The sequence below is a fragment of the Streptomyces sp. NPDC045968 genome (genome assembly GCF_056430475.1).
This window is the reverse complement of record NZ_JBWKLF010000002.1, coordinates 241372-296562: the sequence shown is the minus strand read 5'-3', so window position 1 is coordinate 296562 and position 55191 is coordinate 241372. Positions and strand designations below refer to the sequence as shown.

The window sequence follows — 55191 nt, the reverse complement described above, 5'->3', positions numbered from 1 at the left end:
GGTCCGGACGACGACGAGGTGCGCGCGCACCTCGCGGCCACCCTGCCCGACCACATGATCCCCGCCGCGCACGTACGGCTCGACGCACTGCCCGTCACCCCCAACGGCAAGACCGACCGGCGCGCTCTGCCCGCACCCGGCCTGGTCGTGCCTGCCGGTGGCCGTGCGCCGGGCACCGCGCGCGAGCGCGCCCTGTGCGAGGCGTTCGCGGAGACACTCGGCGTGCCGGAGGTAGGCGTCACGGATGACTTCTTCGCGCTGGGCGGCCACTCGCTTCTCGCCGTCACCCTCGCCCAGCGGATCGCGGAACGGTGCGGCCGACGCCCCTCCCTGCGCGCCCTGTTCGCCGCGCCGACCGTCGAGGGCATGGCCCGTCTGCTGGGGGACACGGTGGACGACGGGAGCCGGGAGGACGCCGCCGCGCCGGACCTCGCCGCCGAGGTCCGGCTGGCAGCGGACATCACCGGCCGGACCGGCGCGAACCCGGCGTCCGACCGCAGGCGCTCCCGCCCTTCCGTCCGGCCCTTGCTGACCGGCGCCTCCGGCTTCCTCGGTGCCTTCCTCCTGCGCGATCTCATCGAGACCACCGACGGCCCGGTCGACTGCCTCGTACGGGCCGAGGACGAGCAGCGCGCCGCGCACCGGCTGCGGGCCAACCTGGAGCGCTACGGCCTGTGGAGCCCCCGGTACGCGGACCTGATCCACGCCGTCCCCGGGGACCTCGCGTCGCCCGGCCTCGGTCTGCCGGCCGAGGACCGCGCCGCCCTGGTGCGTCGCCTGGGCCTCGTCATCCACAACGGCGCGCGCGTGAACTTCGCCGCTGGATACGGTGATCTGCGCGCCTCCAACGTGGCCGGAACCGAGGAACTGCTGCGGCTGCTCGCCGACTCCGCCTCACCCGGGATGCACTACCTCTCGACCACGAGCGTCTACGCTCCGGTACCCGGCCCCGATCCCGTCACCATCACGGAGTCGACCCCGACGGGCCCGGCGTCCGGCCTGCCCGACGGCTACGCGCAGAGCAAGTGGGTCGCCGAGCAACTCGTGGGCCTGGCCCGTGAACGCGGCCTGCCGGTCACCGTCTACCGGCCCGGCCGCATCAGCGGCGACACCGCCACCGGCGCCTGCCAGGACCGCGACCTGCTGTGGCAGCTCATCAAGGGGTGCCTCCAGGCGGGCGCGGTGCCGGACCTGCCGCACGGCACGACCGACTGGGTGCCCGTGGACTACGTCAGCGCGGCGGTCGTGGCGCTCTCCGCGTCCGGCCAGACAGGCGCCGAGACCTATCACCTCACCAACCCGGACGCGCCGGGTCTGGACCGCGTCTTCGAAGCGGCCGAGCGCCTGGGCCACGAACTGCGCACTCTTCCCGCCCCGAGCTGGCAGGCCCGTGTCGCGGCCCAACACGACAACGCGGCGCAGCTGTTCCTCGGCGACGAAGGCCGGGCCCGGCACGAGGCGGTGGAGCACCGCGGCTTCGACTCCAGCCAGACCGCCAAGGCCGCAGGGGCCCTGGGCATCCACCTCCCGCCCCTGACGGACGACGTCCTGACCCGCTACCTGACCTACTTCCACGGAACAGGATTCCTGCCGATCCCGCGGGGGCCACGGGCCACGACGTAACCGGTCCGCGAAGCGACGGGGGCGCCGATGGCTCAACGGCAGCGCGCGCGATGTCTTGACAGTGCCCCCGTCCCATTCCACTCCACTCCTCTCCCTCGTCGCCGCGGTCGGCACCGCCCAGGCCGCCCCGGTGAGCATCGTCAACGCCACACAGTTCACCGACCCGGCCGGCGACCCGGTGCACGCCCACGGCGGAGGGGTCATCAAGGTCGGGCAGTACTACTACTGGTTCGGCGAGAACTGGAACGCCGACAACACGTTCCCGTACGTGTCGGCCTACCGCTCCTCCGACCTCAGGACCTGGGAGTTCCGCAACCATGTGCTGACGGAGGTCAGTGATCCGGAGCTGGACTTCGCCAACATCGAACGGCCGAAGGTCATCTTCAACGAGGCGACCGGCCGGTTCGTCATGTGGATGCACAAGGAGAACGGTTCCGACTACGGCGAGGTCAGGGCCGCCGTCGCGACGTCCGCCACGGTGGACGGTGACTACACCTGGCAAGGAAGCTTCCGGCCGCTCGGCCACATGTCCCGCGACATCACCACCTTTGTCGACACCGACGGCACCGGCTACATGATCTCCGCGGCCAATGAGAACGCGGACCTGCACGTCTACCGCCTGACTGCCGACTACACGGCGGTGGAGTCCCAGGTGCGGAGACTGTGGCCCGGCAACTGGCGTGAGGCGCCAGCGATGTTCAAGTGCAACGGCGTCTACTTCCTGCTCACCATGGACTACTTCTCGAACGTCACGATCGACACCGCCGCCGGAACCGTGACCGGAATGGACGTGACCTGGGAGACACTGACCGCCCGCCACAGCGGCAAGTGCCTCGACGTGGTGAATCAGTCCACCGCTGACGGTGCGGCCCTTGATCAGTGGACCTGCAACGGAGGCCACAACCAGCACTGGAAGCGCACCACCGTCTGACGCCCGTACCCCCTGGCGCACGCCCCCACCACCTCGGGGGCGTGCGCTGCTGCGTGTTCCGGAGCCGGCCGCGCCACGACAGGCGTGGCCATGTCTACCGGGCCACAGGCCGCCGCGGCCCCTCCTGGTCGAGGAGGTAGTCGTGCACCGTCGTCATGGGGGCCAGCGTGAGATCGGTGACGATGTGGCTGGCCGAGACCACCTCCAGCACGGGCAGGTCCGCCAGTGGCGCCATGACGTGCTCGAAGAGTTGCAGTCGGGCCGGGCCGGTCCAGGCGGCCTTGACCGTGAGGTCGGTGATCCGGGTGCGGACCAGCTCGCAGACCCGGCCGGGGACGATCTTCACGGCGTAGGTCGGCGCACCGATCTGCGCGTGGGCCTCGGCCGGGTCGAGCGGCTGCCACTGGTAGGCCATGGTCGCGGTGGCGACCCGCTGGGTGCCGTAGTCGAGGGTGCCGACCAGGGCGCCCTGGTCGGGGAAGAGCGCCGGGCTGCCGATCGTCTTGGGGTAGGCGGAGAGTTCGCGGCCGGCGGCGGTGGCGCCGAAGTGGTTCAGGTGCATCGCGTGCAGGTATTCGCCGTGCTCCTCCCCGTACCGGACCGGGATCACCTGCCCGCACTCCAGGTAGGGGCCGAAGCCCTCGACATCGCCCATCTTCATCACCTCGAACCGCACCAGCGGCTCGTCGCCGAGCTCCAGCGGCTCGGGCACGGCCTCCCGCAGCGCGGCCGGGTCGGTCCGGTAGACGACGTTGAGGTACTCCCGGTCGGTGAACCGGGGGGCGCGAGGGGGATAGACGGGGGTCCGCAGGGGGGTGCTGATGTGGCGGCGGACGTCTTCGGCACGCATGGGGGGCTCTCTCTCCGGCCGGGGGCCTATTTGCATACATCGTGTATCCGATACACCATGTATCCGATGGGTGGTGTCAGGCAAGTCGAACGGCCTCCGGCACCGCGTCCCGCTCCCGAAAGAAGCACAGCCATGACTTTCGTCCTCCCCACCGGCATCACCTCGCGCCCGGTCACGGTGATCGGCGCCGGCACCCTCGGCCGCCGGATCGCCCTGATGTTCGCCACCCGTGGCGGCGAGGTGCGGATCTACGACCCCAACCCGGCCGTCGGTGCCCAGGCCGCCGCCTTCGTCGCCGAGCATGTGGCCGAGGTCGCCGCCAAGGTCGAGGGCGGCCGTCCCGGCACGGCCGTGGCCTGCACCGACGAGACGGCGGCGCTGGCCGGCGCCTGGCTGGTGGTGGAGGCCGTGCCCGAGCGCCTCGACCTGAAGAAGCGGGTCTTCGCCCAGCTCGACAAGGAAGCGGATTCCGACGCGATCCTGGCCAGCAACTCCTCGTCCTACCCGACCAGCCAGTTCATCGACGGCGTGGCCCACCCCGAGCGGGTGGTGAACATGCACTTCTACATGCCGCCGCGGCAGGCCGCCGTCGACCTGATGTCGGACGGTAGGACCGACCGGGAGGTGCTGGACTTCCTGCTCCAGGAGCTTCCCCGGTACGGCGTCCACCCCTTCGAGGCGCGCAAGGAGAGCACGGGCTTCATCTTCAACCGCATCTGGGCCGCCATCAAGCGCGAGTCGCTGGCCGTGGTGGCCGAAGGCGTTGCCACCCCGGGTGACGTGGACCGGATGTGGGAGATCAACATGGGCCTCGACGCCGGGCCGTTCCGGATGATGGACCGGGTCGGCCTGGATGTCGTGCTCGACATCGAGAACCACTACGCCGTCGAGAACCCCCACTTGCCCGAGGGGCCGCGTGAGCTGCTGAAGCGCTACGTGGATGCGGGGCACCTGGGGGCGAAGACGGGGCAGGGGTTCTACGACGACTACCGATCCAGCGGTGCGTAGGCTGATCCGACCCGCCCCCAGGAAAGGCCCCGCGTGCCCAAGACTCCGACCAAGCGTCGCCCCGTGACCCGAGCCGCGCTCATCGACAGCGCGCAGGCCCTGTTCACGGAGCGGGGTTTCCATGCCACATCGATCAGTGACATCGTCGAGCGCGCGGGGCTGACCAGGGGGGCCTTCTACTCCAACTACCGCGACAAGGAGGAACTCTTCCTCGCCCTCTACGACGTGCACACCGACAACCTGCTCGCCGCGTTGCAGGAGGCCGCAGCCGGCCCCACGGCCGGCCCTGACACCCTCGACCGGCTGCTCGCCCGGATCGGCGAGCGGGCTCGTGAGCCGCAGTGGTTCCTCGCCTCCATGGAGTTCACCCTGCACGCGGCCCGCCACCCGGAGCTGGCCGCGGCGCTGGCCGAGCGCGAGGAGCGGCTGGTCGAGGGCCTGGCCGCGCTGCTGACGGCGGCACTGGCCCGACTGGACCGCCGGCCGGTGATCGCTGTGACCGACCTGAGCCGCCTGATGATCTCGCTGTTCGAGGGCCTGGCCGCACTCCGCGCCAGCCACGGCACCCGCGACGACGCCCAGCAACTGCCTGAGCGCGTCGCACCACGCATCCTGCAGGCCCTGACGGAACCGCTGGGGAAGCCCGGCGGTCCGGAGGGCTCTTGAAGATGCTTTCGGTGGAGCCATGGCACCCGGCCCGGTCTGAGACGCACCGCGCCTGAAGGGGCCCGCACACCGGATGGTGCGGGCCCCTTCAGGCGCAACGCGTGTGACGGGCCGGGGAGGCCGGTGGGACTACTTGTTGACGGTGAAACCCTGGTCGGCGCCGTACTTGACACCGGCCTGCTGCCAGGACTTCAGCCCCTCGGCGAGCGAGGTGGACGACACATAGGCCTTGCCCACGGTGTCGTTGAAGACGGAATTCGCGTACACCTGGTAGGGCAGGTAGGACCAGTCGGCGCCGACGTTGCGGGCGGACTCGGAGAAGATCTGGTTGGCCTTCTGGCCGCCGAAGTACGGGAACTCGGTGTCGAGGAACTTCCGCGACTGGAGGTCGGCACGCGTGGCGGGGAAGGCACCCTCGGCGACGCGGGCCGAGGCGCCCTCACCGGTGGTGACGTACTCGGCGAAGGCGTAGGCCAGTTCCTTGTTCTTGGCGGCCTTGGGGACGGCGAGCGAACTGCCGCCGTTCTCGGCGCTCGCCTCGGCGCCCGGCGTCCACTGGGGCAGCGGGGCGACGCGCCAGTCACCGGAGGCGGAGGCGACGCCGGAGGTGAAGTTGGCGGGCATCCACGCGCCTATGGACAGGGTCGCGATGGAGCCGTCCGCGAGGCCCTTGTACCACGCGTCGCTCCATGAGCTGATGGGTGCGACCAGGTCCTCGTCGAGGAGCTTCTGCCAGGTGGAGGTGTACTTCTTGGTGCCCTCGTCGCCGAAGTCGATGGTGACGTCGGTGCCCTGCGTCCTGTAGGGACGGCCGCCCGCCTGCCAGATGAGGCTGGTGGTGGCGCCCGCGTCGCCGGTGTCGTTGGTGATGGAGATCTTGGGGTCCGCCTTGTGCAGGGCGCGGGCGGCCTCCACGTACTCGTCCCACGTCGTGGGCACCTTGATGTGGTGCTTGTCGAAGACCTTCTTGTTGTAGAACAGCGCCATGGGGCCGGAGTCCATGGGCAGGGCGTAGATGGCCTTGTCCTCGGTGACGGCGTTCCACGGGCCGGGGGTGAAGGCCTTGTCGTGGGTGGTCGCGCCGTAGCCGGAGAGATCCTCGACCGTCTTGCCTATGGCGAACTGTCCGAGCGCGTAGTACTCGATCTGTGCCACATCGGGGGCGCCGGATCCTGCGGCGACGGCGTTCTGCAACGCCGTGTACTGCTCGTCCCCGGTGCCGGCGTTGACCAGTTCGACGTCGACCTTCGGGTACTTCTTCTCGAAGTCCGCGGCCGCCTTCTTCAGTGTGGGTTCCCAGGCCCACACCGTGACCTTGCCGCCCTTCTCCAGGGCGGACTTGACGTCCTGGGGGCTGCCCTGCGGGGTGTCCTCGGGCGAAGACCCGCATGCCGTCGCGCCGAGCGTGAGCGCGCAGCCCGCGGCGACCGCGCCGAGGAACCTGCGGGTGGTGTGGGATCTCATGGCGTGTGCTCCTGGTGGTAGTTCGGTGTGAGGAGAAACAAGGGCTGGGGGAAGGCAGGGACGGAGGGGAGGCCGGTGTGGTGGAAGTCAGGTGGGGTGGAAGGCGGTCAGCGCCAGTGAGGTCTACTCCTTGACGCTTCCTGCCGCGAGACCCGACTGCCAGTACCGCTGAAGCAGCAGGAAGACCGCGACGATGGGGATGATCGTCAGCAGGGAGCCGGTGATGACGAGGTCGAAGACGGCGTCTCCGCCGGCGGTCTGCGCCTGGGCGTTCCAGGCGTTGAGGCCGAGGGTGAGGGGGTACCAGTCGGGGTCCTTGATCATGATCAGCGGCAGGAAGTAGTTGTTCCAGGTCGCGACCATGGAGAAGAGCAGCACGGTGACGGTCCCCGGCATCAGCAGTGGCAGCGCGATGCGGAAGAAGGTGCGCAGTTCGCCGGAGCCGTCGATGCGTGCGGCTTCGAGCAGCTCGGTGGGAACAGCCTCGGCCGCGAAGACCCACATCAGATAGAGCCCGAAGGGCGAGACCAGAGACGGGATGATGACGGCCCACGGTGTGTTCGTCAGCCCCATGTTGCTGAACATCAGGAACGTGGGCACCGCGAGGGCGGTTCCCGGGACGGCGACGGCTCCGATGACCACCGCGAACACCGCACGGCGGCCGGGGAAGTCGTACTTCGCCAGTGCGTATCCCCCCAGGACGGCGAGGACGGTGGCGCCACCGGCCCCCGCGGCGACATAGAGGAGCGTGTTCAGCAGCCAGCGGACGAACACCCCGTCTTGATACGACAGGGTCCGGCTGACATTGCTCCAGAGGTCGAAGTCGTCGCTGAACCACAGGCCGAAGGAGTCGAGCAGCCCCTGTTGGTCCTTGGTGGCGTTGATGAAGAGCCAGGCGAGTGGAAGCAGCGTGTATACGAGAACCAGGCCGGCCAGCAGGGTGAGTGACACGCTCGGGCGCGGATTCAAGGGTGTGCGCAGGCGGCTGCCGCGGTGCCCGAAGGAGGCGCGGCCCGTGGCCGTCTTCCGGGAGCCGGCCGGAGGTGTGGGTTCCTGCGGGGGAGGGGCCGCCGAAGCCCTTGTGCCGGTGAATCCGGTGGTGAGGGGGGTGGTCATCGCTCAGCCCTTCCGCATGCCGCGCAGCTGGACCGCGTAGGCGATGATCGCGGTGATGACACCCATCACGATCGCCACGGTGGCCGCGTAGTTGTGCTGCTGGCCCGAGAAGGACAGCGAGTAGGTGTACAGGTTGGGAGTGAAGTCGCTGGTGATCGCGTTCGGCGCGAGCTTCTGCAGGATGCTCGGCTCGTTGAACAGCTGGAAGCTGCCGATGATCGAGAAGATCGTCGCGATCACCACCGCGCTGCGGATGGCGGGCAGCTTCACGGACGTCACGACGCGCCACTCCCCGGCGCCGTCGATCGCGGCCGCCTCGTAGAGCGAGCGGGGGACGACCTTGAGCGCCGAGTAGAAGATCAGCATGTTGTAGCCCACGAACTCCCAGGTCACGATGTTGCCGATGGAGGCCAGCACGAGAGAGGGAGAGAGCGGGTCGGGCAGCGTGATGCCCAGGGCGTCGTTGACATTGCCGACCAGGCCGAACTGAGTGCCGTACATGAAGCCCCAGATGAGGCTCGCCACGACGGCGGGAACCGCATAGGGGAGGAAGATCGCCACACGGAAGAAGGACGCGCCGTACAGCCTGCCGCTGTCGATGGCGAGGGCCGCGAGCAGCGCGATGCCCAGCATGACCGGCACCTGCACCGCCAGGAAGAGGCCTACTCTGACCAGGCCCTCCCAGAAGTGCGGGTCACCGAGGGCGTCGCCGTAGTTGTCGAGGCCGACGAAGGACGTGCCCCCGATGAGCCGGTCCCGGAACAGGCTGAGGTACAGGGCGTAACCGATCGGCGCGAGGAAGACGAGCGCGAAGACCGCGACGAACGGACCGGCGAAGCCCCAGCCCACGAGAGACTGTTTACGTGGACGGAAGCGGAGCCGTTGGCGGGGCGGCGGGGCTGCCGTGGCGCGCGTCGACAGGAGCGTCATGGGTGGGTCCTTGCGTCGGTGACCGATCGGTCCGAAGACGGGGAGCTGGTGACGGGGCCTGGGCCGGAAGAGGCCGGGACCGGGGCTGGTCGATGAGAAATGTTTACGTAATCATCGGTAGCGTGATGGTGACACTCCCGGTGGGGGGCGTCAAGCACGTTACGGTGGTCAATGGGAGGGATTCCGGTGGCGGACAAGAGCACGAGTGGGTCGGTGAATACGGCCGGTGGCGGCGGTCGACGCGGGTTGAGAGGCGGGCCGCGCCGCGTCTCGATGGCGGACGTCGCCCAGCTCGCCGGTGTCTCGTCGCAGACGGTCTCACGTGTTTCGAACGGTGATTCGGCCGTCGTCGACAGCACGCGGGAAAAGGTGCTGGCCGCGATGAAAGAGCTCGGATACCGGCCCAACAGCGCGGCGCGCGCCCTCAAGCGCGGTGACTTCCGCACCATGGGTGTGATCACCATGGGGCTGTCCAGCACCGGCAACGTGCGGACGCTCGAAGCCATCGCCAACTGCGCCTCGCGCGAGGGGTACGCCGTCACGCTGCTCCCGCTGGACGCGCCGACCCAGGACAACGTCAAGGGCGCGTTCACCAGGCTGGACGAGCTCGCCGTGGACGCGGTGGCGCTGATCATGGAGGTGCACCTGCTCGACACGGCCTCCCTGACCCTGCCGCCGCATGTGAAGGTCGTCGTGGTGGACTCGGACTCGTCGGGCCGCTTCCCCGTGGTCGACACGGATCAGCGCCAGGGCGCCCACTCGGCGGTGCGGCATCTGCTGGACCTCGGTCACCGCACCGTGTGGCATGTCGCGGGACCGGAGGAGTCGTTCGCGGCCGGCCACCGTGCCGCGGCCTGGGAGGAGCTCCTGCTCCAGGAGGGCCGCACGGTTCCCCCGCTGCTCAGGGGTGACTGGACCCCGGACGCCGGTTACGAGGCCGGTCTGCGCCTTGCCGACGAGCTGGACTGCACGGCGGTCTTCGTGGCCAACGACCAGATGGCTCTCGGCGTGCTGCGGGCGTTCCACGAGCGTGGCCGACGGGTGCCCGAGGACGTCAGTGTCGTCGGCTTCGACGACATTCCTGACGCGGGCTCGTTCATCCCGCCACTGACGACGGTTCGTCAGGACTTCGCCAAGGTAGGCCAGTTGTGTGTCGACGCCATCCTGCGTGAACTGCGTGGCGAAACCCTGAGGGGTACCACGCTGGTGCCGACCGACCTCGTGGTGCGCAGGAGTACGGCGCGGTACACAGGGGGTTAGCCGCACGGGGGGTGAGGAGCCGGGGCGTGCGCCGCGGTGGGCCCGGCCGGGACGCTTCCCGGGTGGCACGGTGCGGCGCGTTGCCGGCGCGACGGACCGGGCCCTGGTTTCGCGGCCCCGTTTCGCAGGAGTTGGCGGCCGTTCTGGGAGGTCATGATCTGGCCGAAGACGGGTTCGACGATGGCTTTGCGGCGGCTGTAGGGGGCCTTGGCGGGCTTGGTCCGCAGCTCGCGGACCATGCGCTCCTTGGGGGTGCGTCCCCGGGGCACGGGCGGGACCTGTTCGTCGCGGGAGAGTCGGCCGGTGGCCATGAACGTGTCGGTGCCGCATGCGAGTTGGCGCTCTTCGACCAGTTCGGCCACGAATCGGGCCAGATGCCCTTCGGGCAGCCACTCGTCCAGTGACGGCGGCAGCATCAGCATCTGATCGGGGACGAACGCCCGGAAGGTCTTCTTCACCGCAACCGTCGGCGCGGTCTCCGGCTTCACCACCGCCGCCGGATCCACCTCGAACAGGCCATCCCCACCAGACATACCAGGATGCTCCCCGATGGAAGATCACGAACAGGAGGCGGCGTCGAGCTCAATCGCCTGATCGACCGCCAAGATCCGCGGACAGCGCCGCGTAGATGTACTCGCTGCCCCAGCGATCCCCGTCGAGGTCGTTCTCGACCAGGTGTGCCTCCCGGCGCATCCCGAGGCGCTCACAGACCCGCACAGACCCGGTGTTCTCCACATCCAGCCGTGCGTAGAGCCGGTGCACGCCCAGCGTGTCGAAGGCAAACCCGGCCAGCGCCGCGGCCGCCTCGGTCGCGTAGCCGTGCCCCTGGTGGCCTGGGTCGAGCGTCCAGCCGATCTCGGCCTGGGCGGCGCGGGCATCGGCCAGGCGGAGGCTCACCTCGCCAAGGACGCCGGGCTCATCGCGTCGGCAGACAGCGAGCGCCAGCTTGTCCCCGTCGGCGCTCCAGGCCGTCTGCGCCGCGCGCTCGGCGGCAACCTGCTCGCTGCGCTCACGCGTGTGCGCCGGCCGGTACAAGTAGCGCGCCACGCTCGGCAGACTCTGGTAGGCGTACAGGTCGTCGGCGTCGCCGGGAGTGAACAGGCGCAGCGACAACCGGGCCGTGGTCAACGGCAGCAGCGAGGCGACGTCCATGCGGACCTCCGGGACGCGGATGTGGATCAAGTTGCGGACTGATTTTCGCATCACGACTGCCCGGCAGCCACGCCTTTTCAAGAGCAGCGCTCGGCAGCCGCACTTCACCACGAGGCGCGGCATTCCAGGAGTTGTCTACTGACCCACGCTCCCAGTTCGACGTTCTGGTGCTTGTGTGGGCATGTGTGCGACGCCAGGAGCCGTCCGGTCGGCTGCCGCACGAAGGGCCGTCACCTCGGGGCTCCTGGACGGTTCGGCTGTTGTCCTGACCGTACGGGACGCGCGGCGCGCCTACGGGCGCGTGTGGCCAGCGATCTGACGAGTGGTCAGGTCGCGTTCGCCGCAGTGGGCGAATGTTGTGCCCCTCCTTGACAGAGCCCTGAGTCGCTTTCAGACTCTCCTCGGACCGCTCGTGTTTACGTGAACATGAAGGGGTGGCTCGCAAGACGTCACGCGGCGGTCATTTCGGTCAGGGGTGCCGGGAGCTGTCTTCGCTGTGCCGTCCGTACGTGCGCGGCGTATCTCCGCGGGCGCTCATTCACCCGCACGCTCGCCATAGGGTGCGCGCTGCCCGCTGCTCCCGGTGACGAGGAAGGCGATCGTCCGCCGCCGGTCAGCGGTTCGGGCTTGAGTACCTCGCGAACGTCCGGGCTTGTCCCTCGCGTACGACTGCGCGCGGACCGCGCTCTGTCGCGGTGGCAAACGCCCGATGCGAGTGGTGTCCCGGCAGCGGGCGGGCGGCAGTCATCCGCAGGCCCGCTACGGCAGTGCCGACCGGAAGCAGTGTCACGCACACATCCCCCTGACCGGCGCCCCCATGTGCACCAACGCCGTTGTGCCGCAGTTGACTTGCGGGACAGCGGCGCCTCCCCCCGCACACTCACAAGGAGCCGTACGTGTGTCCCTTGCCCCTGTTCTCGGTGCCCCGCCCAAGGCGCCACCCGGGCCTCCGTCGTCGCGGAGCTGCCTTGACCTCCTCAGGTATCGCCGCCGCACTCGTCGTACCCGCACTGACCGCAGCGACCGCGCCGTCCGCCGTCGCGGCGGATACGACCGCCTCCGTGGTGAACGTCCGTCTCGACCCCAGTTATCAGCAGCCGGCGTTCGAGGGCTGGGGCACCGCACTGGCCTGGTTCGCCAATGTCACCGGCGGTTGGCCCGAGGCGCAGCGCGCCCGCCTGGCTGACGCGCTCTACGGGTCCGACGGTCTCGGCTTCACCATCGCCCGCTACAACATCGGCGGCGGTGACAGCCCCGAGACCGTCCCCTACATGCGCGCCGGAGGCGCAGTCCCCGGCCACTGGAACCGACCGGGGCCGGAGAGCCCCGACTGGTGGGACCCAGAGAACCCCACGCACTGGAACCCCCAGGCCGACGCCAATCAGCGCTGGTGGGTGACCGCCGCCAAGGCTCGCGGCGCGGACACCTTCGAGGCGTTCTCCAACTCCGCCCCCTACTTCATGACCAACAGCGGCCTCGTCTCCGGGGCGGTGGACCCGAAGCAGGACAACCTCCGTTCCGACCAGTACGACCGGTTCGCCGCCTACCTCACGGGCGCGCTTCAACGTGTCCAGCAGAACACCGGCGTCGCCTTCGACTCGATCTCCCCGGTCAACGAGCCGAACACCGACTACTGGCGTGCGGGCGGCGGCCAGGAGGGCAGCCACTGGAGTCCCGCATCCCAGGCGCGCATGATCACCACCCTCCGTGCCACCCTCGACGCCAAGGGCATATCCACGCCGATCGCCGCCATGGATGAGACCAACCCGGGCACGTTCCGGGCGAACTGGGAGCAGTACGCCCCCACCGTGCGCGACGCGGTCGGCCGGCTCAACACCCATACCTACGGCACCGGCGGCCGCACCGGAGTGCGGGACATCGCCAAGGGTGAGGACACTGCGCTGTGGATGTCCGAGGTGGACCTCGGCGGCAGCGTCGGACAGAGCTTCACCGACATGAGCCCCGCATTCGACCTGACACGCCGCATCAACGACGACATCAGGGAACTGGAGCCCCGGGCCTGGGTGCTGTGGCAGGCCGTCGAGGACTACCAGAACATGACCCCGGACCACGAGAACTCCAACTGGGGTCTGATCCAGACCGACTTCACCCCCCAGGACGCGGCCACCGAGCCGCTGCGCAAGAACAAGAAGTACTGGGCGATGGCCCAGTACAGCCGCTTCGTGCGCCCCGGCGCCCGCGTCATCAACACCGACGACACCCAGACGCTTGCCGCCCTGCGCCCCGGCGGGCAAGGCGTGGTCGTGGTGCACACCAACCCGAGCGGCGAGGCCAGAGAGGTCGATCTCGATCTCACGGGCTTCCAGACCGTCGGCACCGCGCCTGTGGAGCGCTACACCACCGACGCCGCCCAGAACCTTCGGCGTGGGAGCGACCTGGCCACCTCCGGCAAGAGCCTGAAGGCCACCGTCGGCGCAGGATCCGTCACCACGTTCGTGCTGCCGGGGGTCACCGGCGTGGACACCACGGCCACCACCGCGCCCATCGGGGCTGTGCGGCAGCTCGTGAACGACCACAGCGGGATGGCACTCGCCGTCGGCACGGCCGGTGGCACGAGCGCGCCCGTCCAGCGTGCGTCCGACCCGTCGGACAGCGCGCAGCAGTGGGCCCTCACCAAGGTGGCCCCGACCGACTGGGGCAGCACGGCCGCCTACCGCGTCACCAGCGCCAAGTCGGGCAAGGCACTCTCCGTTTCCGGCGACGCGCTCGTTTTCGCCACGCCCGGTACGTCCACCGCCCAGCAGTGGGTGCGCTCCACCACGGGCGACGGGCACGCCACACTGATCAACAAGGCCACCGGCCTGCTGCTCGACGTCCTGGGTGGGGCCACAGGGGACGGTGCGCCCGTCGGGGTCTACCGGCCGACGACGGGCGCCAACCAGTCCTGGAGCTTCCGTGGTGCGGCCGCCGACGTCTGGCAGCCGTTGACGTTCCGCCACAGCGGAAAGTGCGCCGATGTGACCGGGGGTGCCACGGCCGACGGGGCAGCCGTGGTGCAGTACGCGTGCAACGGCGGAGCCAATCAGCAATGGTCCCTGCGACCCACGGGCAGCGGTCATGTGACCGTGGTCGCCCGGCACAGCGGCAAGTGCCTGGATGTGAGCGGCGGTTCGACCGCGGACGGCGCTGACGTGTTCCAGTACGCCTGCAACGGCGGCCGGAACCAGGAGTGGTCGGTCCGCGAGCTCGCCGACGGCCACGTCTCGTTGGTGGCCCGGCACAGCGCCAAGTGCCTGGGGATCACCGGGGGTGCCCTGGAGAACGGCGCGGTCGTAAGGCAGTACACCTGCGACGGCGGCCCCGGCCAGCAGCTCCGGCGCGGCTGACGAGAGGGCCGGCGCCGAGCTGACGCGAGGGCCGGCACCGACCAGGGTCGGTGCCGGCCCTCCGCATCGGCGGCCACCTACTCGTCGGTGGGCCCCAGATCGGCCGTATCCCGGAGGTCGATGGTCCCGGCACGGGGGGAGGCGTGCAGTTCGAGGACCACGACCTCGTTCACCCCGGCGCGCAGCACCGGAGCGGGGACGTAGAGAGAACGCTGCGGGCCCCGTGACCAGTAGCGTCCGAGAGGGAACCCGTTGATCCACGCATTGCCCTTGATCCATCCGTCCAGGTGGAGGAACGAATCGGCGGTCTCCGTCAGTTCGAACGTACCGCGGTGGAACGTCGGCCCGGTCGCCGTCGACGATGTAGCGGCGGCGAACGGAATCCCGTCGAGCGTCGCCATCGGCAGGGACCGGTTGGTCCAGCCCGCGAGCTCAACGCCGTCCAGGAGAACCGTCCCGGGCAGTCCCTTGCGGTCGTGGATGCCCTGGCCGTAGTTCACGCGTCCCTGGTTCTCCACCAGGATGCTCAGGACGCTGCCGGCGCGGGGCACGGTGAAGGCGAGGGCGGACTCGTGGTTCTCGCGTTCCAGAACGCCGACGGGCTGCCCGCCCACGAACACCTGGGCACGGTCGCGCACCTGCTCCAGTTCGAGCAGAGCGGGGCCCTTCAGGGGGAGCGCGGTTTCGTAGAGGACGAAGCCGAAGTCCTGCTCCATCTCCTCCATGGTGAGAGGGCGCCGTGAAGCGACGGCGGGGGCGAGCGCGCCGGCGTTCGTGAGCAGTGCGGCGCGCTCGGTCAGCGCGATGCCGGGTACGGAGAGCTTGGGGGCGGGTTCCGGTACGGCGTCCGCGGGGACGGGCGCGTACTTGGCGATGACGTCGCGGAACGCGGTGTACTTCTCGGTGGGGTCTCCGGCCTCGTCGAGAGGGGCGTCGTAGTCGTAGGACGTGACCGTGGGACGGTAGGTGTGCTTGTCATTGGCGCCGTTGGTGAAGCCGAAGTTCGTGCCGCCGTGGAACATGTAGAAGTTGACCGATGCCCCGGAGGCGAGCAGTTCGTCGAGTTCGGCCGCGGCCTGATCCGGGTCCCGGACGATGTGGTATCCGCCCCAGCGGTCGAACCACCCGATCCAGAACTCGGTCGTCATCAGCGGCCCCTCCGGCCGCTGCGCGCGCAGGTCGGCGAGGTGCTGCGTGGCGCGGCTGCCGAAATTGGCGGTGGCGAGGACCCCGGGCAGTGAGCCGCGCTCCAGGTCGGCGGGCTGGTCGCAGGTGAACAGCGGGACGTCGACACCGCAGCCGCGCAACGTGCCGGCCAGGTGCTCCAGATAGGCGGTGTCGTCGCCGTAGGCCCCGTACTCGTTCTCCACCTGCACGGCGAGAACCGGTCCGCCGCGCGAGGCGAGGTAGGGACGGAGGGGAGCGAGGAGGCGGGCGAAGTAGTCGTCGACCGCCGCGAGGAATCGGGGGTCCCGCGAACGGAGCCGGATGTCGGGCTCAGCCAGCAGCCAGGACGGCAGACCGCCCCCTTCCCACTCGGCGCAGATGTACGGGCCGGGGCGCAGGAGAACGTACAGCCCCTCGTCGGCGGCGAGTTGGAGGAAGCGTGGCAGGTCCAGCGAGCCGTCCATGTGGAACTGATCCGGCCGCGGCTGATGAAGATTCCAGGGGACATAGGTCTCGACGGTGTTGAGACCCATGAGCCGGGCCTTGCGCAGCCGGTCCGCCCACTGCTCGGGATGGACCCGGAAGTAGTGCAGCCCACCGGAGAGGATCCGGAAGGGTTGGCCGTCGAGCAAGAATCCGGCGTTGTCTATCTGCAGAACGGACATGGGTTGCTGCTCCTGGCTGAAAGGGGAACGCGGCCAGTCGGCGCTCACGAGCATATGTTTACGCAAACATGAGGTAATGGCAAGCCCTTGCCGAGCCGACGGGCGAGGTGCGCGTGCCCGGCCTTGGGCCACCGGTCCTTAGCAGCCAGGGGTGACGCGCGTCGGCGCCCGGCCGGGTCCGCTGGTGGGAACGCGCCTGCCTGTGCTCCAGGGGCCGCGGCGCCGACAGAACCCCGACGAGCACGTCGCCGAGCAGCGGTAGCCACGGCCCGCGCAGCCTCCACCACGCCGCGGACCCGAACGCGGGACCCGCCAGGCCTTCCTGCGCTCCGCTCCGGAGCGGCCTGTGAGGATTTCTCACCCCGTGGGGAGTTCTACGGCAGAAGGGCCATCTCCCGTGCGTTCTTGATCGCGACGGCGATCCGACGCTGCTGTTGTGCACTGATCCGCGTGACCCGGCGACTGCGGATCTTGCCTCGGTCGGAGATGAACCTCCGCAGCAGGTCGGTGTCCTTGTAGTCGATGTACGTGATCTTGGCGGCGTCGAGCGGGTTCGGGCGGGCCTTCAGGGGCTTGTGGGGGACGGGTCGGCGTGGCATCGGTTCTCCTCAGAAGTCATGGGGGCGGTTCGGAATGGCGTGCGGTCAGCGGACCGGGTCGAGGAGAGAGTCGAAGGCGCGGGGCAGGCTCTTCCACGCCTCGCGTCCGGCCTCGTACTCGTCGTCGGTGAGCAGACAGGAGTCCAGCAACGCCGTGAGGCCGTCGCGGTCGAGCCCGGGGGAGACGAAGACCAGGTGCTGGCAACAGTCGCCGTGCGCGGGGTGCCAGTCGAGTGCGGCGGCCGCTTGCCGGAAGGGCGGCACCATGTCCCAGGCGGCGTCCGGCAGCGAGGCGAGCCAGGGGCCGGTGTTCTCGACGCAGAGTGCGCCGCCGGCGGCGTCCCAGGACAGCAGGGTGTCGGGCCGGTCGGCGAGCCAGAAGCGGCCCCTGCTGCGCGCTGCCGCACAGCTCAGGTCCTCCAGCGCCGCGTACAGGCGCTCGGGGTGGAAGGGACGGTGCCTGCGCCACACGAGGGTGCTCACCCCTGCCTCGTCCGCGTCCTGCGGGAGCAGCGCGCAGGCGGGGTGCTGGGCGGCACCGGCTGCCTCCACGTCGAACCCGGCCAGGGCGAGCGCCGTCAGGGCGTCCGATCCCGCTGCCGCCTGCCGGGCCGTGGGATGCAGTTGTCCGATCAACGCACGGTCCTCGTCGTCGGCTTCTCCGCTGTCGACGAGGGCGATGACGGACGCGTACTCCAACTGGCGGGCCCAGGTGTCCCCGACGGTGCGCTGATCGTTTGCCGCCGCGGCCAGCCCGGCCTCCGCGAGATCGTCGCCGTTGGCGAGACAGGGCAGGACGAGCGCGGGGTCGACTGCGGTGACCACACTCGTCACCTCGGCCCACCCTTCCGCGTGGACGGCGATCACCTCGGCCATGGCCTTCGGCTCGACGGAGTCCCAGAGTTCGAGGACGGCGAGCGCGGTGAGTCCGCCGGCCGCGAGCCGTTCCAGTTCCGGGATCACGTCCTCACGCAGCGCGCAGCAGGCGCAGTCGTTGACGAGGGGCACCTCGCCGCCGGACTGTTCGCCCGACAGGTCGCGGACGGTCCGGCGCACGGTTCCCTCGCCCGCTGTCGTCAGATCGTGGTGCAGCGCGACGCTGTGAGGAACACCCCTGAGCAGTCCCTCCACCACCTCGCGACGGGCATCGGAGTGCAGTCCGCCGACGATGACGACGGGCAGCTTCTGGTTGTGCCCCATCACCGGCCCTCGCGGCTGCCGTAGCGGCGCTCGAAGCGCTCCACGCGGCCGGCGGTGTCCAGGACCCGGGCGGTGCCGGTGTAGAAGGGGTGGCTCGCGGAGGAGATCTCCACGTCGACGACCGGGTAGGTGTTGCCGTCCTCCCATGTGACCGTGCGCTCGCTGGTGAGAGTCGAGCGGGTGAGGAAGGCGAAGTCTGCGGCCTTGTCGCGGAAGACGACGGGGCCGTACGAGGGGTGGATTCCGGGCTTCATGGCGGTGTCCTTGGGTCGGGATCGGGATGGGGGCCGGGACGCGGGGGTCGAGGTGGGGAGGGATCAGCGTTCTTCGCGGAAGTCCACGTGTCGGCGGACGAGCGGGTCGAACTTGCGCAGGACGAGCCGGTCGGGATTGTTCCGCCGGTTCTTGCGGGTGACGTAGGTGTAGCCGGTGCCGGCGGTGGAGCGGAGCTTGATGACCGGGCGGAGTTCGGTGCGAGCCACGGCGACACTATATGGCAATGATTTCCATGTTCAAAAAGAAACCCCTCATCGATGCATGGCGGTCGCCATCACCCAAGGAAGATGGGGTGAATTCGGTGCATCTCTGTATAAATGGGTACGTGGGAAGGTATGAGCACTGGAAATCCCGACCCGGATCCGCGCAATACGCCCGGCCTGGAGCCCGGTGGGGGCGTCCCCACCGGTGACACGCCCCCGGCCGAAAGCAGTACGTCGGAGGCGGGGCCGTGGAACGAACCACCCAGGGGATGGGCGAAGGGGCCGCTGATCGCCATCCTCCTCGTCGCGGTGGTGGTGGCGGCCTTCTTCCTCGTCTACGCCATCCTCGTATGAGCTGCGCAGGTCACCCGGTACGTATGAGCTGCGCAGGTCCCCCGTGCGTCAGCTCCGGTGATCAGCCCGGCCGGTGCGCGCACCGACCGGTGTCAGGGGCGGTACCGCAGAGGGTGATCGGCGGGCACCTCGGTCAGCACGATGCGGTGGCCGTCGGGATCGGCGATCCACATCTCGATCAGGCCCCAGGGTTCGCGCAGCGGCGCTCGCAGCACGTGCACTCCGCGGCTCGCCAGTTCCTCGTGCGCGGCCTCGCAGTCGGCGACCTGCATCCAGAGACGGAGGGTCGCGGTCGGCAGGTCGTGCGACCGTCCGGACACCTCAAGGAAGCCGCCACCGAGGAAGTAGACCGTCCCGCGCTCCGGCCCGGTGCCGAATTCCCGGTACACGGCCAGGCCGAGAGCTTCTCCGTAGAAGTCCCGTGAGGCCTCTGGGTCACGCGGTCGAAGCAACACCCGGCTGCTCAGTACATGCACCATGAACGCGACCCTACGTCGATACTCGGCCACCCCGCGGGCTCCGCGTGCCGAGTCGTCCGCAAGTCACCCGAAGCCGCCACCCGCGACTCACGACCGGCCGCCCGCCAACACGGCGAACACGGAAGATCGCAAGCACGCTGACACCCACCCGTGAGACGGTGAATTCGAACGAACTCCGTACCTGCGGAACGGAGTCACGCATCGGCCGACAGATCGGGAAGCGCGTCCATGAGTCCTGCGAGCGAGCTCACCCCGGACGGCACCCGGCACTCCGCGCGGGGAGCGGGGCGGCTGCTTGCCGTGAGCGATCTGCATGTCGGAATCGCCGACAACCGGCCGATCGTCGAGTCTCTGCACCCGACGTCCGACTCGGACTGGCTCATCGTCGCAGGTGACGTGGCCGAGCAGGTGAAGGACGTGGCGTGGGCACTCGAACTGCTCGCGGGGCGGTTCGCCCACGTCGTATGGACCCCGGGCAACCATGAACTGTGGACGACCGACAGGGACGCCGTAGCGCTCCGGGGCCGGGCCCGCTACGACCACCTCGTCGAGATCTGCCGCACGCTCGGTGTGTCCACACCCGAGGACCCCTTCCCCCGCTGGCCGGGCCCGGACGGGCCGGTGGCGATCGCGCCCGTCTTCGTCCTGTACGACTACACCTTCCGTGTCCCGGGGACGACGACCAAGGAGGAGTCGTTGGCCCGCGCGCACGAAGCGGGCATCGTGTGCACCGACGAGTTCGTGCTGCACCCCGATCCGTACCCGACCCGCGACGACTGGTGCCGGGCCCGTGTCACGCGGACCGAACAGCGGCTGGCCGCACACGACCCGGACGTCCCTCTCGTACTCGCCGGGCACTGGCCGCTGGTGCGGGAACCCACATCGGTCATGTGGTATCCGGAGTTCGCCCAGTGGTGCGGTACCGAGCTCACGGCCGACTGGCACCGCAGGTTCAACGTGACGGCCGTGGTGTACGGCCATCTCCACATTCCCCGTACGACCTGGTACGACGGGGTGCGCTTCGAGGAAGTCTCGATCGGCTACCCCCGCGAGTGGCGTGAACGGGGCCACCCCAGAGGGTTGTTGCGCCAGATCCTGCCGTACGAGGAAGGGCCCGGCACTCCTGACGGGACACGCTTCGACGCGGACGGAACGGCCCGCACCGGGCAGAAGGAGACGTCGTGATCGACCGGCTCCTCCCTCCGTACGTGGCCAGCGCCGCGACCTGTGAGGAGAACGCCCCCGCCGGAACCCTCTTCCCGGAGGAAGAGGCACTGGTGGCCACGAGCGTGGCGAAACGGCGGCACGAGTTCGCCGCGGCCCGCGCCTGCGCCCGTACGGCGATGGCTGCTCTCGGCCTGCCGCCGACTCCCGTGCTGCGCGGTCACCGGGGGATGCCGCTGTGGCCCACCGGATTCGTCGGCAGCATGACGCACTGCGACGGCTACCGCGCGGCAGCGCTGGCGAGAGCGGAGGATCTCCGCGGACTAGGGGTCGACGCCGAACCCAACGCGCCACTGCCGTCCGGCATTTGGGAGATCGTCTCACGCCCCTCGGAGCGGGAACGGCTCCCGGCGCGGCTCGACGTGGCGGGACAGGGGTCCGGCACCGACCCGGACCGGGTGCGGGCGGTTCACTGGGACCGGCTGCTGTTCAGTGCCAAGGAGAGCGTGTTCAAGACGTGGTTCCCGCTCACCCGCACCGAACTCGACTTCGACGAAGCGGACATCACCTTCCACCGCACCTCTGCGAGCGCCACAGAAGGCACCCTCACCGCGACACTGTTGCGGACCGCGCCCGGAATTCCACGGGTGCTCACAGGGAGATGGCTGGTTCACGACGGCATCACGGCCACGGCGGTCACCCTGCCCGTCTGATGCTCCTTCGGCGTGTGCGGCGCTCAACGGCGTCCGTACTCACAGTGCCTGACCGCACCTCAGATTCCAGCGGCCGTTACGGCCGCTGAGCTCTGTGAGGGTCAAAGGCGGCACGTCGAGGCGCCAGAACGCCTCCGGGGGCAGGCCGATTCCATGGACGATCGCGGCGCGCACGACTGAGGCTTCGGCGACGGCGAGCACCCGGCCGCTGTCCGCCGCCAGGCCGTCGAGCCAGCCGCCGACCCGGATGGACAGGTCCGACAGCGACTCGCCGCCGTGCGGAGCGGCGGACGGGTCGGTCAGCCAGGCCGTGACGGCCTCGGGTTCACCGGCGCTCACGTCGGACAGTCGTTCCCCGCGCCAGCGCCCCATGTCCCAGTCACTGAGGGAGGGTTCGGGAGCGGGACGAAGGCCGAGCGCCTCGGCGGTCCGCAGGCAGCGTTCGGAGCCCCCACTCACGTAGAGGTCCGCGCCCGGCACGCTGCCCGCGGCGGCACGGGCGCGACGTGTGCCGGCCTCGTCGAGGGGCGCGTCACCCTCGAACCGGGCCTCGCGCAGCGCGGCATTCATCGCAGGCGAGATCAACATCACTCGTACCGTCAATTCGCACTCCACTTTCCGCACCATGTCCGTTCCGACGCGCGACACATGGCGCGTTCGGGGTCCGCCGTCAGGCCGATTGCACCATGGCGGTGCCCAGCCACAGGCGATAGGGTCACGACGACCATGACGACGGTGTGACGGAAGCCGGTGAAAATCCGGCACGGTCGCGCCACTGTGAACTCGTATCTGATACGGGAAGTCAGACCCGGCACCGTCGTCTCAGGCACCACGATCGGGACGCGTGTTCCCACAGGAGGTTCTGTCATGGCACAGTCTGCTGCCACTGCCACCGGCGCACCCGCCATCACCCCCATCTCGCTGAAGGCCCTTGCACCTTGGGCGGCGTTCTTCGGCATCCTCATGCTCGTCCTGCTGTACTTCGTCGGCGCCGAGCAGGGTGCCATCTCGGTCATTGCCGGCGAAGGCGTCCACGAGTGGGTCCACGACGGCCGGCACCTGCTCGGTTTCCCCTGCCACTGAGATCCGATACGCAGGGGACATTCTCGTGAACTCCATATCTGTCAGGGCTGTGCTCGTCCGCGGGATGCTGGCTGGTCTCGTCGCGGGCGCGCTCGCCCTCGTCGTCGCCTACTTCCTCGGTGAGTCCCAAGTGGACGCAGCCATCGCGCTGGAAGCAGCCCATCATCACGACCACGGCGGCGGCGAGGAACTCGTCAGCCGCACCATGCAGGCCACCGGGGGACTCGCCACCGGCATCCTGGTGTTCGGCGTGGCGGTCGGCGGCATCGCCGCACTCGTCTTCTGTTACGCGCTCGGCCGCATCGGCGACTTCGGCCCCCGGGCCACAGCCGCCTTCGTCGCCGGCGCGGCGCTGCTGACGGTGTACGTCGTACCGTTCCTGAAGTATCCGGCAAATCCGCCGGCCGTCGGTGACCCGGGCACCATCGGACAGCGCACCGCCCTGTTCTTCCTGATGGTCGCGCTGAGCGTGCTGCTGGCCGTCGCCGCCGTCATCCTCGGCAAGCGGCTCGCACCCCGCCTGGGCAACTGGAACGCGTCGATCGCCGCGTTGGGCGGCTTCGTCCTGCTCATCGGGCTGGCCTATGCCTTCCTGCCCTCGTTCAACGAGGTCGGCAAGGACTTCCCGGCCACTCTGCTCTGGCAGTTCCGGCTGTCCACTCTCGCCATCCAGGCGACGCTGTGGGCGGCCTTCGGTCTCGTCTTCGGATATCTGACCGAACGCCTGCTGGAGCCGACAGCGGACAGCTCGCGCACGGGCACCGGAGCGGTGTCCCGGGCAGCGGGGGCGGTGAACTGAACGGTGGCAGGTGACCGGCCCGCCGGTCCCACGCGGCCCTGACTGATCCATACCGATCAACCACGCAACCCGCCGGGCGCTGCCCGGCGGGTTGCGTGGTTGTGGCGCGGGACCGCCGCCCGTTCATGAGGCTTGCTATGCGTCTTGCTGTGCGTCCCTTCCGGTCCAGTCGACCAGGTAGTGGTGCAGCTGGTCGTCCACCCCGACGAGCCGCATCCCGGCCGCTGTCATGACGCGGTGCGAGCCGATGTTGTCGAGGTCGGCGTCGCCCTTGACGGAAGCGACGCCTTGCGAGCGGGCGAACTCCAGCAGGGCGCGAAGCGCCTCGGAGGCGTACCCCTTTCCGCGGGCGCCGGGGGCCAGGCCGTAGCCGATGGTCACCTGACCGTTCTCGTCGGGTACGCCGTGAAATCCCAGGCCGCCGATCACCTGCCCGTCCTCGCGCAGCCTGATCTCGAAGGAGCCGAACGGCCGGGGGTCTCCGGCCGTCTCGCAGGTGCCGAGGTAGCGCCGAGCTCCGGACCTGTCGCCGACGGAGGGGTATCCGGGGGCCCACCGGGGATTGGCCCCTGGCTCGCTCTCCGCTATTTCTGCTGCTTCGACGGGGCTCATCAGGTGGAGCGCGAGGCGCGTTGTCACAAGGTCATCCATGAGTGGGGAAGTATCACGGCGCAAGGGCGGGGCGCATCCGAATATGCCCGGCAGGGGAGGGGTAGCGCTGACGAGTAACATCGCTATCGCGATGGGGTAGCGATGCTACGTGTCTGGTGTTAGCGTTGCTTCATGGGCTGGCGCAGGAAGCCGGCCCCTCCATCGCGAGGGAGCGTCGTCATGACTGAGCAGAACACCCCCGCCCGCCGGGTCGCCATCGTCACGGGGGGTTCGCGCGGCATCGGCCGCGCGAGTGCCGAACGGCTCGCGGCAGACGGCTTCGCCGTCGTCGTGAACTACGCGGGCAATCGCACCGAGGCGGAGGCCGCGGTCGCCGCCATCGTCGCCGCGGGCGGCGAGGCGCTCGCGCACCGGGCCGATGTGGCCGACGAGGTCGCTGTCGCCGCCCTCTTCGATGCGGCCGATGCGGCGTTCGGGGGAGTCGACGTCGTCGTCCACGCCGCGGGCGTGATGACGCTGGCACCTCTGGTCGACACGGACCTGGACGCCCTGGACCGGATGCACCGCACCAACATCCGTGGCACTTTCGTCGTCGATCAGCAGGCTGCCCGCCGTCTGCGCGAGGGCGGAGCGATCATCAACTTCTCCAGCTCCGTGCTGTCGCTGTCCCTGCCGGGCTACAGCGCCTACGCGGCCACGAAGGGTGCCGTCGAGGCCATGACGCTGATCCTGGCCCGTGAGCTGCGAGGCCGGGACATCACTGTCAACGCGGTCGCGCCCGGCCCGACCGCGACCGCCCTGTTCCTCGACGGCAAGGACGAGGAGACCGTGGCGCGGATGGCGGCGCAGGCACCGCTGGAGCGCTTGGGCACGCCGCAGGACATCGCGGAAGTCATCTCCTTCCTGGCGGGCCCTGCCCGCTGGGTCAACGGCCAGGTCGTGCGCGCCAACGGCGGCATCGTCTGAGGCGATCCACCCTCAACCCATCAGTCACGCCACCGACAGGGGATACCGGTACTGCCATGAACAAGGTCATCGTGATCACAGGTGCGGGTTCGGGTTTCGGCGCCCTCGCCGCGCGTGCCCTGGCCCGAGCCGGCCACACCGTTTACGCGGCGATGAGGAACACCACCACCCGCAATGCCGGACGCGTCGCAGAGGCCGCGGCGTACGCGACCGAGCACGGAGTCGACCTGCGCACCGTCGAGCTGGATGTGCTGTCCCAGGACTCCGCCGACTCCGCGGTCGCCGCCGTTCTCGCCGAGGCCGGACGTCTCGACGTGGTCATTCACAACGCCGGCCATATGGTCACCGGCCCCACCGAGGCGTTCACTCCCGAAGAGCTGGCCGCTGTTTACGACACCAATGTGCTCGGCACCCAGCGGGTCAACCGAGCCGCACTGCCGCACCTGAGAGCCCGGCGGCACGGGCTGGTCGTGTGGATAGGTTCCACCTCCACCAAGGGCGGCACCCCGCCCTACCTCGCACCGTACTTCGCGGCCAAGTCCGCCATGGACGCTCTCGCCGTCTCCTACGCCGCCGAGCTGTCGCGCTTCGGTATAGAGACCACCATCGTCGTCCCGGGCTCCTTCACCTCGGGCACGGATCATTTCGTCACCGGTGGCCATCCGTCCGACCCGACGGTGCTCGCGGCGTACGAGGAGCGGTACGCGGGGCTGATGGACCAGATATCCGGGCGGCTGGCCGACCTCGCTCCTGCCGACGCCGATGTGTCCCAGGTCGCCGATGCCATCGTGGAGGTTGTCGACACCGAACACGGCAAGCGGCCCTTCCGGGTCCATGTCGACCCTGCGGACGACGGCAGCGAGGCGGTCAGTGCCGTCGCCGACCGCGTGCGTGCGGAGTTCCTGACCCGCATCGGACTCGACGACCTGCTGACCCCCCGTGCGGGCGTCTGAACTGCGCAGGGCACCACTTGATAGCGTCCGTCCGATGAGTACACGAGCGCGCATTCTCGAGGTGGCGGCCGAGCTGGTCGCGGAGTCCCCGGACGGCGATGTCTCCACGCGTGCCGTGTGTGAGGCCGCGCAGGTGGGGGCCCCCGCCCTGTACCGGCACTTCGGGGACAAGGAAGGTCTGCTGTCGGCCGTCGTCGACCACGGCTTCGACGCGTATCTGGCGACCAAGCGGGAGCGCGGCGAGTCCACGGACCCGGTGGAGGATCTCCGTAACGGCTGGGACAGCCATGTGGACTTCGCCCTGCGCAACCCGAATCTGTACCGGCTGATGAACTCGCCCGCGATGCGCACGCCGCCGGCCTCGGCGCTCGAATCGCACCGGATTCTCACCCGGGACCTGGAACGGGCGGCGGAACGGGGAAGGCTGCTGGTCGCGCCCGAACTGGCGGCCCAGATGATCATGTCGGCCAACGTGGGCGTGGCGCTCATGCTGGTAGCCCGCCCGTCGACCTTCTCCGACCCCACGGCATCGCGGCGGGTCCGTGACGCGGTACACGCTGCCGTGCTGACACCCGACCCGGCGGACGGCGACTCGGTGGACAAGGCGCCGCCCCGCGCCGCGGTCCCTTCCACCGCGGCGACCCTGAGCGCCTTGCTGCGGCAGTCCCACGGGGCGGGTCTCAGTACGGCGGAGGCGGCCCTGATGACGGAATGGCTGGACCGTGTCTCCAACACGCAGGGCGGCCCGGAGCCGAAGCCCCGGGCCTGATGGAGCGGTCCCGGAGCCGACGCCCGGGCCCTGACCGGGCGAGTTCCGGGCGTCGCCACCCACGTCTCGGTGACCACCTCTGACCGTTACCACCTGGGAGAGGCAGCCCCCTGACCATTACAACCTGTTAGGTGCCGTCACGGCACGTCCGGACCGAAATCCCCGGTCAGTGCCGCCGCCATCCGCAGATGGGGCACGGCCTCCGCTTGCCGTCCCTGCCGCTCCAGGGTGCGGCCCAGCATCAACTGCGCGTAGTCCTCCACGGGGTCACGCTCCAGTACGGCGCGCAGCTCCGCCTCGGCCTTGCCGAGGCGCGCCGAGTGGTAGTAGGCGCGGGCGAGCAGCAGTCGCGGGGCGACCTGCTCCGGCGCCTCCTCGACCAGGCCACCCAGGATGCGGGCGGCGGTGAGGTACTCCTTCGCGTCGAAGAACATCTGCGCCCGGTCCCAGCGGTCGGCTGCTGTACCGAACTCGTAGTAGGTGTCGTTCACTGGTCCTCCTCGGCCGGCCTGTCGACGGATCCGGTCCGCGGCCTCGCGGCGATCCGTTCAGGTGCTTCAACACAGCATAATGGTTGAACATTCCACTAACATTTTGGCGTGGGGACCGGCACCGAGGCCCCCACGGGATTAGGTTGAGCGCCATGAGCAATCTCGATCGCCAGGCCACGCCCTCCGTCTGCGGAGGGCGCGGCTTCGTAGTCGCCGAGCCGGTACGCGAACTACTCGCCCCGCGCCATGTCCAGTTGGGCGAATCCACCGAGGTCCGCAGGCTGCTGCCGAATCTGGGCCGCCGCATGGTCGGCGCATGGGCCTTCGTGGATCACTACGGCCCCGACGACATCGCCGACGAGCCCGGGATGCAGGTGCCGCCGCACCCGCACATGGGTCTGCAGACGGTCAGCTGGCTGCACGACGGCGAGGTCCTGCACCGCGACAGCGTGGGCAGCCTCCAGACGATCCGCCCCCGCGAGCTGGGCCTCATGACCTCGGGCAAGGCGATCAGCCACTCCGAGGAGAGCCCGAAGCCGCACGCCCGATTCCTCCATGGCGCCCAGCTCTGGGTCGCCCTGCCCGACGCGCACCGTCACGTGGAGCCGCACTTCCAGCACCACACCGACCTTCCCACGGTCACCTCACCCGGCCTCATCGCCACCGTGATCCTCGGAGAGCTCGACGGCGCCACCTCACCCGGCACCGCGTACACCCCGATCGTCGGCGCCGACCTGGCCCTGACCGGCGGCGCCGAGGCCCGGCTGCCCCTCGACCCCGACTTCGAGTACGCCGTCCTGTCGATGTCCGGCGAGGCGGAGGTCGACGGCGTCCCCGTACTGCCGGGCTCGATGCTCTACCTCGGCTGCGGCCGCACCGAACTGCCCCTGCGCGCCCTCTCCGACGCCGGCCTCATGCTGCTCGGCGGCGAGCCGTTCGAGGAGGAGATCGTCATGTGGTGGAACTTCATCGGCCGTTCCCACGAGGAGATCGAGGAGGCCCGGCAGGCGTGGGCGGAGGGCTCCCGCTTCGGTGAGGTGCACGGTTACGACGGAGGTCGGCTGTCCGCTCCGGCGCTGCCGCCGGTGGCTTTGAAACCGCGGGGCCGGGTGCGCTGACCTGGGGTGGTGTTTCCTTGCTGACCCTTTGCTGACCTAACTGACTCGTAATCAGGTCACAGGGGCCATCGGATGGTCGGCGCCAACCTTGCTTGGTCCGTGCTCACCCTGAGCTGCTCCCCCTGTGGGATCGGGGAGGTGAGAGAAGTGGCCGCACCGCTGCATTCGCTTTTCCTTTGTCGGCCCCTGAAACGGCGTCCGTCGAGCACGATGCGGGCTTGGCCCCCTGTTCGTCGGTGGCTGTCCGGGGCGGCCGGGGTGCGCGACGTCGAGGGTGTCGGTTCCCGGGGGCAGACCGGCTGTCCGCCGATGCGCGGAAGACCTCGTCGAGTAGCCGGGCGGTCATGCGGGGAGCCTTGAGCCGGATCGGCTCGATGAGCCTGCGGCGGTCGGCCAGTCGCGGGCTGGCCGGGGATCCGGGCTGCCTCGGCCCGGTTCAGCAGCCGCTTCGTGAACGAAGTTTCGAGGGGGTGAGTGAATAACGTATCGCCGGGCACAAGGGCTATTGCACCGAGGTCGTGGGATTCGGAGCCGGCCGGGACCTACCAACCAAGGAAGCAACTTAGGCCGTTGTGAAACTCATACGCACACGCGTCCGAGTCGGACTTGACGATGGGATCTTGAAATGATCATTCTTGGGCTTATTCTGCTGATCATCGGTCTGCTTGTCGGCATGGGGCTGCTGACGACGATCGGCGGCATCCTCATCCTGGTGGGCGTCATCCTGTGGCTCCTGGGTGCGACCGGTCGCGCGGTCGGTGGACGCAAGCATTTCTTCTAAAGTCAGGGCGCCTCACCAACACGCTGCGACGAGTGGTTCTGCCGAACTGTCCATGGCTCCCTCCGCGTCGCTGAAAAGACGCTTACTGCTGTGACGTATTCGGTCAGGCGCCTGGCGTTGTGCCAGGCGCCTGACCGTTCTTTGAGGTGTTTGACGCGATAGGCGTGGGTGTATACCGCGCGGGCTCCCCGCATGGCGGTTGGGAGATGCCGACCGTCGACGCAACCGCCCTGGTGTCTCTGCTCGGTTCATCCCGAGCGAGACTGCTCAGCATTCTGGAAGAGCCGCTGCCCACCGTAGAGCTCGTCCGCCGTCTCAGGGTCACCCCCAGCGCAGTCTCCCAGCACCTGCGTGTCCTGGACTCCACAGGGCTGGTCACCCGGACACGTGACGGACGGCATGTGCTGTGCCGGAGGAGCATGCTCGGCGACCGGCTCACGACCATCGCTGTCGGGCCACGCACTCACGACACCCGAGGCACAGCAGTCCGTCCCCGTCCGGCCGGGCACCCTTCCACTCCACCGAGCCCCGGTACAGGTTCCCCAAACGGGGTTCGACGACAGTCAGGGTCCGATCCTCCGTCCGGAAGGACCCACGAGTGGGGAACCTGGTCTACGAGCGCATCTCGACCGGCCAGCAGTCGACCGCCCGGCAGGACCTCGTCCTGACCGAGGCCGGGATCGAGTATCCGGTCGTCTTCGAGGAGGACCCGGGCACCTCCAGCCGCCTCCGCCCCCTCCCGCGCCCGAAGTTCCGCGCACTCCTCGACTACGCCCGGCCGGGCGACACCGCGCACATCTCCGAGATGTTCCGCGCCTTGGCGGATTCGCGGTCCTTCGCCTGTCGCGGGCATCCCGTCAGGCGGGAACCGGTTCGGCCTCGGTGTACGGGCTGAGCATGGTGTCGAAGTAGCCCTCCGGCGCTCCCTCCAGGAAGGTCGACAGGTTTTCCAGGAAGGCGCGCAGCGGGGGCGTCGCGTTGTGCCGGTCCAGGTCTTCCTGCGAACGCCAGACCTCGTACAGGAAGAAGCGGCCGTCCTCGTGCTCGTGGAGGTGGTACTGCAGGTTGCCGGGTTCTTGCCGGGTGGGCTCCACGAACGAGGAGAGGATGCGCCGCACCTCATCCGCGCGTTCTGGCCTGGGGCGAAGGAAACCGTAGAGGGCGATCGGGCGGTCCGCGCTGTTCGTCATGACCTTCACGTTAAGATCTCACATCAATGTGAGATTCAAGGGGTTGTGAGGAGCACCACATGAAGATCGGCGAGCTCGCCGCCGCGACGGACACGGCGGTCCGACTGCTCCGTTACTACGAGGAACAGGACCTCCTGAAGTCCCACCGCCTCGACAGCGGCCACCGCCGCTACGACGACAGCGCCCCCACCGTGGTCCGCCGCATTCGCGCACTGCTGGACGCCGGCCTGCCGACCAGGGTCATCCGCGACCTGCTCCCGTGCGTTCGCCAAGACGGCACGGTCGCCCAATGCAAGCTGGAGACCCTCCAGGAACACCTCCAAGGGCTGGACGACCGGATCTCAGCGCTGACGGAAACCCGCACCTCCCTGGCTGGTCTCATCTCTGCCGCCCAGGCCCGCTAGCCAGTACTCGGGTATGACCGTCACCGCGCGTCCGTGGCGGTGTCACTGGTGTGGTAGGTGGAGTTGATGGTGGTGCCCGGGGCGAATATGCCCAGGCAGGAGCCGTAGTTGGAGAACGAGGCGCGGGCGTCGTTGCTGTCGGTCGCGCCCGCGGTGATGGCGTTGGGTGTGGAGGCGGGGGATACGCGGCAGGCGTCGGTTGTGCTGTTCTCGCCATACGCTGCGCCGCATCCGTCCGGCCGTCTTGTTGGGCCAGCTCGCCAGATCGCAGTGAACCATCGAGAACCGGCTGCACTTCGTCCGCGACACCGCCTGCGCCGAAGACCCCTCGAAGCTCCGCACCGGACACGGCGCCGAGAACATGGCGACCCTCCGCAACCTGGCGATCAACACGCTGCGGCAGCACGGGCACCGCAACATCACCGCCGCCCCCGACACACCTCCTACGAGCCCTTCAGTTGCCCGCTCGACCTCCTGGGCGTCGCCTAACGAGACCTCCGACCAGCACACTCACAAGATCACGGGGCTTCGCAACGGCCCTGGGGTCCGCGGTTAGCCACACGGCAGCCGTGCGAGGGACCGTCAGGCTCGCAACCCGGACGGGCCAGAGCCCCGACCCTTCCAGGACCGGGCCCCGAACCCCAGCCGTTCCGCCACCGCTTGGGCGACGGTCGACTTCCCGACGTTCGAAGCCCCCCGAGCAACTCCACCCGCGCACCGTGCAGGCCGGCGACCTTACTGATCGTCACAGGGTGCAAAGGGGCGCCAGCCAGCCCACCGCGTCTTGCCCGGGAAGTCGGATCATGGGCCCGGACCGCTACGCGCCCGGCGCCCGGTACTGGACTCGTTCGGCTTTGCGCAGGGCGTCCATGGTTTCATCGACGGTCAGGAGAACCGTCGTCTCGAACGAGCTGAGCGCGCCGCCTCCACTGATCGCCAGCGCGACCGCGGCCATGGACACGTTGTCGGGGGCCTCCCACAGGTTGTAGCCGTCGTGCGTGCCGAAGGCGTACCAGAAGCCGTGGAGCTTCCCGCCGACGGACTCGATGTACGCCTCAGCGGCCTTTGAGCGGTCTTCGGGGTGGACGATCAGCCTCGCCCACGTCTCCGGTGTGTAGCTGAACCTCGATAGATAGAGCGGCATCATGTCTCCCTCTCGTTCCACCAAGGGATGCCCCGGCGGGGCGGGAGACGCGCCGGGTGCGGCCCGCGTGTCCCCCGAACGGCTGGGCACGACGACCGGCACGGCCGCAGCCAACGGGCACGTCCGCGTACGGTTCGGTCCGCGTGACGGCTACCGGTCGCACCCGGCCCACGCGGTGCGAGCTCCTTCCTGGCATGAACGCCCACCCCTCATGAGGTGTCGAAGCCGGGGCCCCGGGGCTGGTACCGGGGCCCCGGCACGGCGGGCGTCAGAGGACGGGTATCGCCCGTTAAGTCATTCCGCATGCTGACGGGGTGCCTGAGGACGGGGGACAGGCCTGGTGATCACGATCAACCTGGCCGTGGTCTTCCTCCTGGAGGGCTTCCCCTGGTTCCTGCCGGACGATCCGAACCGCTACGAGTGCGTCTACGACGTCGAGACCCTGGACCGAGGGCTCAGCCCGGCACCGAACTGCGCGGATCCCCGTGCGCCATCTCCCGCGCCACCTCGCGGGCGGCCCTGGCGAAGGCCTCGACCGGTCCGGTGCCCTGCCCGGTCCGCCACACCAGGCCGTAGCTGACCGGTTCCGCGTCGGTGAAGGGGACGTAGGCGACACCGGGGCGCGCGTAGTACGTCGCCGTGTGCGCGGGAGCGAGCAGCGCGCCTCTGCCGCCCGTGACCAGCATCAGGGCTTCCTGCATGTTGGTCACGACGGGGCCGCGCGCGATCGACCGGCCGGCCGGTGTGCGGAGGGGGACGTGGTGCTCCAGCCAGTAATCCGGCAGCTCGCCCGCGAGCGTGAGCAGGGGGACGTCGGCCAGGTCCTCCAGGGACACCGAATGCCGCGCGGAGAGGGGGTGCGCCGAGCCGATCACGAGGACCCGCTCCTCGGCGAGCAGCGCGGGCCCGCCGCCCAGATCGTCCTCGCGTACCGGGAGCTCCTGAAGCTGGACGTCGAAGTCCCCCTTGCGCAGCATCCCGTACGGGTCGGTGAGCGGTACCTCGCAGATCTCCACGGCGAGCCCGGGATGGCTGATCCGCAATGCCTCCGTCGTCTTCATGACGATCTCGCCGGTCAGCGGGTTGGCGAAGCCGACGTGCAGCACCGTGTCGATCCCGCGCGCGGCGGCGGCGGCCCGTGTGAGCGCGTCCTCGATGCCACGGTGGTGCGGTGCGAGGTCCGCGCGCAATTGCCGGCCGAGTGAGGTGAGGGCGACCCGGCGGCTGGTGCGGATGAACAGCGGGGCGCCGACCCGGCGTTCGAGCCGCTGCACCAGCTGGCTCACCCGGGCCCGGGAGAGCCGCATCTTCTCGGCGGTACGACCGAAGTGCAACTCCTCTGCGAGCAGGAGAAAGCACTCCAGTTCGTCGCGTTCCATCGAAGACCCCCAGGTAGAGCGGATCGGTAAGCCTGGTTGAACGAACGTTGCAATCATCGCCGTTGTTCCGCCTGACCGCTCTGGCCGAAGGTGAGGGAGCCGCCGGAAGGCGGCCCCAGCCCCTTCCCCCATCGAGGAACCACCATGACTTCGCTGAGTACGAATCCCCAGAAAACGGCAGGAGCCCTGAGCGCCCGGGACTGGGGCGTACTGCTCGTCCTGTGCGGCGCGATCTTCCTGGAGGGCATCGATGTGGCCATGCTCAATGTGGCCCTGCCGTCCATCCGCACCGACCTGGGTCTGTCCACTGGTTCCCTGCAGTGGGTGATGAGCGCATACGTCCTGGGATACGGCGGCTTCATGCTGCTCGGCGGACGGGCCGCCGACCTCTTCGGGCGCCGGCAGATGTTCGTCTTCTGGCTCTCGGTCTTCCTGCTCTTCTCCGGGCTGGGCGGATTCGCCACCGAGGGCTGGATGCTGATCGCGGCCCGGTTCGTCACCGGAGTCGCGGCCGCCTTCATGACCCCGGCGGGCCTGTCCATCATCACCACGAGCTTTGAAGAGGGCCCGCGGCGTAACAAGGCGCTGCTCTTCTACTCGGGCACCGCGGCCGGTGGCTTCTCGATCGGCCTGGTCATCGGCGGTCTGCTCACCTCGGTCGGCTGGCGCTGGGTCTTCTTCGCCCCGGTGGTGCTCTCCGCTCTGATCCTGCTCGCCGCGCTCGCCTTCGTACCCAAGTCGCCGCGACCAGCCCGCACCGGCCGGAGCGTCGACCTGGCGGGCGGCCTCACCGTCACCGCCGCGATCGTGCTGATCGTCCTGGGCGTGGAGCGTGCCTCTCACACCGATCTCACGCAGACCGTGCTCACCCTGGGTGCGGGCCTCGCGTCACTGCTCGCCTTCCTCGCCATCGAAGCCCGCTCCGCCAACCCCTTGGTCCGCCTCGGTATCTTCCGCAGCGGCGCTCTGGTCCGCGCCAACCTTGCCGGACTCCTTTTCGCCGCGGGCTTCTTCGGCTTCCAGTTCCTGGTTGTCCTCTACCTCCAGGAACTGCGCGACTGGTCCAGCCTGCAGACCAGCTTCGCCATGATCGTCATCGGTATCGACGCGATCCTCTCGCCTGTCCTCGTCCCCAGTCTGGTGACTCGCTTCGGCAGCGCACGCCTCATCCTCGGTGGCCTGCTCATCGCTTCGCTGTCGTACGCCCTCTTCCTGCCGGTCGGCGCCGACTGGACCTACCTGGCGATGCTCCCCAGCCTGCTGCTCCTCGGCGTCGCCTTCGCACTCGCCTACGGCCCGCTCACGATCGTCGCCACCGAGGGCGTCAAGGAGGAGGAACAGGGCCTGGCTGGCGGACTTCTCTACACGTCCTTCCAATTCGGTGCGGCGCTCGGCCTCTCGGCGACCACGGCCGTCAATGTCGCGGCCACCACGTCGAGTGCACCGGCCGCGCTTCTCGACGGCTACCGGGCGGCGCTGTGGGTGCCGCTCGCCGCGGCCCTGCTCGCCGTGCTCATCAGTGCCTTCGGGGTGCGTTCGCGAACCGACGGCACGGTGATCGCCTCGGATACGCCGGCCGCCGATGACCGTGCGGCCGTCGAACTCCCCGCCTCCCGCTGACCCTCCCCCTGGAAGGAGCACGCGCCGTGCCCACCACCCAAGCCGCCGCCTTCACCGATCTCCAGGACACCTTCTTCAGCTACGTCCGCGACATCAAGTACGCCACGATGATCACCGTCGATCGGGAGAACCGCCCCCGCGCCCGGGTTCTGCTCCCCGTGTGGGAGGTCGTCGACGGCCGCCCCGTCGGGTGGCTGGCGGCGTACAAAACCCCTGTCAAGACGGCCCACCTGGCCCACAGTCCCCACACCACGTACTCCTACTGGAACCCCCGCCAGAACACCGTCCATATCGATGCCCTCTCCACCTGGGCCGACGACGAATCCGCCAGGCACCACGCCTGGGACCTCTATGTCAGGGGCGGGCCGCCGGGGGTGGGGTACGACCCGGTCCACTACTGGCGGGGTGGCCCTGAGGACCCCGAGTACCACGTGATCCGCATCGAACCGTGGCGGATCCAGCTCGTACGCGGCTCGGATCTGCGGAGCACGATGTGGCGGCCGGCAACTGCGCTGATGTCCGGCGCGTAGATCAGGACGGGCCAGGGCTCTTCGTCGAGCCTTGGCCCACCTCACTGTCCCGCATCAGCGTCGGATTGCCTTGCCCCGGTCAACCCGGACCGCGGGCATCGGCTGCACAGAGGCCTTGGACCGCACGTATCCCACGCGAAGGAGCCTTCCCCCATGCGCAGACCTCTCAGGCGGGGTGCCTGGCCGGCCACGACGGTACTGAGGGCGCTGTCAGCCGCCGGTGCCGTCCCGCCGGCAGGGCCTTCCGGATCCGGTCACTTGGCACTGGCTCAACGGCCTCGTGGAGCCCCTATACGGCACCCTCATGAGCGGGGCTCAGGGGTGCCGGGTGTTCTGGGCCATCGGTCGGTGCGGCGGCACGCAGGGCCGCCTGGACCCGGCGGTTGCTGGTCATGGTCGAGGTGACGGCGGTCATGGTCAGCAGGAGGCCGGCGGCGGCGTAGAGCGGGGTGCGCACGTCGTACGTGGTGGCCAGCCAGCCGCCGAGGAAGGCGCCGAACGGGGCGGCGCACATGGCGAGCATGCGGGAGGTGGAGGCGACCCGGCCCATCAGGTGGGCGGGGACGATCGACTGCCGGAGGGAGGGGACGAGCACCATCGTGGCGCCCATGCCCGCTCCGCAGACGGCGAGCGAGAGGCCGGCGACATACGGGTTCGGGGCGGCGGCAAGGCCCAGGATGGCGAGTCCCTCCACCGCGGCCGTGCAGGTCAACGCGGTGCCGGTGCCGAGCCGTCGGCCGAGGAAGGAGGCGATGCCCGCGCCGAGCAGACCGCCGGCGGCCTCCGCCGTGAGGAGCAGGCCGAAGCCGAACGTGTCGATGCCGAGACGCTCGTGCGCGAAGAGAGCGAGCACGGTCTCCACGGCGAGGAAGGCGATGTTCCCGACCGCCGGACGCAGTGCGAGCCCGAGCAGCAACTGATCCCGGAACACGTACGAGGCACCGGCCCGCGCCTGCCGCAGCAGCGACTCACGGGCGCCTCCGGCAGGCCGGGGCGTCGCGGGCAGCGACCGTACGAGCAGTGCGGAGACCGCGAACGACACCGCGTCGGCGAGCAGCGGTACCGCCCGCCCGAGCGCGAGCAGAGCGCTGCCCGCAGGTGGCCCCGCGAAGCCGGACGCGGCGGTCTGGGTGCCGCGCAAACGGGAGTTGGCGCGCTCCAGCAGCGCGGCGTCGCGGCCGAGCAGATCCGGCAGATAGGCCGTGGCGGCCGTGTCGAAGAAGAGCCCGCCGAGGCCGAGCAGGAAGGCGACGCCCGCGAGCAGCGGAATGCTCAGCATGTCGAGCGCGGCCGCTGCCGCCGGTATCGCGAGCAGCACCGCACGCGCCGCATCAGCGACCCACATCGTGTGCCGACGGTCCCAGCGGTCCACCAGCGCACCGCCGAGCACCCCGAACAGCAGCCACGGCAGCGTTCCGGCCGCCGTGACGACGGCCAGCGCCATCGGATCCCGCGTCAACGTCAACGCGAGCAACGGCAGCGCGGCATGCGACACCCCGTCGCCGAGCGAGGACACCGTCTGCGCAGTCCACAGCCGTCCGAACCCGGTCGGCAACTTCCGTACGTCTGAGGTCACTTGGCGTCCTTTGCGGCCTGCTCGCGCGGTGCCGGGTGGAACAGCGCGAAGACCAGTGACGCGTCCGGCAGCGACGGATCGGACAGCTCCCTGTACTCGTCCGCCAGTGCCTGGAGCCGCGCGCCCAACTGCGCGAACTGCTCCTCGGTGAGCCGCAGATGCGCCATCCGTACATGCCGCTCGCCGTCCACCGGCGCTGCCTCCAGGTCTGCCACCGCATGCCGCATCAGCACATCCGGCCCTCCCTCGCCCGGATCCGGCAGCACGATCGCCCGCGCGGCCATCGCGTAGTACCGCTCGGTGACCCCCCGGACCTTCCGCGTCCGCACCACCTTGACCAGGCCCGCCCGCTCCAGCAGGCGCACGTGATAGCTGGAACTCCCCTTCGCGAGGCCCAGCCGTTCGGCGATCTGCGTAATCGTCGCGGGCTCGAAGCGGAGTACGGCCATGATCCGGTGACGCGTGAGATTGGAAACGGCGCGCAGTTGTTCGTCAGTGGTGACCCGGAACGTCTCGGGAAGATCATCGGTAGGCATGCCCCTAATAGTCAACACTTCTTGACCATTAGGCAAGGGGGTTTGGCCCGGGCTTCCGAAATCGTCTGTCCGGCACGTGACATCGGCTTCACGATGCTGCGCGGCGGGTGGGTGACCTGGGGTGGTGTGCCTCGGCCGGTCGTCCACCCGGTGCACGGCCGTGGTCCGTGGCCGTGCACCGGAGGCCGGTCAGGCCGTGTGCAGGGTCAGGCCATACCTGCCGAGGATCTCGTTGACGGGCTGGAACCACGTCTCGCCGCCGGAGGAGCAGTTGCCCCAGCCGCCGGAGGTGACGCCCTGGGCCTGGTCGCCGCTGATGAACGCGCCTCCGGAGTCGCCGCCCTCGGCGCAGACGCTGGTCTTCGTCATCTGGTGGACGGCGCCCTGGCTGTAGTTGACGGTCTCGTTCTTGGCCAGGACGGTGCCGCAGTGCCAGTGCGTCGTGGAGCCCGAGCGGCAGATCGAGGCACCGACCGGTGCCTCGGCGGAGCCGCGTACCAGCCGGTCCGGGACCGTGCCCCAACCGAGGACGACCGGTACGGTCCACCAGCCGCTGTGGATGCTCACGTACGCGTAGTCGTCGCCGGGGAACGAAGATCCCTGGAAGGTGCCCATGGCGGACCCGTCCCAGCCACGCACCGCGGCCCCGGCCCTCCCGCAGTGACCGGCCGTCACGAACCCGCCGTGCACGGAGAAGCCGATCGAGCAGCGGACGTTGCCGGTGTAGTACGGGTCGCCGCCGACGGTGCCCGCCGCGTACGTACGGGGCGCCGCGGCCGTTTCGGCGACGGTCACGGGGCCGTTCCCGCGGGCCTTCTCGACGAAGGCGCGCACGGCGGGCGTGTTCCGCTCGGCACGCACGACCGTGACGACGACGCTGTTGGCCTTGGGGTCGACATGCCAGCCGGCCACGCCCGCGGGTGCGGAGAGCGCGTCGAGCCGTGACTTGGCACGGTCCAACGCGGCGGCGCTGTGGCGGACGATCCGCGGCTCGGCGCCCAGGGCGCGCACGTCGGCCGCCTCGCTGCGGTCGGTGAGGGCGACGACGAGCCGCCCCGTGGCCGGTTCGAACCACGATCCGCCGTACGCGCCGCCCGCGGTCTGCCGGGCCGCCTGCTCGACGGCTGCGGCCGCCTTCTCGGCGCGGAGCCGCTTCTCCGCCTGCGGCCCGGTCAGTCCGAGGTCCTGGCCCATGGCTTCGAGCAGTCCGGCGGAGGCCGCGGGCGGGTCGGCGACGGGGGTGGCTTGGGCGGCTCCGGCGTGGGCGCCGCCGAGTCCGACGGTCAGCAACAGGGCCGCGACGGCGGCGTGCAGAGAGGTGGTGCGTTTCACGAGGCCTCCAGAGATGGGGGATCGAACGCATTGAGAGCGCTCTCAACGAAGCGCCGGAGGTCACGCTAGCGGGGATGTATTGTCAGGTCCATACCAGGAATCGGACACGCGGCCGGGCCGGGCGAGCCTCGCGTAAGAGGCATGGGGACCACGGCCCCTGGTCCGCGCACCTGTATCGCCAATCACCTCGACGGCTCACTCGCCGACGCCACCGGCCGCGCCAAGTGCCGTCATGGAGCGGTGTGTTCGGAGGGTCGACGCTGCCTGGGGCTCTCGTCGGCGGCACAAGCGGCGTTGCCGTCGAGCGCGATGGCGCAGCGACGTGTCCCGGGTCGGTGTCGATGGAACCGCCGCAGAGTGGGGGAGGGCTCAGTCCTGCCGTGGCCGTGCGACCGAGTGGGCGCTGTGCGCTCGCCAGTCGCAGTGGTCCGTGTCAAGCGCCGCCTGCGGGGCCGGGAGGCAGGTGCACGGTCATGATCAGGTGGCAGGTCTCGTCGCCTGCGCCCCGGTAGGTGTGGGGGGCGTCGCCGTCGAAGGCGGCGGTCTGGCCGGTCTCGACCGGGTGCTCGGTGCCGTCGACAACCAGGACCATCTGCCCCGAGGTGACGCTGACGGTTTCGACGACTCCGGCCTGATGGGGGTGGCTGGGGTACTCCTCGCCCGGTTCCAGGTGCCAGCGCCAGACCTCGACCGGGGCGGGGTTCGACGTCGTCAGCATCAGCCGGGCCTCGCTGCCCTGGGCTCCCACCCACAGTGGCATCACGGCGTCGGCGTCCACGACCCGGACGCGGCCTTCGGTCGGCCCCTCCATCAGGGCGGACACCGAGACACCGAGAGTGTCGGCGAGCCTGACGAGCGTGGCGAAGTTCGGGTTGCCCTGGGCTTTCTCGAGCCCGACCAGGGCTCCCTTGCTGACCTTGGCGCGCCGGCCGAGTTCGTCCAGGGACAGCCCGGCGCGGGTGCGGGCTGCCCTGACGTTGTGCGCGAGCGTCCGCAGGGCTGCCTCTGTCTCGGCCATCCGATCACCATCCTCGCGAGTGGACCACTGGAATGCACCGGCCGGTCGTTTGGTTGACACGGGTCGGTCGATCCGTTGTACGGTTTGGTCGTTCCATTGAATAGTAAGGGATGTACCGTGATCGCTCTGCTGCTGGCTCTGGGCAGCTCACTCGCCTACGGATGTGCCGACTTCCTCGGTGGCCTCGGCGCCCGGAAGGCCCATGTCCTGCGCACCGTGATGATCGCCGCCCCGGCCTCTCTCGTGGTCGAGCTGCTGCTGTGGCCGTTCCTCGGCGCCACGTTCAGCGCGCGGACCCTGGCCTGGGGCGCCGCCTCAGGTGTCGCGTCGGCCGCCGCGTTCGCGCTCCTCTACAAGACCCTGGCCATCGGCCCGATGAACGTGCTCTCCCCGGTGACGGCACTGGTCTCCGCCGCGCTGCCCGTCGGCGTGGGGCTGCTCCAGGGCGAGCACCTGGGCCTGGCCGGGCTGATCGGTCTGCCGCTCGCGCTGGCCGCGGTCGTACTGGTCAGCGCCGGACACGGCGCCGGTGCGGTACGCCCGTCCCGCACCGCGCTACTGCTGGCCCTCGGCGCGGGTGCCGCGATCGCCCTTCAGCTGATCTTCCTGCACCAGGCCCCCTCCGACAGCGGGGTCGGCCCGCTGATCATCGGCAGGGCGGTGTCCTCGGCCGTCACCCTGACCGCGGCAGGGCTGCTGTACCGCCGCTTGGGCAACGAGAAACCCGCATACGCGATGTCGGCCACCGCCGGTGTGCTGGACTCGGTGGCGAACCTGCTGTTCCTGCTCGCCGCCCGCAGCGGTGACCTCGCTGTCGTCGCCGTCGTCACCGCCCTCTATCCGGCCGGCACCGTCCTGCTCGCCCGCGGCGTCCTCGCCGAACGCATCCACCGCGGCCAGCTCATCGGGCTCGGCACCGCCGCGGCCGCAGTCAGCCTCCTTGCCCTCACCTGATCACCCCACCGCAGCACCGAGCAACGTGCCGACATCACCGACCGCCTCACCGAACGCGGCCAGGGACTGGACGTGCCGACTGCTCGCCGGCAGCGCCGCCGGCTGGACCGCGGCGGCCCCCGGAAATCCTGACCCCCCGTAGCCCCCCCTGCGCACGCACCAAGGCCCCCCGTAGTCCCCCCGCACGCATCAAGGAACGGAGCCCCGCCATGACCGCCTTCCGCATCGCCCCCGCCGTCGCTGACGCCTTCCCCGGCACCCTCATCGCCCTGGTCACCGCCACCGGCCTGCGCGGCCGTGAACCCTGGACCGACACCTCCACCGCGCTGGAGGAGCTGGAGCAGCTGCTCGCCGACGGCACCTGGCAGCCCGCCGACGAGGGCGATCCCCGCATCGAGGCATGGCACACCGCCTACCGCTCCTTCGGCACCAACCCCCGCCGCATCCGCCCCAGCGTCGACGCGCTCGGCCGCCGCATGGCCAAGAAGGGCACCCTGCCGCGTATCAACCCGGCCGTCGACTCCTACAACGCCGTCTCCGTCCAGCACGGTCTGCCCGCCGGAGCCTTCGACCTCGACCACGTCACCGGCGACGTCGACATCCGGTACGCGACCGGAAGCGAGGAGTTCACCCCGCTCGGCGAGCCCGACACGGTGGAGAACCCGAAGCCGGGCGAGATCATCTACGCCGACACCACCGGCGTCCTGACCCGGCACTGGAACCATCGCGACGCCCACCGCACCCGCGTCACCGAGGACTCCACCCACGTCGCCTTCGTCCTCGAAACCCCCCACGCCGGCCGCGACGGACACCTCCTCAAGACGGCAGCCGAGGAACTGCGCGCCCTGCTCCTCCCGCACACCGACCAGACACGCGTGTCCTACCTCGGTCCGGAACAGCCCGAAGCCACTGCCTGAGCCCTCTCGGGGTCAGGGGACTCCGTGCGCTGCACGCACCCTGACCGCCGCGACGGCTGTCTTCCTGTTGCTCTACGCCACAGACTGCGACTGCCTGTGAATTCACGTGGTGGTGGCCCATCCTCGGAGCGGGCGTTCTGCCCGCGCGGGCCCGGCGAACTTCTCGATGGCGGCCGACGTGACCGGGGTGAAGAAGTTGACGAGGTTGCCGTCGGGGTCGCGGAACAGGAGCGAGCGGTTTCCCCAGGGCATCGTGGTGGGCTTGTTGACGAAGTCCTCCACGAAGCCGCGCAGGTTCTCGTACACGCTGTCCACGTCGTCGACGAGGAATTCGAGGATGACGCTGTGGTTGTCGGCCGGGCGGGCGGAACCGGGCGAGAACAGGGGGACGGTGCGGGTGCTGCCGATCGCGAGGGTGGCCGACGTGGTCCTGAGCTCGGCGAAGTCCTCGTTGGCCCAGGTGGCTGGCACCGTGGTGGCGCGCTCGTAGAAGTCGACGAGGCGGGCGACGTCCTCCGTGATGATGCGGATGGATACGAAGTCCATGGGTTTTCTCCTCTGGCCGGTCGGTGCTGGTGAGCGCACGCTACGCGGAATACCGGGCGGAACCCGCCCGGTATGTGCGGGAGACTTCCACGTATGACCCGCCCCCTTGCCCGCGTCCTCACCCTCCTGGAGCTTCTGCAGTCGGGCGGCCTGCGGACCGTGTCCGAACTCGCCGGTCGGCTGAACGTCGACGAACGCACCGTACGGCGCTACGCACAGCAGCTCGTCGACCTCAACGTGCCCGTCGAGTCGGTGCGCGGCCGTTACGGTGGCTACCGGCTCGCCCCCGGTTACCGCATGCCTCCGCTCATGCTCAGCGACGACGAAGCGCTCGCCGTGCTGCTCGGCCTGGTCGCGGGCCGGCGATCGGGCCTGACGACGGCCACGGGCACGGCGAGTGACACCGCGAGTGAGACGGCGGCGGCCAAGATCCGGCGAGTGCTGCCCGAGCGGCTGAGCCGCAGACTCGACGCGGTGCTCGGCTCCCTTGCCTTCACCGATCCGCCCGGCAAGGCCTCTGCCCCGGAACCCGCGGTCCTCCTCCCGGTGGCCGATGCCGTGCACCACCACCGGCCGATCTCGGTCCGGTACACCGCCGGCGACGGCCGACGCAGCGAGCGCACCCTGCACCCGTACGGGGTCGTCGCCCACGCGGGCAGGTGGTACGTCACTGCTGCGGACCTCACGTCCGGCGAGGACCGGACGTTCCGGCTCGATCGCGTCACCGGTGTGAGAACCCTGCCCGGCTCGTTCGAGCCACCCGCCGGACTCGACCCGGCGAAGCGCGTCCTGACCGGGCTCGCCACAGCTCCGTACCAGCATGAGGTGACCCTGCGGATCCAGGGGACGGCCGAGCAGATCCACACCCGGCTTCCCACCGGCGTCGCGATCGTCGCGGAACTCCCTGCCCCGAGCGGCACAGATCCGGAGGCCGAGCGCTGGTCCCGTGTCGAACTGCGTGTGGACCGGCTCGACTGGCTGCCTGCCGTACTCGCCTCGCTGGACCGGCCCTTCGTCATCGAACGACCGGACGAGCTCCGCGGCCTCGTGGAAGCTCTCGCCGAACGGCTCGCGGACTTGGCCCGGCGAAGCCCACCTCAGGAATGAGACATCGGTAGACCGTCCACCGCCGGACAGGCCCTGGCCGGGTGCCATCCTCCGATCGCGGCCGCGGAGCGCCTCGACGGGACCCGGACAGCGGCTCGACGCATGGCCTGCCCCTCCCGGGGCATTTGCTGTCTGCGCCCACCGAGGCCCCGTGAGCGCATCGATGAGGTGAGGAGAGCACGCCATGGCAGCTTTGGGATCGTCCGCCAGACCGGGTGGAGCCAAGGGCCGCCTGAAGGCGGCCAAGGGCAAGGGTGGCTCCAAGATGCGGCGGGCGGCGAAGGGTTCCGCCGTCGACGCCGCTGCGCGCTGGGGTCTCGCCGCGCGTGGGGTGATCTACGTACTGATAGGGCTGCTCGCTTTGCGCGTCGCCTTCGGCGGTGGCGGAAAGGAGGCCGACAGCAGCGGCGCTGTCCGTGAGCTGGTGCAGCAGCCGTTCGGCACGCTTCTGGTGTGGGCTGTCGGGGTCGGCCTCATCGGGATGGCCCTGTGGCGCCTGACTGAGGCTCTGTTCGGAGCCCCAGGACCGAAGGGACATCATCCGAAGAAGCGTGCGTTGTGCGCTGCGCGCTGTGTCTTCTACGGATTCATGGCCTTCTCCGTGCTGTCGTTCGTCACCTCGGTGAAGAACAGCAGGAGCAGCGACGCGAAGTCGCAGGACATCACCGCCCGGGCGCTCGACCTCCCCCTGGGGCGATGGCTGGTCGGCGCCGTCGGCCTCGTCGTGCTGGGGATCGGCATCGGAATCGGTGTGCGGGCCGCCATGCGGAAGTACCACAAGGACCTCAAGAAGGCGCAGATGTCGCAGCGGGTACGCCGCATGATCGACGTCTGCGGCATCAGTGGTGGTGTGGCGCGCGGTCTGGTCTACACGGCCGCCGGCGCCTTCCTGGTGATCGCCGCCGTGGCGTACGAGCCCGACAAGGCCAAGGGCATGGACGGTGCCCTGCGCGCCCTCGCCGACACACCGGCCGGGCCGTGGCTCCTGGTGCTCGTCGCGCTCGGTCTGGTGCTGTTCGGCCTGTTCTCCTTCGCGCTCGCCCGCTTCCGCAGGGTATGAGCCGGCGGACCACGAACGTCCGACGGCAGGCAGTCATGGCTTCACGGAGCAGCCCTGTCGCGCGTCGGTCCGGAGGCTCGTACCGGCGAGAGGCCGGACCGTTCTTCGAGACCGCGGCCAACCGGGCTGCTAGCCCGTTCGCAGTCCGTCCGCCGGTTCCTCCCCTGTGAGCGGCCCCGCCCCGGTGACCTGCGTAAACGACGGGCTGCTGCGCCTGACGGAGTGACATGTGCGGCGTCATGTCCTGTTGCGGATGTGACGGACTGTCGGTTGCCTCAGGAACGGAGCACAGCAGAGGCGCCGCGCAGACAGGCCGGACCCTGCACCCGTTGGAGGAACCTCATGCGCAACACACGAGTTGGTGCGGGCATCGGTCTGGTCATCGGTGCCCTCGGTCTGTCGGTCCCGGCCGCTGTCGCCGCCGGCAGCCCGGCGGGCGAGTCGGGCATCCACATCCGCTCGGGGAACGCTTCCCCGGGGTCCACGGTCACCGTCGTGACCACGGCCTGTGGCTCCGAGACCTACGGCAAGGGCACGTCGGAGGTGGCGGGGGCGTTCCACCTCCTCGCGGGCGACCGCAAGGGGGAGCTCGTCGGCACGTTCGAGATCCCGGAAGGGGCCGAGCCGGGCAGCGACACCGTCACCGTCAAGTGCCCGCCGCGGATCAAGCTCACGGATACGTACAACGTCACCGAACGGGCCCCGAGGGGCGCGGTCGCCGCCGGCTTCGGCGCCGCCACGGACAAGGGCACCCAGCTCGCGGTCGGCGGCGTGCTGATCGCCGGAGCAGCCGCCGGAGGCGTGATCAGGATGCGCCGTCGCGTCAGCGGCATCGGGAGCTGACCGGCACCGACTCCCACCGCACCGGCCCTCGGACGCCTCATCGGTCCGGGGGCCGCGAGGTCCCCACCATCCCACCGGCTGCGACGCAGAGGCTCACACGCGATGGAAAACGGGCGCAAGACCAGCACACCCCCACCCGCGTACATCCCTTCGACCAAGCATCTGGCCGTGGCGCTGCTGGTGGGTATCGCGCTGGTGATCAGCGGGACACGCGACGAGACACCACCGCAGCCCTCGACGACCCAGGCGTTCACCGCTCCTGTGCGTACCGCTCCGAGCCGGACCGCCCCGGTCGCGCCCCTTGCCGTTCAGCCGGCGCGGTCTTCGCTGGCCCACTTGTTCACCGCGCCCGTGCGTCCGGCTCCGAGCCGCGCCGGGCTGGTGAGGCCCCCCGCCGTTCAGCCGGCGCGGTCTTCGCTGGCGCATCTGTTCACCGCGCCCGTACGCCCCGCGCCCGTACGCCCCGCGCCGAGCCGCACCGGTCTGGCCGCGCCCCCCGCCGTCCAGCCGTTGCCCCCGTCGGATCCCGTACGGCTTCGGATCCCCGCCATCCGCGTGGACGCCCTCATGACCGAGCTGGAGCTCGACGCGGCGGGGGCGCTGCGGCCCCCACCGGCCGACAACCCCGTTCTCGCCGGCTGGTACGGCGCGGGCACGTCTCCCGGAGCGGTAGGGACAGCCCTCATCGCAGGGCATGTGGACACGCGCGTCGGCCCAGGCGTCTTCCACGCCCTCGGGTCCCTCACCAAGGGCGCCACCATCGACCTGGTGCGAGCGGACCTGCGTACCGCCGTGTTCACGGTGTACGCCGTGGAGGTCTACGACAAGAAGGATTTCCCGGACAAGAAGGTCTACGGCCCCTCCCGCCGTCCGGAACTGCGGGTGATCACCTGCGGGGGCGGTTACACCAAGAAGACCGGTTACCAGAGCAACGTCGTGGTCTACGCGACGCTGACCGCGGTGAAGCGGCCGATGTCGTAGGGGCTCTGGTTCTTCCGCGGTCGGTCACCGAGCCCGGGCCACCTCATCGGCATCCTCCGCGGCGCCGACCGCCGGTGAGGCCCGCCGCGGGGTGCGGCACACGCTCATGTGCTCGGGTGGTCACCGGCTGGTCCGCGCCAGACGCCGGAGAAGGTAGACAGCCGCCGTCGTGACCAGGGCGGTCATGCAGGCGATGAAGACCAGCCCCGCACCCTCCAGACCGATCGGACCGGTCAGCACCCCCACGCCGATCACGGGCACCGAGATGCCCGCGTACGCCACCACGAACAGGGTGGAGACCACCGAGGCACGACGGTCCGCAGGAGATGCCCCGGCGACCGCGGACAGCGCCCCGCGAAATGACAGCCCCTGCCCGGCCCCGCCGACGAGGGCGCTCAGCACCACCAACAGCAGCAGGTCCCAGTGCAGCGCACCCGCGAGCAGTGCGAGCCCGGCGAGGAGTCCGGCGCAGCCCAGCGGCAGCGACCGGTCCGCACCGACCCGGCCGACCGCCAGCTGGCCCGCGGTCGAGGCGAAGAAGGCGAGCGCGACGACGATGCCGCTCACGGCGTGGCTGTGCACGTCCAGGGACTGCGCGAGGAACGCGGGGCTGACGGACGTGAACACCCCGAACAGTGCGAACCCCACGAACGAGGCTGCCGCGGCAGGACCGAACACCGCCCGCACCTGTGGGGGCAGGCCGGGGCGCTGCGGCCGTACGCCGCTCAGCGGCCGCCGCTCCCGTACGGTCTCCGGCAGCCGCCACAGGACGGCGGCCGAGCCGGCCACCAGCACCAGGTGTACGACGAACGGCAGGTACAGCGGCCAGGCGGCGTACTGCGCGAGCACCCCGGCGAGCAGCGGCCCGCAGCCGAGTCCGCCCATATTCGCGGCGGTCGCGACGAACGTGGCCCTGGAGGCGCCGCCGGGCGGTGCCAGCTCCATCACGTACACCGTGGCGGCCCCGGTGAACAGGCCGGCGGACAGCCCCGACAACAGCCGCCCCGCATAGAGCCAGCCCAGCCCTGTGGCGGACAGGAAGCAGACGGCGCTCGCCGCCGCGAGTCCCAGGCCGCACAGCAGCACCGGCCTCCTGCCCACGGCGTCCGAGACGTTGCCCGCCAGCAGCAGCACCGCGATGACCCCGAAGGCGTACACGGCGTACACCACGGTGACCAACAGCTCGGAGAACCCGAACTTCTCCTGGTAGAGGCCGTACAGCGGGGTCGGCAAGGTGGTGCCGGCCATGCACACGGCAAACACCGCCCCGCCGAGCCCACACCGGAGCCACCCTCGACGATCACGGTCCATGCAGCCGACGGTAGCCTCCGCGTCACCCATTGCCGGAGCGACGTGCCCGGCGCACCTGGGTGTCGGAGCTGCCTCTCCCGGCTCGCCGACCACGCTCCGCCGGGCCACCATGAAGTTACTGACCAGTCCGGGCCAGGCCCTGGGAGGCACCCGTGGCGGACACCCGAGCAACCGACGTGCTGATCGTGGGCGCCGGCCCGGTAGGGCTGAGCGCGGCCGCGGAACTCCGCCGTCACTCAGTACGCTGCCGTCTCGTCGACCGGCTGCCGGCGCGCCTCCCGTACGCCAAGGCGGTCGGGATCCAGCCGCGCACCCTGGAGATCTGGGACCGGATGGGACTGGCCCGCACCGTCCTGGAGGCCGCCGTTCCGATGCGTGGTCAACTGATCCACGTCAACGGGCGGGAGCAGGCGCGGATCGACCTCGCGCTGCCGCCCGAGGTGCCGTACGGATTCGCCGCGCTGCCGCAGTACGAGACCGAGCGGCTCCTGGAGGAGTACGTCGCGGGTTTGGGTACGGCCATCGAGCGCGGCACCGAACTGCTGTCCTTCACCCAGGACGCGGAGGGGGTCACCGCCCGGCTCGGCAGCACATCCGGCGTCGCCGAGGAGGTCCGTGCCCGCTACCTGATCGGCTGCGACGGCGCGCACAGCATCGTCCGCAAAGGTCTTGGCCTCACCTTTGAGGGCGGGGCCTTCCCCGAGGAGTACATGCTGGCCGACGTCGAGGCCGACTGGGACCTGCCGCGCGGATACGGCCTACGGTCCAGCCACCGCACCGACGACGGTTCCACCGATGATCTGCTGGTCTGCATCCCGCTGCCCGGTGCCGGGCGTTACCGGATGTCGATGCTGGTCCCTCCCGAACTCTCCGCCGGGGCGACGGCTCAGGCGCCCGCCCGGGCCGACGCCGTCGTGCACGGCCTGGAGGGCGCCCGCGTCCCGGAGCTGTCACACATCCAGGCCGTCGTCGACCGCCTCGCCCCCAAGCCGGTCGCCCTCTCCTCGATGCGCTGGTCCTCCGTCTTCCGCATCAGCCACCGCATCGTCGACCGCTACGCCGGCGGGCGCGTCTTCGTCGCGGGCGACGCCGCCCACATCCACCCGCCCACCGGCGCCCAGGGCATGAACACCGGCATCCAGGACGCATGCAACCTGGCCTGGAAACTCGCCCTCGCCATCCGCGGGGAGGCCGGACCGGCCCTGCTCGCCAGCTACGACGCCGAACGCCGCCCTGTCGGCGAGGAGGTCGTCGGCCGGACCGTACGCCACGCCACGCACGGCATCGAGGCCGGCTCCGACGACCTGCGGTCCCTGATGCTCCGCGAGGCCCAGCTGCTCGTCGGCTACCGGGACGGCCCGCTCGCGGGAAGCCCGTACGGACCGGCCGACGCGCCCCAGCCCGGCGACCGAGCCCCGGATTGCGGCGGCCTGACCATCCCCGTCGCCACCTATCCGCTGCGCCTGCTCGACATCCTGCGTGGTCGCACCCGGCATACGCTGATCCTGTACGCGGCCGGCACCGCCGACCTGGACCGGGCCGCCGAAGCGGCCGCCGGAATACGGCGGATGCCAGGCGGCAGCCCTGAGGTCTCGCACGACGCAGGCGTCGGGGCCGGCCTGGAGACCGTCGCCGTCCTTGCCCGCGAAGCCGAATCCGCCGCGGCCGACGTCGCCCTGACGGTCCCTCAATACCGCGATGCCTCGGGAGAGTTCGCCCGGCTCTACCGCACCGAAGGCCCGACCGGCTTCGTAGTCCGCCCGGACGGGCAACTCGGCGCCCGCTTCCCGCTCGCCGACACCGCCGCGGCACTGTCCCGCTACCTCACCGCCCTGTCCGTGCCCTCATGAGCACCGGGTCACCGGCCGCTCGGGCGCGCGTACGGAGTGTGCCCGCGGCCACACCGAGCTGGGCTTCGGCTGTCTCGATCGCCGCGTCGCCGAGATCCAGGCCATCCAGCGGTGCGTCGAGGTTGGCGTACGCGCCCAGGCCGTCGACGGTGATGAGGATGGTGCCCGCCGCCCTGAGTGCGTCGTCGGTCGTGAACTCTCCGTCCTGAACCCCTTGGCCGATGAGGGCCACGACAGCGGTGCGCGTCACCGACTCCTGCGTGCTCACCGCCTGACGCAGTGCCGCCTTGAATCTGCTGAGGTGGCGCGCGTTGAGCCAGAGGCGGCTGAGGTCCAGGTAGTCGCCGTCCGCGAGGCGTACGAGGAAGAGTGCGAGCCGGTCGGCGGCGGGGAGCTCCTCCTCGTGCGGGGGCAGGAGTGACTCGCGTTCCTTGGTCGTGGCGTAGGCGAACGCCTCGCTCACGAGATTGTCCGCGGCTGGGAAGTAGTGGCCGATCAGGCCGGGGCGGACGCCCAGCTCGTCGGCGACGCGTCGCAGCGTGATCAGTTCCAGCCCTTCCGCCAGTGCGATGCGTGCGGCGGTTTCCACGATCTCCGCGCGGCGCTGTTCCGGCTGCTTCCGGGTTCGTTGCGACTGGGGTCTTGACGTCATGGGGCACAGGCTATTGGATCTGTGACCAATACGCAGTTGGTCGCACGCCCAATAAGGGTGTCGCGCCGGCATCTCCGAGAGGTCTCGATGACGACAGAGCCCACCACCACCTCCGCAGGAGCTCTCGACGGGCAGGGCTGCGAGCGGGCGGGGCACCTGGAAAGCCGGGGGATCGAGCTGGTCCCGGCCGACGAGCGCATGGGTCGGCCGCGCCGGCTCTTCGCGGTCTGGGCGGCGCCGAACGTCAGCTATCTGAGCTTCGCGGTCGGCGCGACGCTGGTCCTCATGGGGCTCTCGCTCCCGCAGGCGGCCGGGGTGATCCTCGCCGGAAACCTGCTGTGGGCCTTCACCGGCATCGTCGCGGCGAGCGGTCCGGCCGCCGGCACGAGCGGTTCGGTCGTCTCGCGCGCGTTCTACGGGGTCATCGGCAACAAGTTCGTGCTCGTCCTGACCGGCTGGCTCATAGCCGCGGCCTACCTCGCCCTGAACTGGTCGGCCGCCTCGATCGCCGGCATCGGTCTGGCGGGCCGGCTGGGCCTGCCGGACGGCCCGGCCGTCGAGGCAGCCGTCATCTGCCTCATCGCCGGGACGACCCTGCTGATCGCGATCTACGGATACGCGACGATCGTCCGCCTCTACACCGCGCTCAGCGTCCTGCTGACCGTCGTGTTCGTCGTCGTGACGGGATACGTGCTCGCCGAGACCGACTGGTCGTACGCCCCGGCGGAGCCGCTCAAGGGCTCCGCGCTCGCCGCCACGCTCGGCATCGGCTTCACCATCATCGCCTCCACGCCGCTCTCGTACAGCAACAGCCCCGACCTCGCCCGCTACCTGCCCCGCACCAGCAGCCCGTACGCCATCGCCGGCTGGACGGCCTTCGGCGCGTACGTACCGAGCGTCGTGTTCACCTCGGTCGGCGCCCTCGCGGCCACCGGCCTCGACATGAGCGACCCGCAAGCCGCGCTGGAGAGCATCCTGCCGGGGTGGTTCGTCCCCGTCTTCGTCATCGCGGTCGTCGCCAACACCGTGGCGAACAACGGCATGACGGCCTACAGCGCCGGACTGTCCATCCAGTCGGTCGGCGTCCGCCTCGCACGCATCCCGGCGGTCCTGACCATCGGTGTCCTCGGCACGGCGATGACGCTGTACGCCATCCTCGTCCAGGACTTCCTGACGAGCGTCAACACCATGCTCCAGCTGGTCGTCGTCGTGACCGGCCCGGCCATGGCCGTGGCCGTGACCGATCTCGTCCTGCGACGCAACCGCTACAACGGGGCGGACCTGCTGGAGCAGGAGCGCGGCGGGCCCTTCTGGTACCACCGGGGAGTTCACTGGTCCGGAGTCCTCGCCCTCGCCGCAGGCGGCCTGACCGCCCTGATGTGGGTGAACACCAGTGTGTGGACCGGCCCGATCGCGAAGGCCATGGGCGGATTCGATCTGGCGATCCCGTCCGGCATGGCCGTCGCCGCCGCCGTCTACTGGGCGTCGGCCCGCATCCTCCGCACCGTTCCCCGCTCCTGACGAACTTTCACATCCCCGTGCGCCACCAGCAGTTCCCCCGCACCACCTTCAGAAGGGAAACCCCGTGTACGCCGACACCCTCGTGCTGGCCGGCCACGTAGAGAATCCGGCCGAGGAGACGCCCGGTCCGCCGGCGGACGCGGTCGCGGTCACCGACGGCCGCATCACCGCGGTCGGCACCACCTCGGCCCTCGAACCGCTGCGTGGTCCGGGCACGCTCGTCCACACGTTTCCAGGCGCCACGATCATGCCCGGCCTCACCGACGTCCACGCCCATCCCGTGTGGGGGTCGATCGAGATCGGCAGGGGCGTGGACCTTTCCGGAGCGGCTTCGCTCGACCAGGTCCTCGCGCGCCTCGCCGCTGCCGCGGACGGGTTGCCGCCCGACATGTGGATCACCGGCTTCGACCTCGACGTCAACGTCTTCGACGGTGATCCGGCCGGCACCGTCTTCGCGGAGTGGTTGCCCGGGCGGCCGGTCTCGCTGATGACCCGTGACGCGCATGCGCTCGTCGTGAGCCCCCGCGTCGTGGAACTCGCCGGGCTGACCGGCCGCGAGACGTTCACCGACGCCTCGTCCATCGAGGTCGGCCCGGACGGTCGGCCGACCGGCTTCGTGGTCGAGCTTCAGGCGATGGACCTGGTGTTCGACCACTATCCCGAGGTGCCGGTGCCCACCGCCGCCGCGTACGTGCTGGACCAGCTTCACGGCCTCGCGCGCTGCGGACTGACCGGTCTGCACGCGCTCGACTTCGCCGACCCCTCCGAAGCCGTGTACCGGTACATCGAGGAACGCGGTGAACTGCCGCTGCGCATCCGCTGCTCTCCGCTGGTGCCGGCCGACTCGGCCACCGAGGTGTGGCAGCACATCGCCGGTCTCCAGCGCCGCCGTGGACGGCGGTGGTCCGTCGAAGGCGCGAAGTTCATGCTCGACGGCACGGCGGACAACGGCACGGCGTGGTTCGAGCGCCCGGACACCCACGGCGAGAACCGCAGGCCGCTGTGGCGCGACCTCGACGCCTACCGTGCCGCCATGCGGTTCTTCGCCGAGCGCGGCATCCCGACCGCGACCCACGCCATCGGCGACCAGGCCGTCCGGTTCGCGCTCGACGTCATCGAGGACGTCGGCCCGGTCGACCGTGCTCCGCACCGCATCGAACACATCGAGTCCATCCCCGACGACCTCCTGGGCCGGTTCGCCGAACTCGACGTCGTGGCAAGCCTCCAGCCCGTACACGGGACCCGGCACACGCGCGCCGACGCCACGGACAACTGGTCGCGGCGTATCGGGCCCGACCGCGTCGCCCATGGCTGGCGCACCCGGGACCTCCTGGACCACGGCGCCGTGGTGGCCCTCGGCTCCGACTGGCCCATCGGCCCCGGTGACCCGCGCATCGGCCTCGCCGACTGCCAGTTGCGCCGGCCAGCCGAACTGCCGGACACGGCACCCGTGCAGCCCGGCCAGGCGGTCTCCGCCCGCGAGGCGTACACCGGCATGACGTCGGCAGCGGCCCACGCCGCCGGCGCGTCGGACGAACTCGGCAGGATCGCGCCTGGCCGCCTCGCCGATCTCACCGTGTTCGTCGCGAACCCTCTCGACCTCGCCCCCGACGCACAGCCCGCCAACGCCGTCCTCGCGACGGTCGTCGGCGGCCAGGTGCGGATCCATATGAACAGCGCAGAAGGAACGTCGTGACCCCTGTGTCCGTCCCCCGCCCCGAACACCGTCAGCACGTCGAGGCCGCCGCCACCGATCCGTACGACCGGGGCGTCGCCCGTGGTGAGCAGCTTCGTGACGGCATCCCCGCCGCGATCGAGGTGTACGACCAGCTCTTCGCACTCGGGGGCGTCACCCCCGCCCAGGTGCGTCAGGACGCCGAGCGTGCCGGCGAGGCGATCGGGCGGTTCCGCCCCGCGGCCCACTCCGAGATCTCGGGCATCGCCCACGGGGCCGGGGTCGACGAGTGGCGCGTCGCCGCCCTCAACGCCCGCACCGAGATACTCGCCCGCAGCGCCGCGGTGCCGCCCGGCGAGTGCACCACGATCGTGCGCCGCATCGGCGGCGACGACGCTCCGCCGCGTACGTTCGGCGTCCAGACATGGGACTGGCACGTCGAACTCAGTACCGCATGGCACACGTGGGAGTCACGCGGCGGACGGTACGACGTCGTCGGACTCACCGAGAACGGCATCCTCGGCAAACTGGGCGTCAACAGCGCCGGTCTGGCTCTGCACTTCAACATCCTCGGCCACGTACGCGACGGCATCGGCGGCATCCCCATGCATGTCCTCGCGGCCATCGTCCTGGCAGAAGCGGGCAGCGTCGCCGAGGCCGTCGAGATCGTCCGCAGCGCCCCCCTCACCTCGTCCGGATCATTCGCGCTCTTCGACGAGACCGACGCCGTTCTCCTCGACCTGAGCCCCGTCGGCATCTTCGGGGTACGCCCCGAGCTCGGCACGCTCGTGCGCACCAACCACTTCCTGACACCGACCCCGGCAGCCGGTGAGAAGACCTGGCTCTACCAGCCCGATTCCGGGGAACGCCACGACTTCGTGCGCGCCCGCCTCGCACACGGGCAGCCGCCGGCCACGGTCGACGACCTCGCGCGATGTCTGGTGACCGGGGACGGCGAGCCGCCGGTGACGTGCCTGCCCGACCTGGACGGGCCCCTCGGCCGACGGTGGGCCAGCCTCGCGACCATCACGCTCGAACCCGCGGCACGCACGGCCAGGATCCTCGACGGCACCCCCGCCGACATCGGCTCACGCGATTGGCGTGTCCTCACCGCAGGCTGAACCGGGCACGAGAACACCGACCGGGCATGGCGGTCTCCCGCATCCTGCCAGGGGACGGCCGGCTGTTCAGGGGACCGTCAGGACGAGCTTTCCAAGGGCCCGGTGGGAGCGCAGCCGGCCGAGCGCCTCGGCGGCGGTGGCGAAGGTGTGGATGCTGTCGATGAGAGGGCGGACTCGGCCGTCGGCGACCGCGGGCAGCAGCTGTCGGCCTGCGGCGGCGATGACGTCACCGAGTTCTGCCGCCCGGGTGAAGCCGAAGGAGACGCCGCGCAGACGTAGGTGCCGGTAGGACAGGAAGTCGAGGTCGATCGTGGCGGTGGCGGTGTCCAGGCGGCCGATGTTGACGAGCGATCCGTCGACGCGGGTGGCCGGCAGGCAGGCGGCGAAAACGGCTCCGCCGACGTGGTCGAGGACGACGTCGGCGCCCTGGCCGCCGGTCGCCTCCAGCACCGCGGCCGTGAGGTCCTGCTCCTCGGTCGCCACGACCGTGTCCGCACCGGCGCGGGCGAGCAGATCCGTCTTGGCCGCCGTACGAGTGGTGGCGATGACCTGCCCGGCGTCGAGGACCTCGGCGATCTGGAGGCCGATCAGGCCGATGCTCGAGGACGCACCGGTGATCAGTACCGACTGGCCCGGCCGGAAGCCGGCGGCCATGAGGGCGCCGTGCTCGGTGAGCAGGCCGGTGGGCAGCGCGCACGCCTCCTCGTAGGAAAGTTCAGCCGGGACGGGAAGGACATGCCGGTGGTCGACGAGGACGTACTGGGCGAAGGATGCGGGGCTGGTGCCCATCACGCTCCGGCCCACCGTGAGGGTGGGCACGCCGTCACCGACGGCCGCGACCTCACCGGCGAACTCATAACCGGCCTGGTACTCCTTACCTGTGCCGCCGCTCGTCGGGTCGGCACCGGTGACCATGGAGGCGTCGGCGTTGTTCAGCGCCACCGCGCGAGCGCGGACGAGGATCTGGCCGGGGCCCGGCCGGGGTACGGGGATCTCCCGGATCTCCCACGTGGGGCCGGTTCCGCCGAACAGTGCGGTCATGGTGGTGGTCATGGGTCTTCCTTCACAGGGCGCCGGGGGGGGGGGGGGGGGGGGGGGGGGGGAGGGAGGGGAGAGAGGAGGGGAGGGGGGGGGGGGGGGGGGGGGGTGGGGGGGGGGGGGGGGGGGGGGGGGGGGGGGAAGGAG

At 70.1% G+C, this 55191-nt stretch carries 56 protein-coding genes, 2 pseudogenes and 1 riboswitch (1 of these 59 only partly in view); of the genes and pseudogenes, 31 read left to right on the top strand and 27 right to left on the bottom strand.

All coding sequences use genetic code 11. From position 1 onward, the window contains the following. Together AC07FA_RS07050 and AC07FA_RS07045 are read left to right on the top strand one after the other, a co-directional pair. A protein-coding gene (locus tag AC07FA_RS07050) for a non-ribosomal peptide synthetase (RefSeq protein ID WP_479073683.1) crosses the window boundary here: on the top strand, window positions 1-1623 show its end. The gene continues 5940 nt to the left of window position 1, outside the view; the window shows 1623 of its 7563 coding nt (coding positions 5941-7563); the start codon falls outside the window, past its left edge; it ends in the stop codon at window positions 1621-1623. A gap of 55 nt (window positions 1624-1678) precedes the next feature. Beyond that, window positions 1679-2536, top strand: a pseudogene (locus AC07FA_RS07045) (family 43 glycosylhydrolase); the annotation flags it as partial. Between the two features lie 112 nt (window positions 2537-2648). Here the strand turns inward: AC07FA_RS07045 and AC07FA_RS07040 are convergent. After that, window positions 2649-3404: an acetoacetate decarboxylase gene (locus AC07FA_RS07040; RefSeq protein WP_479073682.1), complete on the bottom strand. Its 756-nt coding sequence runs from the start codon at window positions 3402-3404 to the stop codon at window positions 2649-2651. A gap of 132 nt (window positions 3405-3536) precedes the next feature. On the opposite strand from AC07FA_RS07040, the gene AC07FA_RS07035 reads away from it, so the two are divergent. Together AC07FA_RS07035 and AC07FA_RS07030 are read left to right on the top strand one after the other, a co-directional pair. Then, on the top strand, window positions 3537-4412 hold the full coding sequence (locus tag AC07FA_RS07035; protein ID WP_479073681.1) for a 3-hydroxyacyl-CoA dehydrogenase family protein: 876 nt from the start codon (window positions 3537-3539) through the stop codon (window positions 4410-4412). 33 nt (window positions 4413-4445) lie between these two features. After that, entirely contained in the window at window positions 4446-5078 is a 633-nt protein-coding gene (locus AC07FA_RS07030) for a TetR/AcrR family transcriptional regulator (protein ID WP_479073680.1), read from the top strand. 129 nt (window positions 5079-5207) lie between these two features. Here the strand turns inward: AC07FA_RS07030 and AC07FA_RS07025 are convergent, their stop codons facing one another. The 3 genes from AC07FA_RS07025 to AC07FA_RS07015 all read right to left on the bottom strand — a co-directional run bounded on the left by AC07FA_RS07025 (window position 5208) and on the right by AC07FA_RS07015 (window position 8588). Beyond that, window positions 5208-6542 carry an ABC transporter substrate-binding protein gene (locus AC07FA_RS07025; protein ID WP_479073679.1) on the bottom strand — a complete coding sequence of 445 codons (1335 nt, stop codon included), beginning with the start codon at window positions 6540-6542 and terminating at the stop codon, window positions 5208-5210. A 123-nt stretch (window positions 6543-6665) separates the two neighbouring features. Then, entirely contained in the window at window positions 6666-7658 is a 993-nt protein-coding gene (locus tag AC07FA_RS07020; RefSeq protein ID WP_479073678.1) for a carbohydrate ABC transporter permease, read from the bottom strand. Between the two features lie 3 nt (window positions 7659-7661). Next, window positions 7662-8588 carry a carbohydrate ABC transporter permease gene (locus AC07FA_RS07015; protein ID WP_479073677.1) on the bottom strand — a complete coding sequence of 309 codons (927 nt, stop codon included), beginning with the start codon at window positions 8586-8588 and terminating at the stop codon, window positions 7662-7664. Window positions 8589-8861: 273 nt separating this feature from the next. On the opposite strand from AC07FA_RS07015, the gene AC07FA_RS07010 reads away from it, so the two are divergent. Further along, on the top strand, window positions 8862-9848 hold the full coding sequence (locus tag AC07FA_RS07010; protein ID WP_479073676.1) for a LacI family DNA-binding transcriptional regulator: 987 nt from the start codon (window positions 8862-8864) through the stop codon (window positions 9846-9848). A 116-nt stretch (window positions 9849-9964) separates the two neighbouring features. Here AC07FA_RS07010 and AC07FA_RS07005 read toward each other — a convergent pair. Beyond that, window positions 9965-10195: pseudogene (locus tag AC07FA_RS07005) on the bottom strand (hypothetical protein); the annotation flags it as partial. Between the two features lie 235 nt (window positions 10196-10430). After that, window positions 10431-11000, bottom strand: coding sequence for a GNAT family N-acetyltransferase (locus AC07FA_RS07000; protein WP_479073675.1), 570 nt, complete (start codon window positions 10998-11000; stop codon window positions 10431-10433). Between the two features lie 968 nt (window positions 11001-11968). On the opposite strand from AC07FA_RS07000, the gene AC07FA_RS06995 reads away from it, so the two are divergent. Continuing rightward, entirely contained in the window at window positions 11969-14347 is a 2379-nt protein-coding gene (locus AC07FA_RS06995; RefSeq protein WP_479073674.1) for an RICIN domain-containing protein, read from the top strand. Window positions 14348-14424: 77 nt separating this feature from the next. On the opposite strand, the gene AC07FA_RS06990 is transcribed toward AC07FA_RS06995, so the two are convergent. The 5 genes from AC07FA_RS06990 to rpmG all read right to left on the bottom strand — a co-directional run bounded on the left by AC07FA_RS06990 (window position 14425) and on the right by rpmG (window position 18460). Beyond that, window positions 14425-16179, bottom strand: coding sequence for a glycoside hydrolase family 35 protein (locus AC07FA_RS06990; protein ID WP_479073673.1), 1755 nt, complete (start codon window positions 16177-16179; stop codon window positions 14425-14427). A 374-nt stretch (window positions 16180-16553) separates the two neighbouring features. Further along, window positions 16554-16778, bottom strand: a complete 225-nt coding sequence (rpsR, locus tag AC07FA_RS06985) for a 30S ribosomal protein S18 (RefSeq protein WP_479073672.1) — start codon at window positions 16776-16778, stop codon at window positions 16554-16556. A 45-nt stretch (window positions 16779-16823) separates the two neighbouring features. Further along, entirely contained in the window at window positions 16824-17978 is a 1155-nt protein-coding gene (locus AC07FA_RS06980; RefSeq protein ID WP_479073671.1) for a CobW family GTP-binding protein, read from the bottom strand. Further along, on the bottom strand, window positions 17978-18232 hold the full coding sequence (locus tag AC07FA_RS06975) for a type B 50S ribosomal protein L31 (protein ID WP_479073670.1): 255 nt from the start codon (window positions 18230-18232) through the stop codon (window positions 17978-17980). The genes AC07FA_RS06980 and AC07FA_RS06975 overlap by 1 nt, the downstream gene beginning before the upstream one ends. Window positions 18233-18295: 63 nt before the next feature. Continuing rightward, a complete protein-coding gene (gene rpmG, locus AC07FA_RS06970) occupies window positions 18296-18460 on the bottom strand; it encodes a 50S ribosomal protein L33 (protein WP_479073669.1) in 165 nt (54 codons plus the stop codon). A gap of 129 nt (window positions 18461-18589) precedes the next feature. On the opposite strand from rpmG, the gene AC07FA_RS06965 reads away from it, so the two are divergent. Then, window positions 18590-18811: a DUF6480 family protein gene (locus AC07FA_RS06965; RefSeq protein ID WP_479073668.1), complete on the top strand. Its 222-nt coding sequence runs from the start codon at window positions 18590-18592 to the stop codon at window positions 18809-18811. A gap of 92 nt (window positions 18812-18903) precedes the next feature. Here AC07FA_RS06965 and AC07FA_RS06960 read toward each other — a convergent pair whose 3' ends face one another. Beyond that, the gene (locus AC07FA_RS06960; RefSeq protein WP_479073667.1) at window positions 18904-19290 is read right to left on the bottom strand and encodes a VOC family protein; all 387 of its coding nucleotides are present in this window, start codon (window positions 19288-19290) and stop codon (window positions 18904-18906) included. A gap of 228 nt (window positions 19291-19518) precedes the next feature. Here AC07FA_RS06960 and AC07FA_RS06955 point away from each other — a divergent pair, with 228 nt between their 5' ends. Continuing rightward, a complete protein-coding gene (locus tag AC07FA_RS06955) occupies window positions 19519-20475 on the top strand; it encodes a metallophosphoesterase family protein (RefSeq protein WP_479073666.1) in 957 nt (318 codons plus the stop codon). Continuing rightward, the gene (locus AC07FA_RS06950) at window positions 20472-21167 is read left to right on the top strand and encodes a 4'-phosphopantetheinyl transferase family protein (protein ID WP_479073665.1); all 696 of its coding nucleotides are present in this window, start codon (window positions 20472-20474) and stop codon (window positions 21165-21167) included. The genes AC07FA_RS06955 and AC07FA_RS06950 overlap by 4 nt, the downstream gene beginning before the upstream one ends. 39 nt (window positions 21168-21206) lie before the next feature. On the opposite strand, the gene AC07FA_RS06945 is transcribed toward AC07FA_RS06950, so the two are convergent. Continuing rightward, the gene (locus AC07FA_RS06945) at window positions 21207-21770 is read right to left on the bottom strand and encodes a histidine phosphatase family protein (protein ID WP_479073664.1); all 564 of its coding nucleotides are present in this window, start codon (window positions 21768-21770) and stop codon (window positions 21207-21209) included. 112 nt (window positions 21771-21882) lie between these two features. Continuing rightward, window positions 21883-22031, top strand: a riboswitch (adenosylcobalamin (AdoCbl) riboswitch). A 3-nt stretch (window positions 22032-22034) separates the two neighbouring features. On the opposite strand from AC07FA_RS06945, the gene AC07FA_RS06940 reads away from it, so the two are divergent. Together AC07FA_RS06940 and AC07FA_RS06935 are read left to right on the top strand one after the other, a co-directional pair. After that, window positions 22035-22250: a CbtB domain-containing protein gene (locus tag AC07FA_RS06940; protein WP_479073663.1), complete on the top strand. Its 216-nt coding sequence runs from the start codon at window positions 22035-22037 to the stop codon at window positions 22248-22250. A 25-nt stretch (window positions 22251-22275) separates the two neighbouring features. Beyond that, the gene (locus AC07FA_RS06935) at window positions 22276-23049 is read left to right on the top strand and encodes a CbtA family protein (RefSeq protein ID WP_479073662.1); all 774 of its coding nucleotides are present in this window, start codon (window positions 22276-22278) and stop codon (window positions 23047-23049) included. A 135-nt stretch (window positions 23050-23184) separates the two neighbouring features. Here AC07FA_RS06935 and AC07FA_RS06930 read toward each other — a convergent pair whose 3' ends face one another. Beyond that, window positions 23185-23700, bottom strand: a complete 516-nt coding sequence (locus AC07FA_RS06930) for a GNAT family N-acetyltransferase (RefSeq protein WP_479073661.1) — start codon at window positions 23698-23700, stop codon at window positions 23185-23187. A gap of 180 nt (window positions 23701-23880) precedes the next feature. Here AC07FA_RS06930 and AC07FA_RS06925 point away from each other — a divergent pair, with 180 nt between their 5' ends. The 3 genes from AC07FA_RS06925 to AC07FA_RS06915 are packed head-to-tail and all read left to right on the top strand — an operon-like array spanning window position 23881 to window position 26349. Beyond that, entirely contained in the window at window positions 23881-24627 is a 747-nt protein-coding gene (locus AC07FA_RS06925; protein WP_479073660.1) for an SDR family oxidoreductase, read from the top strand. 56 nt (window positions 24628-24683) lie between these two features. Beyond that, the gene (locus AC07FA_RS06920; RefSeq protein ID WP_479073659.1) at window positions 24684-25580 is read left to right on the top strand and encodes an SDR family oxidoreductase; all 897 of its coding nucleotides are present in this window, start codon (window positions 24684-24686) and stop codon (window positions 25578-25580) included. Between the two features lie 34 nt (window positions 25581-25614). Then, window positions 25615-26349 carry a TetR/AcrR family transcriptional regulator gene (locus tag AC07FA_RS06915; RefSeq protein ID WP_479073658.1) on the top strand — a complete coding sequence of 245 codons (735 nt, stop codon included), beginning with the start codon at window positions 25615-25617 and terminating at the stop codon, window positions 26347-26349. A gap of 137 nt (window positions 26350-26486) precedes the next feature. Here the strand turns inward: AC07FA_RS06915 and AC07FA_RS06910 are convergent, their stop codons facing one another. Continuing rightward, a complete protein-coding gene (locus tag AC07FA_RS06910) occupies window positions 26487-26840 on the bottom strand; it encodes a tetratricopeptide repeat protein (protein WP_479073657.1) in 354 nt (117 codons plus the stop codon). Between the two features lie 152 nt (window positions 26841-26992). On the opposite strand from AC07FA_RS06910, the gene AC07FA_RS06905 reads away from it, so the two are divergent. From AC07FA_RS06905 to AC07FA_RS06890, 4 genes are all read left to right on the top strand, one after another. After that, on the top strand, window positions 26993-27958 hold the full coding sequence (locus AC07FA_RS06905; protein ID WP_479073656.1) for a pirin family protein: 966 nt from the start codon (window positions 26993-26995) through the stop codon (window positions 27956-27958). A 625-nt stretch (window positions 27959-28583) separates the two neighbouring features. Then, window positions 28584-28739, top strand: coding sequence for a hypothetical protein (locus tag AC07FA_RS06900; protein ID WP_389421102.1), 156 nt, complete (start codon window positions 28584-28586; stop codon window positions 28737-28739). 206 nt (window positions 28740-28945) lie between these two features. After that, window positions 28946-29407 carry an ArsR/SmtB family transcription factor gene (locus AC07FA_RS06895; protein WP_479073655.1) on the top strand — a complete coding sequence of 154 codons (462 nt, stop codon included), beginning with the start codon at window positions 28946-28948 and terminating at the stop codon, window positions 29405-29407. Next, window positions 29338-29634 carry a recombinase family protein gene (locus AC07FA_RS06890; protein ID WP_479073654.1) on the top strand — a complete coding sequence of 99 codons (297 nt, stop codon included), beginning with the start codon at window positions 29338-29340 and terminating at the stop codon, window positions 29632-29634. Before AC07FA_RS06895 ends, AC07FA_RS06890 begins: the two co-directional genes overlap by 70 nt. Here AC07FA_RS06890 and AC07FA_RS06885 read toward each other — a convergent pair. Continuing rightward, window positions 29597-29929: a putative quinol monooxygenase gene (locus tag AC07FA_RS06885; protein ID WP_479073653.1), complete on the bottom strand. Its 333-nt coding sequence runs from the start codon at window positions 29927-29929 to the stop codon at window positions 29597-29599. The genes AC07FA_RS06890 and AC07FA_RS06885 overlap by 38 nt on opposite strands. A gap of 59 nt (window positions 29930-29988) precedes the next feature. Here AC07FA_RS06885 and AC07FA_RS06880 point away from each other — a divergent pair, with 59 nt between their 5' ends. After that, the gene (locus tag AC07FA_RS06880; protein ID WP_479073652.1) at window positions 29989-30333 is read left to right on the top strand and encodes a MerR family transcriptional regulator; all 345 of its coding nucleotides are present in this window, start codon (window positions 29989-29991) and stop codon (window positions 30331-30333) included. 20 nt (window positions 30334-30353) lie between these two features. Here the strand turns inward: AC07FA_RS06880 and AC07FA_RS06875 are convergent, their stop codons facing one another. From AC07FA_RS06875 to AC07FA_RS06865, 3 genes are all read right to left on the bottom strand, one after another. Next, entirely contained in the window at window positions 30354-30599 is a 246-nt protein-coding gene (locus AC07FA_RS06875) for a S8 family serine peptidase (RefSeq protein ID WP_479074249.1), read from the bottom strand. A gap of 551 nt (window positions 30600-31150) precedes the next feature. Then, window positions 31151-31477, bottom strand: coding sequence for a GYD domain-containing protein (locus AC07FA_RS06870; protein WP_479074248.1), 327 nt, complete (start codon window positions 31475-31477; stop codon window positions 31151-31153). A gap of 455 nt (window positions 31478-31932) precedes the next feature. Beyond that, window positions 31933-32856, bottom strand: coding sequence for a LysR family transcriptional regulator (locus tag AC07FA_RS06865; RefSeq protein ID WP_479073651.1), 924 nt, complete (start codon window positions 32854-32856; stop codon window positions 31933-31935). A gap of 144 nt (window positions 32857-33000) precedes the next feature. On the opposite strand from AC07FA_RS06865, the gene AC07FA_RS06860 reads away from it, so the two are divergent. After that, window positions 33001-34476, top strand: a complete 1476-nt coding sequence (locus AC07FA_RS06860; RefSeq protein ID WP_479073650.1) for an MFS transporter — start codon at window positions 33001-33003, stop codon at window positions 34474-34476. A gap of 26 nt (window positions 34477-34502) precedes the next feature. After that, window positions 34503-35006, top strand: a complete 504-nt coding sequence (locus AC07FA_RS06855; RefSeq protein ID WP_479073649.1) for a pyridoxamine 5'-phosphate oxidase family protein — start codon at window positions 34503-34505, stop codon at window positions 35004-35006. 289 nt (window positions 35007-35295) lie between these two features. Here AC07FA_RS06855 and AC07FA_RS06850 read toward each other — a convergent pair whose 3' ends face one another. The 4 genes from AC07FA_RS06850 to AC07FA_RS06835 form a co-directional block, all read right to left on the bottom strand. Continuing rightward, window positions 35296-36582 (bottom strand): MFS transporter, encoded by a 1287-nt coding sequence (locus AC07FA_RS06850; protein WP_479073648.1) that lies wholly within the window; start codon window positions 36580-36582, stop codon window positions 35296-35298. Beyond that, complete coding sequence (locus tag AC07FA_RS06845) at window positions 36579-37118, bottom strand: ArsR/SmtB family transcription factor (protein ID WP_479073647.1); 540 nt, start codon at window positions 37116-37118, stop codon at window positions 36579-36581. Before AC07FA_RS06845 ends, AC07FA_RS06850 begins: the two co-directional genes overlap by 4 nt. A gap of 189 nt (window positions 37119-37307) precedes the next feature. After that, entirely contained in the window at window positions 37308-38450 is a 1143-nt protein-coding gene (locus tag AC07FA_RS06840; protein WP_479073646.1) for a S1 family peptidase, read from the bottom strand. 433 nt (window positions 38451-38883) lie between these two features. After that, window positions 38884-39468, bottom strand: a complete 585-nt coding sequence (locus AC07FA_RS06835; protein WP_479073645.1) for a helix-turn-helix domain-containing protein — start codon at window positions 39466-39468, stop codon at window positions 38884-38886. Window positions 39469-39585: 117 nt separating this feature from the next. On the opposite strand from AC07FA_RS06835, the gene AC07FA_RS06830 reads away from it, so the two are divergent. Both AC07FA_RS06830 and AC07FA_RS06825 read left to right on the top strand, forming a co-directional pair. After that, window positions 39586-40422: an EamA family transporter gene (locus AC07FA_RS06830; RefSeq protein WP_479073644.1), complete on the top strand. Its 837-nt coding sequence runs from the start codon at window positions 39586-39588 to the stop codon at window positions 40420-40422. A gap of 209 nt (window positions 40423-40631) precedes the next feature. After that, the gene (locus AC07FA_RS06825) at window positions 40632-41339 is read left to right on the top strand and encodes a B3/B4 domain-containing protein (protein ID WP_479073643.1); all 708 of its coding nucleotides are present in this window, start codon (window positions 40632-40634) and stop codon (window positions 41337-41339) included. A gap of 102 nt (window positions 41340-41441) precedes the next feature. Here the strand turns inward: AC07FA_RS06825 and AC07FA_RS06820 are convergent, their stop codons facing one another. Next, complete coding sequence (locus tag AC07FA_RS06820; protein WP_479073642.1) at window positions 41442-41885, bottom strand: VOC family protein; 444 nt, start codon at window positions 41883-41885, stop codon at window positions 41442-41444. Window positions 41886-41978: 93 nt separating this feature from the next. Here AC07FA_RS06820 and AC07FA_RS06815 point away from each other — a divergent pair, with 93 nt between their 5' ends. The 4 genes from AC07FA_RS06815 to AC07FA_RS06800 all read left to right on the top strand — a co-directional run bounded on the left by AC07FA_RS06815 (window position 41979) and on the right by AC07FA_RS06800 (window position 45876). Next, a complete protein-coding gene (locus tag AC07FA_RS06815) occupies window positions 41979-42992 on the top strand; it encodes a helix-turn-helix transcriptional regulator (RefSeq protein WP_479073641.1) in 1014 nt (337 codons plus the stop codon). A gap of 265 nt (window positions 42993-43257) precedes the next feature. After that, window positions 43258-44052, top strand: coding sequence for a DUF1206 domain-containing protein (locus tag AC07FA_RS06810; RefSeq protein WP_479074246.1), 795 nt, complete (start codon window positions 43258-43260; stop codon window positions 44050-44052). Between the two features lie 342 nt (window positions 44053-44394). Then, the gene (locus tag AC07FA_RS06805; RefSeq protein ID WP_479073640.1) at window positions 44395-44895 is read left to right on the top strand and encodes a sortase; all 501 of its coding nucleotides are present in this window, start codon (window positions 44395-44397) and stop codon (window positions 44893-44895) included. Window positions 44896-44997: 102 nt separating this feature from the next. Continuing rightward, complete coding sequence (locus AC07FA_RS06800) at window positions 44998-45876, top strand: class F sortase (protein WP_479073639.1); 879 nt, start codon at window positions 44998-45000, stop codon at window positions 45874-45876. A 120-nt stretch (window positions 45877-45996) separates the two neighbouring features. On the opposite strand, the gene AC07FA_RS06795 is transcribed toward AC07FA_RS06800, so the two are convergent. Further along, complete coding sequence (locus tag AC07FA_RS06795) at window positions 45997-47187, bottom strand: MFS transporter (protein WP_479073638.1); 1191 nt, start codon at window positions 47185-47187, stop codon at window positions 45997-45999. A gap of 152 nt (window positions 47188-47339) precedes the next feature. Here AC07FA_RS06795 and AC07FA_RS06790 point away from each other — a divergent pair, with 152 nt between their 5' ends. Then, complete coding sequence (locus AC07FA_RS06790) at window positions 47340-49037, top strand: FAD-dependent monooxygenase (protein ID WP_479073637.1); 1698 nt, start codon at window positions 47340-47342, stop codon at window positions 49035-49037. Here AC07FA_RS06790 and AC07FA_RS06785 read toward each other — a convergent pair. Further along, window positions 49012-49689, bottom strand: coding sequence for a TetR family transcriptional regulator (locus AC07FA_RS06785; protein ID WP_479073636.1), 678 nt, complete (start codon window positions 49687-49689; stop codon window positions 49012-49014). The genes AC07FA_RS06790 and AC07FA_RS06785 overlap by 26 nt on opposite strands. 87 nt (window positions 49690-49776) lie before the next feature. Here AC07FA_RS06785 and AC07FA_RS06780 point away from each other — a divergent pair, with 87 nt between their 5' ends. From AC07FA_RS06780 to AC07FA_RS06770, 3 genes are all read left to right on the top strand, one after another. Further along, complete coding sequence (locus tag AC07FA_RS06780; RefSeq protein ID WP_479073635.1) at window positions 49777-51210, top strand: purine-cytosine permease family protein; 1434 nt, start codon at window positions 49777-49779, stop codon at window positions 51208-51210. A gap of 64 nt (window positions 51211-51274) precedes the next feature. Further along, a complete protein-coding gene (locus AC07FA_RS06775; RefSeq protein ID WP_479073634.1) occupies window positions 51275-52906 on the top strand; it encodes an amidohydrolase in 1632 nt (543 codons plus the stop codon). Beyond that, window positions 52903-54006, top strand: a complete 1104-nt coding sequence (locus AC07FA_RS06770) for a C45 family autoproteolytic acyltransferase/hydolase (protein ID WP_479073633.1) — start codon at window positions 52903-52905, stop codon at window positions 54004-54006. The genes AC07FA_RS06775 and AC07FA_RS06770 overlap by 4 nt, the downstream gene beginning before the upstream one ends. A gap of 66 nt (window positions 54007-54072) precedes the next feature. Here AC07FA_RS06770 and AC07FA_RS06765 read toward each other — a convergent pair whose 3' ends face one another. Further along, entirely contained in the window at window positions 54073-55059 is a 987-nt protein-coding gene (locus AC07FA_RS06765; RefSeq protein WP_479073632.1) for a quinone oxidoreductase family protein, read from the bottom strand. Between the last annotated feature and the right edge of the window lie 132 nt (window positions 55060-55191).

Coding starts and splice junctions, on each gene's coding strand:
- AC07FA_RS06765 (WP_479073632.1), bottom strand. CDS start 55,059: ATGACCACCACCATGACCGCACTGTTCGGCGGAACCGGCCCCACGTGG.
- AC07FA_RS06810 (WP_479074246.1), top strand. CDS start 43,258: ATGCGGCGGGCGGCGAAGGGTTCCGCCGTCGACGCCGCTGCGCGCTGG.
- AC07FA_RS06800 (WP_479073639.1), top strand. CDS start 44,998: ATGGAAAACGGGCGCAAGACCAGCACACCCCCACCCGCGTACATCCCT.
- AC07FA_RS06880 (WP_479073652.1), top strand. CDS start 29,989: ATGAAGATCGGCGAGCTCGCCGCCGCGACGGACACGGCGGTCCGACTG.
- AC07FA_RS07025 (WP_479073679.1), bottom strand. CDS start 6,542: ATGAGATCCCACACCACCCGCAGGTTCCTCGGCGCGGTCGCCGCGGGC.
- AC07FA_RS07035 (WP_479073681.1), top strand. CDS start 3,537: ATGACTTTCGTCCTCCCCACCGGCATCACCTCGCGCCCGGTCACGGTG.
- AC07FA_RS06930 (WP_479073661.1), bottom strand. CDS start 23,700: ATGGATGACCTTGTGACAACGCGCCTCGCGCTCCACCTGATGAGCCCC.
- AC07FA_RS06975 (WP_479073670.1), bottom strand. CDS start 18,232: ATGAAGCCCGGAATCCACCCCTCGTACGGCCCCGTCGTCTTCCGCGAC.
- AC07FA_RS07010 (WP_479073676.1), top strand. CDS start 8,862: ATGGCGGACGTCGCCCAGCTCGCCGGTGTCTCGTCGCAGACGGTCTCA.
- AC07FA_RS07040 (WP_479073682.1), bottom strand. CDS start 3,404: ATGCGTGCCGAAGACGTCCGCCGCCACATCAGCACCCCCCTGCGGACC.
- AC07FA_RS06805 (WP_479073640.1), top strand. CDS start 44,395: ATGCGCAACACACGAGTTGGTGCGGGCATCGGTCTGGTCATCGGTGCC.
- AC07FA_RS06845 (WP_479073647.1), bottom strand. CDS start 37,118: ATGCCTACCGATGATCTTCCCGAGACGTTCCGGGTCACCACTGACGAA.
- AC07FA_RS06885 (WP_479073653.1), bottom strand. CDS start 29,929: ATGACGAACAGCGCGGACCGCCCGATCGCCCTCTACGGTTTCCTTCGC.
- AC07FA_RS06915 (WP_479073658.1), top strand. CDS start 25,615: ATGAGTACACGAGCGCGCATTCTCGAGGTGGCGGCCGAGCTGGTCGCG.
- AC07FA_RS06940 (WP_479073663.1), top strand. CDS start 22,035: ATGGCACAGTCTGCTGCCACTGCCACCGGCGCACCCGCCATCACCCCC.
- AC07FA_RS06905 (WP_479073656.1), top strand. CDS start 26,993: ATGAGCAATCTCGATCGCCAGGCCACGCCCTCCGTCTGCGGAGGGCGC.
- AC07FA_RS07000 (WP_479073675.1), bottom strand. CDS start 11,000: ATGGACGTCGCCTCGCTGCTGCCGTTGACCACGGCCCGGTTGTCGCTG.
- AC07FA_RS07020 (WP_479073678.1), bottom strand. CDS start 7,658: ATGACCACCCCCCTCACCACCGGATTCACCGGCACAAGGGCTTCGGCG.
- AC07FA_RS06955 (WP_479073666.1), top strand. CDS start 19,519: ATGAGTCCTGCGAGCGAGCTCACCCCGGACGGCACCCGGCACTCCGCG.
- AC07FA_RS07015 (WP_479073677.1), bottom strand. CDS start 8,588: ATGACGCTCCTGTCGACGCGCGCCACGGCAGCCCCGCCGCCCCGCCAA.
- AC07FA_RS06820 (WP_479073642.1), bottom strand. CDS start 41,885: ATGGACTTCGTATCCATCCGCATCATCACGGAGGACGTCGCCCGCCTC.
- AC07FA_RS06815 (WP_479073641.1), top strand. CDS start 41,979: ATGACCCGCCCCCTTGCCCGCGTCCTCACCCTCCTGGAGCTTCTGCAG.
- AC07FA_RS06870 (WP_479074248.1), bottom strand. CDS start 31,477: ATGCCGCTCTATCTATCGAGGTTCAGCTACACACCGGAGACGTGGGCG.
- AC07FA_RS06980 (WP_479073671.1), bottom strand. CDS start 17,978: ATGGGGCACAACCAGAAGCTGCCCGTCGTCATCGTCGGCGGACTGCAC.
- AC07FA_RS06860 (WP_479073650.1), top strand. CDS start 33,001: ATGACTTCGCTGAGTACGAATCCCCAGAAAACGGCAGGAGCCCTGAGC.
- AC07FA_RS06865 (WP_479073651.1), bottom strand. CDS start 32,856: ATGGAACGCGACGAACTGGAGTGCTTTCTCCTGCTCGCAGAGGAGTTG.
- AC07FA_RS06900 (WP_389421102.1), top strand. CDS start 28,584: ATGATCATTCTTGGGCTTATTCTGCTGATCATCGGTCTGCTTGTCGGC.
- AC07FA_RS06960 (WP_479073667.1), bottom strand. CDS start 19,290: ATGGTGCATGTACTGAGCAGCCGGGTGTTGCTTCGACCGCGTGACCCA.
- AC07FA_RS06965 (WP_479073668.1), top strand. CDS start 18,590: ATGAGCACTGGAAATCCCGACCCGGATCCGCGCAATACGCCCGGCCTG.
- rpsR (WP_479073672.1), bottom strand. CDS start 16,778: ATGCCACGCCGACCCGTCCCCCACAAGCCCCTGAAGGCCCGCCCGAAC.
- AC07FA_RS06785 (WP_479073636.1), bottom strand. CDS start 49,689: ATGACGTCAAGACCCCAGTCGCAACGAACCCGGAAGCAGCCGGAACAG.
- AC07FA_RS06925 (WP_479073660.1), top strand. CDS start 23,881: ATGACTGAGCAGAACACCCCCGCCCGCCGGGTCGCCATCGTCACGGGG.
- AC07FA_RS06780 (WP_479073635.1), top strand. CDS start 49,777: ATGACGACAGAGCCCACCACCACCTCCGCAGGAGCTCTCGACGGGCAG.
- AC07FA_RS06990 (WP_479073673.1), bottom strand. CDS start 16,179: ATGTCCGTTCTGCAGATAGACAACGCCGGATTCTTGCTCGACGGCCAA.
- AC07FA_RS06920 (WP_479073659.1), top strand. CDS start 24,684: ATGAACAAGGTCATCGTGATCACAGGTGCGGGTTCGGGTTTCGGCGCC.
- AC07FA_RS06895 (WP_479073655.1), top strand. CDS start 28,946: ATGCCGACCGTCGACGCAACCGCCCTGGTGTCTCTGCTCGGTTCATCC.
- AC07FA_RS06835 (WP_479073645.1), bottom strand. CDS start 39,468: ATGGCCGAGACAGAGGCAGCCCTGCGGACGCTCGCGCACAACGTCAGG.
- AC07FA_RS06825 (WP_479073643.1), top strand. CDS start 40,632: ATGACCGCCTTCCGCATCGCCCCCGCCGTCGCTGACGCCTTCCCCGGC.
- AC07FA_RS06795 (WP_479073638.1), bottom strand. CDS start 47,187: ATGGACCGTGATCGTCGAGGGTGGCTCCGGTGTGGGCTCGGCGGGGCG.